Annotated in this window: 54 protein-coding genes (2 of these 54 cut by a window edge); 20 read left to right on the top strand and 34 right to left on the bottom strand. The window is 58.2% G+C overall.

Features of this window, described 5'->3' with window-relative positions:
* Both NIT7645_RS14640 and NIT7645_RS14635 read left to right on the top strand, forming a co-directional pair.
* A protein-coding gene (locus NIT7645_RS14640; protein WP_050687446.1) for an ABC transporter permease subunit crosses the window boundary here: on the top strand, nt 1-492 show its 3' portion. It extends 390 nt beyond the left edge of the window; 492 of the gene's 882 nt are visible here — the last part of the coding sequence; its start codon lies beyond the left edge, outside the window; its stop codon occupies nt 490-492.
* Nucleotides 489-1,304 (top strand): ABC transporter permease, encoded by an 816-nt coding sequence (locus NIT7645_RS14635; RefSeq protein WP_008561086.1) that lies wholly within the window; start codon nt 489-491, stop codon nt 1,302-1,304. The genes NIT7645_RS14640 and NIT7645_RS14635 overlap by 4 nt, the downstream gene beginning before the upstream one ends.
* 45 nt (nt 1,305-1,349) lie before the next feature.
* Here the strand turns inward: NIT7645_RS14635 and NIT7645_RS14630 are convergent, their stop codons facing one another.
* The 5 genes from NIT7645_RS14630 to cysQ all read right to left on the bottom strand — a co-directional run bounded on the left by NIT7645_RS14630 (nt 1,350) and on the right by cysQ (nt 6,161).
* Entirely contained in the window at nt 1,350-2,408 is a 1,059-nt protein-coding gene (locus NIT7645_RS14630; RefSeq protein ID WP_050687384.1) for a glycosyltransferase family 2 protein, read from the bottom strand.
* Between the two features lies 1 nt (nt 2,409).
* Nucleotides 2,410-3,393 carry a UDP-glucose 4-epimerase GalE gene (galE, locus tag NIT7645_RS14625; protein WP_050687382.1) on the bottom strand — a complete coding sequence of 328 codons (984 nt, stop codon included), beginning with the start codon at nt 3,391-3,393 and terminating at the stop codon, nt 2,410-2,412.
* A gap of 91 nt (nt 3,394-3,484) precedes the next feature.
* Complete coding sequence (galU, locus tag NIT7645_RS14620; protein ID WP_046211492.1) at nt 3,485-4,378, bottom strand: UTP--glucose-1-phosphate uridylyltransferase GalU; 894 nt, start codon at nt 4,376-4,378, stop codon at nt 3,485-3,487.
* A gap of 185 nt (nt 4,379-4,563) precedes the next feature.
* A complete protein-coding gene (locus NIT7645_RS14615; protein ID WP_008561601.1) occupies nt 4,564-5,364 on the bottom strand; it encodes a 3-deoxy-manno-octulosonate cytidylyltransferase family protein in 801 nt (266 codons plus the stop codon).
* Nucleotides 5,364-6,161, bottom strand: a complete 798-nt coding sequence (gene cysQ, locus NIT7645_RS14610; protein WP_008558714.1) for a 3'(2'),5'-bisphosphate nucleotidase CysQ — start codon at nt 6,159-6,161, stop codon at nt 5,364-5,366. The genes NIT7645_RS14615 and cysQ overlap by 1 nt, the downstream gene beginning before the upstream one ends.
* Before the next feature lie 145 nt (nt 6,162-6,306).
* On the opposite strand from cysQ, the gene NIT7645_RS14605 reads away from it, so the two are divergent.
* Entirely contained in the window at nt 6,307-7,128 is an 822-nt protein-coding gene (locus NIT7645_RS14605) for an ABC transporter permease (protein ID WP_008560083.1), read from the top strand.
* Nucleotides 7,129-7,138: 10 nt separating this feature from the next.
* On the opposite strand, the gene NIT7645_RS14600 is transcribed toward NIT7645_RS14605, so the two are convergent.
* A complete protein-coding gene (locus NIT7645_RS14600) occupies nt 7,139-7,741 on the bottom strand; it encodes an alpha-ketoglutarate-dependent dioxygenase AlkB family protein (protein ID WP_008561028.1) in 603 nt (200 codons plus the stop codon).
* 211 nt (nt 7,742-7,952) lie between these two features.
* Here NIT7645_RS14600 and dnaK point away from each other — a divergent pair, with 211 nt between their 5' ends.
* From dnaK to radC, 3 genes are all read left to right on the top strand, one after another.
* Nucleotides 7,953-9,872: a molecular chaperone DnaK gene (gene dnaK, locus NIT7645_RS14595; protein ID WP_008563286.1), complete on the top strand. Its 1,920-nt coding sequence runs from the start codon at nt 7,953-7,955 to the stop codon at nt 9,870-9,872.
* A 75-nt stretch (nt 9,873-9,947) separates the two neighbouring features.
* A complete protein-coding gene (gene dnaJ, locus NIT7645_RS14590) occupies nt 9,948-11,105 on the top strand; it encodes a molecular chaperone DnaJ (RefSeq protein ID WP_008561697.1) in 1,158 nt (385 codons plus the stop codon).
* A 130-nt stretch (nt 11,106-11,235) separates the two neighbouring features.
* A complete protein-coding gene (radC, locus tag NIT7645_RS14585) occupies nt 11,236-11,991 on the top strand; it encodes a RadC family protein (RefSeq protein ID WP_050687380.1) in 756 nt (251 codons plus the stop codon).
* 1 nt (nt 11,992) lies between these two features.
* On the opposite strand, the gene NIT7645_RS14580 is transcribed toward radC, so the two are convergent.
* The 3 genes from NIT7645_RS14580 to secA all read right to left on the bottom strand — a co-directional run bounded on the left by NIT7645_RS14580 (nt 11,993) and on the right by secA (nt 17,299).
* Nucleotides 11,993-13,549 carry a substrate-binding domain-containing protein gene (locus NIT7645_RS14580; RefSeq protein WP_050687377.1) on the bottom strand — a complete coding sequence of 519 codons (1,557 nt, stop codon included), beginning with the start codon at nt 13,547-13,549 and terminating at the stop codon, nt 11,993-11,995.
* Nucleotides 13,550-13,573: 24 nt separating this feature from the next.
* On the bottom strand, nt 13,574-14,461 hold the full coding sequence (locus NIT7645_RS14575; protein WP_050687375.1) for a hypothetical protein: 888 nt from the start codon (nt 14,459-14,461) through the stop codon (nt 13,574-13,576).
* Between the two features lie 138 nt (nt 14,462-14,599).
* Nucleotides 14,600-17,299, bottom strand: coding sequence for a preprotein translocase subunit SecA (gene secA / locus NIT7645_RS14570; protein WP_046211485.1), 2,700 nt, complete (start codon nt 17,297-17,299; stop codon nt 14,600-14,602).
* Nucleotides 17,300-17,475: 176 nt separating this feature from the next.
* Between secA and NIT7645_RS14565 the strand changes: the two genes are divergently transcribed.
* From NIT7645_RS14565 to mutT, 3 genes are read left to right on the top strand one after another with little or no spacing between them, the layout of a single operon-like run.
* Nucleotides 17,476-18,327, top strand: a complete 852-nt coding sequence (locus NIT7645_RS14565; RefSeq protein WP_008561890.1) for a foldase protein PrsA — start codon at nt 17,476-17,478, stop codon at nt 18,325-18,327.
* 3 nt (nt 18,328-18,330) lie between these two features.
* On the top strand, nt 18,331-19,563 hold the full coding sequence (argJ, locus tag NIT7645_RS14560; protein ID WP_050687372.1) for a bifunctional glutamate N-acetyltransferase/amino-acid acetyltransferase ArgJ: 1,233 nt from the start codon (nt 18,331-18,333) through the stop codon (nt 19,561-19,563).
* Nucleotides 19,560-19,958 (top strand): 8-oxo-dGTP diphosphatase MutT, encoded by a 399-nt coding sequence (gene mutT / locus NIT7645_RS14555; protein ID WP_008559295.1) that lies wholly within the window; start codon nt 19,560-19,562, stop codon nt 19,956-19,958. The genes argJ and mutT overlap by 4 nt, the downstream gene beginning before the upstream one ends.
* A gap of 412 nt (nt 19,959-20,370) precedes the next feature.
* On the opposite strand, the gene infB is transcribed toward mutT, so the two are convergent.
* The 6 genes from infB to pip all read right to left on the bottom strand — a co-directional run bounded on the left by infB (nt 20,371) and on the right by pip (nt 27,724).
* Nucleotides 20,371-22,851, bottom strand: a complete 2,481-nt coding sequence (infB, locus tag NIT7645_RS14550) for a translation initiation factor IF-2 (RefSeq protein WP_008562159.1) — start codon at nt 22,849-22,851, stop codon at nt 20,371-20,373.
* An 8-nt stretch (nt 22,852-22,859) separates the two neighbouring features.
* Entirely contained in the window at nt 22,860-23,480 is a 621-nt protein-coding gene (locus NIT7645_RS14545) for an RNA-binding protein (protein ID WP_008560928.1), read from the bottom strand.
* Nucleotides 23,481-23,506: 26 nt separating this feature from the next.
* Nucleotides 23,507-25,132: a transcription termination factor NusA gene (gene nusA / locus NIT7645_RS14540; protein WP_008559924.1), complete on the bottom strand. Its 1,626-nt coding sequence runs from the start codon at nt 25,130-25,132 to the stop codon at nt 23,507-23,509.
* On the bottom strand, nt 25,132-25,722 hold the full coding sequence (gene rimP, locus NIT7645_RS14535) for a ribosome maturation factor RimP (RefSeq protein ID WP_008560455.1): 591 nt from the start codon (nt 25,720-25,722) through the stop codon (nt 25,132-25,134). Before rimP ends, nusA begins: the two co-directional genes overlap by 1 nt.
* Nucleotides 25,723-25,901: 179 nt before the next feature.
* Nucleotides 25,902-26,747: an ABC transporter substrate-binding protein gene (locus NIT7645_RS14530; protein ID WP_050687370.1), complete on the bottom strand. Its 846-nt coding sequence runs from the start codon at nt 26,745-26,747 to the stop codon at nt 25,902-25,904.
* Nucleotides 26,744-27,724, bottom strand: a complete 981-nt coding sequence (gene pip / locus NIT7645_RS14525; protein ID WP_008560198.1) for a prolyl aminopeptidase — start codon at nt 27,722-27,724, stop codon at nt 26,744-26,746. The genes NIT7645_RS14530 and pip overlap by 4 nt, the downstream gene beginning before the upstream one ends.
* A gap of 49 nt (nt 27,725-27,773) precedes the next feature.
* On the opposite strand from pip, the gene ubiG reads away from it, so the two are divergent.
* Nucleotides 27,774-28,520, top strand: a complete 747-nt coding sequence (gene ubiG, locus NIT7645_RS14520; protein WP_050687368.1) for a bifunctional 2-polyprenyl-6-hydroxyphenol methylase/3-demethylubiquinol 3-O-methyltransferase UbiG — start codon at nt 27,774-27,776, stop codon at nt 28,518-28,520.
* Between the two features lie 271 nt (nt 28,521-28,791).
* Here ubiG and NIT7645_RS14515 read toward each other — a convergent pair whose 3' ends face one another.
* From NIT7645_RS14515 to NIT7645_RS14500, 4 genes are all read right to left on the bottom strand, one after another.
* Complete coding sequence (locus NIT7645_RS14515) at nt 28,792-29,235, bottom strand: MarR family winged helix-turn-helix transcriptional regulator (protein WP_008559576.1); 444 nt, start codon at nt 29,233-29,235, stop codon at nt 28,792-28,794.
* Nucleotides 29,235-30,065, bottom strand: coding sequence for a carbon-nitrogen hydrolase family protein (locus tag NIT7645_RS14510; RefSeq protein WP_008562025.1), 831 nt, complete (start codon nt 30,063-30,065; stop codon nt 29,235-29,237). Before NIT7645_RS14510 ends, NIT7645_RS14515 begins: the two co-directional genes overlap by 1 nt.
* A gap of 67 nt (nt 30,066-30,132) precedes the next feature.
* Nucleotides 30,133-30,390, bottom strand: coding sequence for a glutaredoxin 3 (gene grxC, locus NIT7645_RS14505; protein ID WP_008562263.1), 258 nt, complete (start codon nt 30,388-30,390; stop codon nt 30,133-30,135).
* Between the two features lie 85 nt (nt 30,391-30,475).
* The gene (locus NIT7645_RS14500) at nt 30,476-31,204 is read right to left on the bottom strand and encodes a double zinc ribbon domain-containing protein (RefSeq protein WP_050687366.1); all 729 of its coding nucleotides are present in this window, start codon (nt 31,202-31,204) and stop codon (nt 30,476-30,478) included.
* A 14-nt stretch (nt 31,205-31,218) separates the two neighbouring features.
* On the opposite strand from NIT7645_RS14500, the gene NIT7645_RS14495 reads away from it, so the two are divergent.
* The 3 genes from NIT7645_RS14495 (at nt 31,219) to NIT7645_RS14485 (ending at nt 36,322) form a co-directional block, all read left to right on the top strand.
* Nucleotides 31,219-32,049, top strand: a complete 831-nt coding sequence (locus NIT7645_RS14495) for a methyltransferase domain-containing protein (protein ID WP_050687364.1) — start codon at nt 31,219-31,221, stop codon at nt 32,047-32,049.
* A 128-nt stretch (nt 32,050-32,177) separates the two neighbouring features.
* Nucleotides 32,178-33,239 carry a ferrochelatase gene (hemH, locus tag NIT7645_RS14490; protein ID WP_008561480.1) on the top strand — a complete coding sequence of 354 codons (1,062 nt, stop codon included), beginning with the start codon at nt 32,178-32,180 and terminating at the stop codon, nt 33,237-33,239.
* Between the two features lie 68 nt (nt 33,240-33,307).
* Nucleotides 33,308-36,322 carry an aminotransferase class III-fold pyridoxal phosphate-dependent enzyme gene (locus tag NIT7645_RS14485; protein WP_050687362.1) on the top strand — a complete coding sequence of 1,005 codons (3,015 nt, stop codon included), beginning with the start codon at nt 33,308-33,310 and terminating at the stop codon, nt 36,320-36,322.
* A gap of 129 nt (nt 36,323-36,451) precedes the next feature.
* Here the strand turns inward: NIT7645_RS14485 and NIT7645_RS14480 are convergent, their stop codons facing one another.
* The gene (locus NIT7645_RS14480; RefSeq protein WP_008562038.1) at nt 36,452-36,634 is read right to left on the bottom strand and encodes a hypothetical protein; all 183 of its coding nucleotides are present in this window, start codon (nt 36,632-36,634) and stop codon (nt 36,452-36,454) included.
* 140 nt (nt 36,635-36,774) lie between these two features.
* Entirely contained in the window at nt 36,775-37,404 is a 630-nt protein-coding gene (locus NIT7645_RS14475; protein WP_008561186.1) for a L,D-transpeptidase, read from the bottom strand.
* A 167-nt stretch (nt 37,405-37,571) separates the two neighbouring features.
* Here NIT7645_RS14475 and dalA point away from each other — a divergent pair, with 167 nt between their 5' ends.
* Nucleotides 37,572-38,066, top strand: coding sequence for a divisome-associated lipoprotein DalA (dalA, locus tag NIT7645_RS14470; RefSeq protein WP_008563206.1), 495 nt, complete (start codon nt 37,572-37,574; stop codon nt 38,064-38,066).
* A 93-nt stretch (nt 38,067-38,159) separates the two neighbouring features.
* On the opposite strand, the gene NIT7645_RS14465 is transcribed toward dalA, so the two are convergent.
* The 8 genes from NIT7645_RS14465 to hslO all read right to left on the bottom strand — a co-directional run bounded on the left by NIT7645_RS14465 (nt 38,160) and on the right by hslO (nt 47,543).
* Nucleotides 38,160-38,687, bottom strand: coding sequence for a L,D-transpeptidase family protein (locus tag NIT7645_RS14465; RefSeq protein ID WP_008561128.1), 528 nt, complete (start codon nt 38,685-38,687; stop codon nt 38,160-38,162).
* A gap of 65 nt (nt 38,688-38,752) precedes the next feature.
* Entirely contained in the window at nt 38,753-39,577 is an 825-nt protein-coding gene (locus NIT7645_RS14460; protein ID WP_173644439.1) for an ion transporter, read from the bottom strand.
* Nucleotides 39,567-40,814, bottom strand: coding sequence for a class I SAM-dependent RNA methyltransferase (locus tag NIT7645_RS14455; protein WP_050687361.1), 1,248 nt, complete (start codon nt 40,812-40,814; stop codon nt 39,567-39,569). Before NIT7645_RS14455 ends, NIT7645_RS14460 begins: the two co-directional genes overlap by 11 nt.
* Before the next feature lie 78 nt (nt 40,815-40,892).
* Nucleotides 40,893-42,749 (bottom strand): ABC transporter ATP-binding protein, encoded by a 1,857-nt coding sequence (locus tag NIT7645_RS14450; RefSeq protein ID WP_050687358.1) that lies wholly within the window; start codon nt 42,747-42,749, stop codon nt 40,893-40,895.
* Entirely contained in the window at nt 42,746-44,584 is a 1,839-nt protein-coding gene (locus NIT7645_RS14445; RefSeq protein WP_050687356.1) for an ABC transporter ATP-binding protein, read from the bottom strand. Before NIT7645_RS14445 ends, NIT7645_RS14450 begins: the two co-directional genes overlap by 4 nt.
* Nucleotides 44,585-44,804: 220 nt before the next feature.
* The gene (locus tag NIT7645_RS14440; protein ID WP_050687354.1) at nt 44,805-45,956 is read right to left on the bottom strand and encodes a CCA tRNA nucleotidyltransferase; all 1,152 of its coding nucleotides are present in this window, start codon (nt 45,954-45,956) and stop codon (nt 44,805-44,807) included.
* Nucleotides 45,953-46,549: a CoA pyrophosphatase gene (locus NIT7645_RS14435; protein ID WP_008559260.1), complete on the bottom strand. Its 597-nt coding sequence runs from the start codon at nt 46,547-46,549 to the stop codon at nt 45,953-45,955. The genes NIT7645_RS14440 and NIT7645_RS14435 overlap by 4 nt, the downstream gene beginning before the upstream one ends.
* A complete protein-coding gene (hslO, locus tag NIT7645_RS14430) occupies nt 46,542-47,543 on the bottom strand; it encodes an Hsp33 family molecular chaperone HslO (protein ID WP_008562919.1) in 1,002 nt (333 codons plus the stop codon). Before hslO ends, NIT7645_RS14435 begins: the two co-directional genes overlap by 8 nt.
* 78 nt (nt 47,544-47,621) lie before the next feature.
* Between hslO and NIT7645_RS14425 the strand changes: the two genes are divergently transcribed.
* Entirely contained in the window at nt 47,622-48,068 is a 447-nt protein-coding gene (locus NIT7645_RS14425; RefSeq protein WP_008561807.1) for an NUDIX hydrolase, read from the top strand.
* Between the two features lie 87 nt (nt 48,069-48,155).
* Here NIT7645_RS14425 and NIT7645_RS14420 read toward each other — a convergent pair whose 3' ends face one another.
* Nucleotides 48,156-49,427 (bottom strand): PP2C family protein-serine/threonine phosphatase, encoded by a 1,272-nt coding sequence (locus NIT7645_RS14420; RefSeq protein WP_008561399.1) that lies wholly within the window; start codon nt 49,425-49,427, stop codon nt 48,156-48,158.
* 176 nt (nt 49,428-49,603) lie between these two features.
* Here NIT7645_RS14420 and NIT7645_RS14415 point away from each other — a divergent pair, with 176 nt between their 5' ends.
* The gene (locus tag NIT7645_RS14415; RefSeq protein ID WP_008562900.1) at nt 49,604-49,927 is read left to right on the top strand and encodes an Hpt domain-containing protein; all 324 of its coding nucleotides are present in this window, start codon (nt 49,604-49,606) and stop codon (nt 49,925-49,927) included.
* A 21-nt stretch (nt 49,928-49,948) separates the two neighbouring features.
* On the opposite strand, the gene ilvA is transcribed toward NIT7645_RS14415, so the two are convergent.
* Both ilvA and NIT7645_RS14405 read right to left on the bottom strand, forming a co-directional pair.
* Nucleotides 49,949-51,175 carry a threonine ammonia-lyase IlvA gene (gene ilvA, locus NIT7645_RS14410; RefSeq protein ID WP_046211467.1) on the bottom strand — a complete coding sequence of 409 codons (1,227 nt, stop codon included), beginning with the start codon at nt 51,173-51,175 and terminating at the stop codon, nt 49,949-49,951.
* A gap of 72 nt (nt 51,176-51,247) precedes the next feature.
* Nucleotides 51,248-52,003 (bottom strand): hypothetical protein, encoded by a 756-nt coding sequence (locus tag NIT7645_RS14405; protein ID WP_242656110.1) that lies wholly within the window; start codon nt 52,001-52,003, stop codon nt 51,248-51,250.
* A 131-nt stretch (nt 52,004-52,134) separates the two neighbouring features.
* Here NIT7645_RS14405 and NIT7645_RS14400 point away from each other — a divergent pair, with 131 nt between their 5' ends.
* From NIT7645_RS14400 to NIT7645_RS14390, 3 genes are all read left to right on the top strand, one after another.
* On the top strand, nt 52,135-53,361 hold the full coding sequence (locus NIT7645_RS14400) for an argininosuccinate synthase (RefSeq protein ID WP_008559277.1): 1,227 nt from the start codon (nt 52,135-52,137) through the stop codon (nt 53,359-53,361).
* Nucleotides 53,358-53,816, top strand: a complete 459-nt coding sequence (locus tag NIT7645_RS14395) for a DUF1810 domain-containing protein (RefSeq protein ID WP_050687352.1) — start codon at nt 53,358-53,360, stop codon at nt 53,814-53,816. The genes NIT7645_RS14400 and NIT7645_RS14395 overlap by 4 nt, the downstream gene beginning before the upstream one ends.
* Nucleotides 53,817-53,969: 153 nt before the next feature.
* Nucleotides 53,970-54,254, top strand: coding sequence for an SCP2 sterol-binding domain-containing protein (locus tag NIT7645_RS14390; RefSeq protein ID WP_008560213.1), 285 nt, complete (start codon nt 53,970-53,972; stop codon nt 54,252-54,254).
* A gap of 73 nt (nt 54,255-54,327) precedes the next feature.
* On the opposite strand, the gene NIT7645_RS14385 is transcribed toward NIT7645_RS14390, so the two are convergent.
* Complete coding sequence (locus NIT7645_RS14385; RefSeq protein ID WP_050687350.1) at nt 54,328-55,041, bottom strand: sulfotransferase-like domain-containing protein; 714 nt, start codon at nt 55,039-55,041, stop codon at nt 54,328-54,330.
* A complete protein-coding gene (locus NIT7645_RS14380; RefSeq protein ID WP_050687347.1) occupies nt 55,041-55,949 on the bottom strand; it encodes a D-amino acid aminotransferase in 909 nt (302 codons plus the stop codon). The genes NIT7645_RS14385 and NIT7645_RS14380 overlap by 1 nt, the downstream gene beginning before the upstream one ends.
* Before the next feature lie 152 nt (nt 55,950-56,101).
* Here NIT7645_RS14380 and msrA point away from each other — a divergent pair, with 152 nt between their 5' ends.
* Nucleotides 56,102-56,189 carry the 5' end (the start) of a peptide-methionine (S)-S-oxide reductase MsrA gene (gene msrA, locus NIT7645_RS14375; RefSeq protein WP_037303022.1) on the top strand. 578 nt of this gene lie beyond the right edge of the window, so 88 of the gene's 666 nt are visible here — the first part of the coding sequence; its start codon is at nt 56,102-56,104; its stop codon lies beyond the right edge, outside the window.

The raw sequence follows: 56,189 nt of genomic DNA, 5'->3' as shown, positions 1-56,189 counted from the left end.
ATGGGTATCCTGTCGAACGAGGGGCTGCTGAACCAGTTCCTGATCTGGACCGGCCTGATCGACAGCCCACTGACCATTCTGAATACGAATACGGCAGTCTATATCGGCATCGTCTACACCTATTTTCCATTTATGATCCTGCCGATCTATTCCGCGCTGGAACGGTTGGATGGCTCGCTGATCGAAGCGGCAGAAGATCTGGGATGTTCGCGGCTACAAGCCTTTTGGCTGGTAACCATCCCGCTGTCGCGCGCCGGGATCATCGCAGGGTGTTTCCTCGTCTTCATTCCGACATTGGGTGAATTTGTCATTCCTTCACTGCTTGGCGGCTCTGACACACTGATGATCGGCAAAGTGCTGTGGGAAGAGTTCTTCTCCAACCGTGACTGGCCGGTGGCCTCTGCGGTGGCGGTGGTCCTGCTGCTGCTGTTGATCGTCCCCATCGTTCTGTTCCAGCGGAACCAGCAAAAGCAGCAGGAGGCGGAACAATGAACAGATTGAGCTGGTTCAACACCGTATCACTGACGCTGGGCTTTGCGTTCCTCTATATCCCGATGGTGATCCTGATCATCTTCAGCTTCAACGAAAGCAAGTTGGTCACGGTATGGGGTGGCTTCTCTGCCAAATGGTATGGCGAGCTGCTTCAGAACGAGTCCTTTTTGCAGGCTGCATGGGTCACACTGAAGGTTGCGGTGCTGTCCTCGACCCTCGCCACCGTCCTTGGCACCATGGCGGCCTATGTTCTGGTACGCGGCGGTCGTTTCCTGGGCCGCACCCTGTTTTCCGGCATGATCTACGCACCGCTGGTGATGCCCGAGGTGATCACCGGCCTGTCGCTGCTCTTGTTGTTCATCGGCATCGGGCTGGATCGGGGCGTGATGACCATTGTGCTAGCGCATACCACATTTGCGATGTGTTATGTCTCCGTGGTTGTTTCCTCCCGGCTGATTACATTTGACCGCTCCCTGGAGGAGGCCGCGCTTGATCTTGGCTGTTCGCAGGCAGAAGCGTTTCGCCTTGTGACCCTCCCAATCATTGCCCCGGCAGTAATATCGGGCTGGCTTTTGGCCTTTACCCTGTCCTTGGACGATCTCGTGATTGCATCGTTTACCGCCGGCCCATCGGCGACCACTCTCCCAATCAAGATCTTTTCGGCAGTACGTCTGGGCGTCAGCCCCGAGATCAACGCACTTTCGACAATTATGATCGGGATCGTGACTGTTGGGGTCGTGACAGCCTCCTTGGTGACAAAGCGCCAAATGGTGCGTCAACGCCGGGATGAACAGAACGCTGAACGTTCGTAGCACAGTGAATTCGAGCCAAAGGAGCGCCTGATCAGGCGCTCCTTTTCATATCCACTCAGGTGATCGTATCAGGCCCAAACGCTCCAGCTGCTCCGGCCCGTCATAGCGAACCGCCCCTTCGTGCCAGAGAACCGGAGAGGTGACGATCTTGTCATAGTATTCGTCAAACAGCTCAGGCTGGTGAAAATGCTCGCGGCGCTGTTTTTCAATCCGGGATTTATGCACCACTTCGGGCAGGAATTTTGTGTGCAGAAGAGCCCCGGATGCCATTGTCCCACCCGGCCCGTCATACAGACTGTTCAGGCGTCGTGGCAGCGCCGCATGGGTAGAGTTGGTGTAGGCAAACCGCCGGTTCCACTTGATCAATGGCACCTTGTTCAGCGTGGGCGACCGGCGAGGATCTTGGGCAAAAAACACCCGCTCACGTATCCCACCCTGAACCCAGAGATTCCCGCGTGGCCTCTGCCGCTTTGCTCGATAGGGGCCGGGATCGAACCATGGCAACGTCTGGCGCGGGTCATCAGCCGGGTCATGGGCCACATCCGCGAGCGCCCCTTTGGGAAATAGATCCAGCATCAATGCGCCAAACCCCTGCTTGCCCTGCTGATCAAGAAGGCGGGTCAATCCACGCAGCCCATGCTTTGTGTCGCCGCGAAACACCAACAGTTCGTCAGCATCAACACTGAGACACCAGCGGCCATGACCAAAGCGGATCTGTAGCCAGCCCGCCCAATCCAGCCCGAACCGTGCCGCGCGATAGCTCGCCCCGGTCTGCCAGAGAGAGACATCAGACTGCGCAGCCAAGAACTCGGCGCTGCCATCATCGCTGTTGTTGTCGACCATCAGGAAATGATCGATGCCCAACGCGCGGTAGAACGACAAGAAATGGGGCAGCCGGGTGATTTCGTTGCGCAACACGGTGATTGCAAGGATCGCCTCGGGCTGCAGGTCGTGGGTTCTGTCAACGACCTGCAGCAAGTCGCGCCGCGCACGAAATGACCGCCACAGCAACCGCCGCCGCTGCCAGCGCAGCCGGTAGGCCGCCACCAAGGAAATCGGCGGCAGACCAGAGACATGGGACCGTACAGGCGACGGCCCGACCATCCTAGCGCTCGTAGTTGCCGGCCTTATGCCAGCGCCATGCGTCCGCAATCATGGTCTCCAGATCGGAACGCGAAGGTGTCCAGCCAAGGATTGTCGCCGCACGAACAGAACCGGAAACCAGTTTGGTGCAATCCCCACCACGGCGTGGGCCAACGGTATGAGGAACAGGCTTGCCGGTCACTTCTGCGGCCTTGTCCATCACTTCGCGCACGGAAAACCCTGTGCCCGTCCCCAGATTGAAAACTTGACTGTCTTTGCCGTCCTGCAACCACTTGAGCCCCAGAACATGCGCATCAACCAGATCACAGACATGTACATAGTCCCGCACACATGTACCGTCCGGCGTATCATAGTCCGTGCCAAAGATCGTCAGCGCATCGCGTTTTCCGTCGATTGCATCCAGCACCAACGGAACAAGGTGGGTTTCAGGGCGGTGGAACTCGCCAACCTCTGCTTCAGGATCGGCACCCGCAACGTTGAAATAGCGGAAGATCACCGAACGCAGCCCGTGAGAGGCCCCAAAATCGCGCAGGATATCCTCAACCGCGCGCTTGGACGCGCCATATGCGTTCAGCGGATGTTGCGGTGTGCTTTCATCCAGCACAACGTTGTCATGTTCACCGTAGGTCGCGCAGGTCGAAGAGAACACGAAATCAAGGCAGCCCGCCGCGACTGCGGCTTCGATCAGTGTCAGGGATCCACCGACGTTGTTCGACCAGTAACGACCCGGCTCGCTCATTGCTTCGCCCACCTGACTGAGCGCAGCGAAATGCATGACGGCAACTGGTTCGTAGGTCGCAAAAACTTCGTCCAGACGCGCACGATCATTCAAATCGCCCTTCTCGAAGGGGCCGAATTTGACTGCATCCTCCCAACCGGTGACGAGGTTGTCGTATGTGACCGGGACAAAGCCAGCCGCGCGCAGAGCCTTGCAAGCATGGGAGCCGATATAACCCGCACCGCCAGTTACCAGAATATGTGTCAAAACTATCTCTTCCTGCTCAAAAGGCCGGACACATCTGCCCGGCCTGTTCATCACGTTTCTACATCAGCAGCGCCGCAGCGCGAAGACCTGATTACTGCGCGGCTTTGCTGACCTGCGCGATCTCCGTGATGTAGTTCATCAGATCGTCCCGCAGCTCGTCCCGAGCAAGGGCAAAGGCAACCGTCGCCTGAAGGAAGCCAGCCTTGGAGCCACAGTCAAAACGCTGACCGCGGAAACGATAACCGTAAACCGGCACATCCGCAGCGATGTCCTCGGCAATAGCATCCGTCAGCTGGATCTCTCCACCCGCGCCCTGCTTTTTCTTGTTCAGATTGCGCAGCACCGATGGCGCCAGAATGTAGCGACCGATAACAGCCAGATTGGAGGGCGCCTCGTCCGCATTGGGCTTTTCGACCATACCGTTCACGGAAACCACAGAACCCATGTCCTCTTTGACATCAAGCACACCATAAGAGGACGTCTTCTCGGGCGGGACTTCCATCGCGGCGACCATGTTGCCACCCGTTTCCTCGTAGGCTTCGACCATCTGTTTCAGGCAGGGCGTTTCAGCCGCAATGACGTCATCCGGCAGGATCACGGCGAAGGGCTCGTTTGCGATCAGGCGTCGCGCACACCAGACAGCGTGACCCAGACCAAGCGCCTGATGCTGACGGATATAGGCAATCGCGCCCGAATCCATGTTCGTGCCTTTCAGGATCTCAAGCAGATCATCCTTGCCTTTGCGACGCAGCTCCTGCTCCAGGATCGGCGAGTGGTCAAAGTAATCCTCCAGCGCACCCTTGCCGCGGGACGTGACAAAGATGAACTCCTTGATACCGGCCTCACGGGCCTCGTCGATCGCGTATTGCACCAGCGGACGGTCAACCAGCGTCATGATTTCCTTGGGGACCGATTTCGTCGCGGGGAGAAACCGCGTGCCAAGGCCCGCTACAGGAAAAATCGCCTTCGTTACTTTTCTACGCATAGTGCACCACTCTCTTTATCTGTTTTTAGGCTGCGCGATCGAAACCGCCGCCCTTTAGAACCAACTACCGTGACAAATCTGTGTTGAGATCAGTCAACCGAATATACCCGCGTGTCGTCAACGCCTCGGACATGGTTCGTTTGGTTCTAACGCTGCTCTTTTGTATATTAATTGCGGCTTTTGGCTTATTTGTGGCCCATCTTCCGCATCATCGCCTCAATCACCGGGACATCTTCGGGGTTGTTCAGCTCCCAGAATTCCCGCCCTTTCGCTTCGACTTCTACGCAGAGAATCTTGCGGCCGTTTTCCAGGAAACGAAGCTGCTCCAGACCTTCCAGCGTTTCCAATGGGCCAACCGGCCAGCCGGGATAAGCTGCCAGCGCGTCAGGGCGATAGGCATAGACGCCCACATGGTGAAACACAGGTGTCGGCTCGTCATCGCCATACGTCGCTGAGGTGAATGGAACCACCTCCTTGGAGAAATACAGCGCATTGTTGTCGCGACCAAAGACTGCTGTCGTTCCCCCAACCCGGCCTGCTTTGCGGTCAGCAAGAAGGCTGTTCAGCATTGCGCCCTCACAGCGCAGAACCGGCGTGGCCAGCCCCTTGTCCGGGGCACCTCGCAGACCATTGACCAGATCTTCGACAAACCAATGCGGCGTCAACGGAGCATCCCCCTGCAGGTTGACCACGATATCATAGCCGCCCCCCAGGTTCGCCAGGGCCTCTGCACAGCGTTCTGTACCGTTCGCGCAGCTTTCAGAGGTCATGACCACCTCAGCGCCGAACCCTTCCGCTGCGGTGCGGATCCGGTCGTCATCCGTCGCAACGACAACACGGTCGACACCAGTGACAGCCATCGCCGCACGCCAGGATCGTTCGATCAGCGTCAGACTGTCACCATCAGCGCCGGTCAGCGAAACAAGCGGTTTGCCGGGATACCGGGTCGAAGCGTAGCGGGCGGGAATAACGATCAGGACAGACATCAGGCTTTTTTCAACTCCACACCGGGGGCATAGGCGATGAAGAACGGGTTGGCATAGCCGTCTTTGCCATAGGTGAGCGGGCTGTGGTCGTCAAAACGCACAACTTTGCCGCCTGCACCGCCAAGAACGGCATGACCGGCAGCTGTGTCCCACTCCATCGTGCGGCCAACCCGCGGGTAGAGATCTGCCTCACCGGTGGCGACCAGACAGAACTTGAGCGACGATCCCGCGCTTTTGCTGTCTTTCACGGCATATTTGTTGATGTAATCATCCGTTGCCTGATCCCGATGGGACTTTGACGCAACCACCATCAGGGCGCTGTTGTCGCTGTCTGCCACGCGGATCGCCTTGGTCTCGCCAATTGTATCCGGATCAAACGCGCCGGTTTCCTCAACCGCCGAGCCATCCGCGAGGGTAAAGAACATCCGCTCGCGCGCGGGTGCATAGACCACACCACGGGTCGGCACACCTTTTTCCACCAGCGCGATATTGACGGTAAAATCGCCCCGACGGTGGATGAATTCCTTGGTGCCGTCCAGCGGGTCAACAATCAGGAAAGTGTCCCCAGACGTGCTGTGAGAGTCGGCCTGCTCTTCGGTCACCAGCATGACATCGGGAAATGCCGCGCGCAGACCGGCAGAGATCAAGGCGTCTGCGGCCTCATCGGCTTCGGTGACGGGGCTTTCGTCGGATTTGACCTTAACCTCGAACTCGTCCGAGTTGTAGATCTCCATGATCTTGGCACCGGCTTCGATCGCCAGGCGACGCATCACCGGAATAAGGTCATCATAGGTCACGAAAGATCTCCCCCCATATGGGTTTAGTTGATTACAGCTGTTGCCCCCCTTATGATCGGGCGACAACGGAACAGCAAGATTTCCGTGATAACGATAAGATCAGTAAGCAGAGTTTCACCGAAGCAGGCCCGGCAAAGCAGCAAACATGTTCCAACAGCGCCTTCACAGATCCCGGTTCGGCGGCTTTCTCGCGATGAGCGAGGTCGTCTACCATTCGGTTGGGCGCAGCGTGCGATCAAAACACAACAACGCCTTTATCGCCTTGGGCCTGAACCTGATGCAGGCTGTGATGTTCGTGCTGGTTTTCTATGCGATGTTTGCGATTCTCGGCATGCGCGGCTCGGCCATCCGGGGTGATTTTCTGCTCTACGTGATGTCTGGCATTTTCCTGTTCCTCACCCACGCCAAGGCGGTGGGCGCCGTCGCCGGAGCCGAGGGGCCAAGCAGTCCGATGATGCAACATGCGCCGATGAATACCATCGTGGCGATTCTCTCTGCGGCGCTTGGATCGCTTTACATTCAGATCATGTCGCTCGTGATTATCCTGTTTGTTTACCATGTGGCCTTTACCCCGATCGAGATAGAACAACCTATCGCGGCCTTTGGCATGGTGCTGTTGTCCTGGATCACGGGCGCTGCCGTGGGCCTCGTGCTGCTGGTGATGAAACCCTGGGCACCCGGCATTGTCGGCATCATCTCGACGATCTACCAGCGTGCCAACATGATCGCATCGGGCAAGATGTTTCTGGCCAATACATTGCCCAGCTTCATGCTGGCCATGTTTGACTGGAATCCCCTGTTTCACTGCATCGATCAGGCACGGGGGTTCGTGTTCATCAACTACAACCCCCACTACAGCAACTGGGAATATGCCGCATGGGTTGCCCTAGTGCTTATCATGCTTGGCCTGATGGGGGAATTCTACACCCGTCGCCGTGCCTCGATCAGCTGGAACGCAAAACGCTGATAGCCTGCCTTTACGTGACCACCCGCAAGGTCAGATTGATGCGCCCCCCCTTCGGCAACAGCCGGGAAGATTTGAACCGGATCCGATCGACCCCATGATAAGTGAGCCGCGCCTCACCGCCCATCAGCACCACGTCACCTGAGTTGAGCCAAACCGTATCGGTCTTGCCACCCCGGCTTTGATTACCGATCCGCAATAGCCCGTCATCACCCAGAGAGATCGACACCACCGGAAAGGAAAAATCGGCTTCATCTTTGTCCTGATGCAGCCCCATCCGTGCGCCCTCTCCGTAATAGTTGATGAGACAGCAATCCGGTTCACGCTCCAATCCGGTCACGTCAGACCAGATTTTCAGGATCTCCTGCGGAATCTCGGGCCAGGTCCGTCCTGAAGGGTGACGGTCTTCGTAGCGATAACCGTCTTGGTCACTGATCCAGCCAAACGCCCCTGCGGAGGTCATCCGGACCGACATCTTTCCACCCCCCGGCACTTCAGGCGAGAACAATGGCGCAGCGCGCAGAACCGGACGCAGGCATTCAATCAGCTGTTGCTGTGCAGCTCCGTCCAGATAGGGCTTTTGCAGTTCAAACCCGCGCAACCGCAGCTTGGTCATGGCTTTAGTCCGTTCTTAACCAATCCCCTGCCAAAAAGCGCAGCAATTCGCGAAACAGGACGCGATCAGGCGGTTGCAGGGGCCTTTTCTGCTCCCTATATACGCCGGGAAGCGGTGAAGTGCAGACCGAACCGCAAATGAATCGGGGCCCGAATGCCAAAATGGGTTCAGGCCTCGGGTAATCGCCTTGATAGAAAATAAGGGATCGAAAATGAGCAAAGTTATCGGCATCGACCTCGGCACCACAAACTCCTGTGTTGCCATCATGGACGGCTCGCAGCCCCGCGTTATCGAAAACGCCGAGGGCGCACGTACCACCCCCTCCATCGTGGCCTTCACCGACGAAGAGCGTCTGGTAGGTCAGCCGGCAAAACGCCAGGCTGTCACCAACCCCGACAACACCGTCTTCGGTGTAAAGCGCCTGATCGGCCGCCGGTTCGACGACGCGGACCTGGCCAAAGACAAGAAAAACCTGCCCTTCGCCGTGGTAAATGGCGGCAACGGTGACGCATGGGTCGAAGCGAAGGGTGAGAAATACTCCCCGTCGCAGATCTCCGCGTTCATCCTGGGCAAAATGAAAGAGACCGCCGAATCCTATCTCGGCGAAGAAGTAACCCAGGCGGTTATCACCGTGCCTGCCTACTTCAACGACGCTCAGCGTCAGGCGACCAAAGACGCCGGTAAAATCGCCGGTCTGGAAGTGCTGCGCATCATCAACGAACCGACCGCGGCTGCTCTGGCCTACGGTCTGGACAAGGAAAACACCCAAACCATCGCGGTCTATGACCTTGGCGGCGGTACCTTCGACGTGACCATCCTGGAAATCGACGATGGCCTGTTTGAGGTGAAATCCACCAACGGTGACACCTTCCTGGGTGGTGAAGACTTTGACATGCGCATCGTCTCCTACCTGGCGGACGAGTTCAAAAAAGAGCACGGCGTCGATCTGACCAAAGACAAGATGGCCCTGCAGCGTCTGAAAGAAGCTGCCGAGAAAGCCAAGATCGAGCTGTCCTCCTCCAGCCAGACCGAGATCAACCAGCCGTTCATCTCGATGGATCCGTCCTCTGGCCAGCCGCTGCACATGGTCATGAAACTGACCCGTGCCAAGCTGGAAAGCCTGGTGGGTGATCTGATCAAGAACTCGCTGAAGCCTTGCGCTGCCGCTCTGAAAGACGCTGGCCTCTCCGCATCCGACGTGGACGAAGTCGTTCTGGTTGGCGGTATGACCCGCATGCCGAAAGTCATCGAAGAGGTCACCAAGTTCTTCGGTAAAGAGCCGCACAAGGGTGTGAACCCGGATGAGGTTGTTGCCATGGGCGCGGCCATTCAGGCCGGCGTTCTGCAGGGCGACGTGAAGGACGTTGTTCTTCTGGACGTTACCCCGCTGTCTCTCGGCATCGAAACTCTGGGCGGTGTCTTCACCCGTCTGATCGACCGCAACACCACCATCCCGACCAAGAAGTCGCAGGTGTTCTCGACCGCGGAAGACAACCAGAATGCCGTGACCATTCGTGTGTTCCAGGGTGAGCGTGAGATGGCCGCAGACAACAAGATGCTCGGCCAGTTCAACCTTGAAGACATCCCGCCCGCACCGCGCGGCATGCCGCAGATCGAAGTGACCTTCGACATTGACGCAAACGGCATCGTGTCCGTTGGCGCCAAGGACAAGGCGACTGGCAAAGAACAGAACATCACCATCCAGGCATCTGGCGGTCTGTCCGACGAGGACATCGAAAAGATGGTCAAGGACGCCGAGGACAACGCCGAGGCGGACAAGGAACGTCGCGAGCTGATCGAAGCCAAGAACCAGGCCGAAAGCCTGATCCACTCCACCGAGAAATCGATGGAAGAGCATGGCGACAAGGTTGACCCGACCACCATCGAGGCAATTGAACTGGCGATCGCAGCGCTGAAAGACGATCTAGAAAACGAGAAGTCCAACGCCGAGAAGATCAAAGCCGGTGTTCAGAACGTGACCGAAGCAGCCATGAAGCTGGGTGAGGCGATCTACAAGGCAAGCCAGGAAGAAGCCGCAGATGAACCTGCTGCTGCTGACGACTCGGCGGGCCCCGGTGACGATGACATTGTCGATGCCGAATTCGAAGACCTGGACGACAACAAGCGTTAAGGTCTGATTTGGCCAAAGCGGGCCGGTCCGTACTCCGGGCCGGCCCGCTTTCGTTGCGGCAAGAGGGGTATTCCGATGTCCAAACGTGATTATTACGACATTCTCGGGGTGGCCAAAGGGGCGTCCGCCGACGAAATCAAAAAGGGCTTTCGCAAGAAGGCCAAAGAACTGCACCCCGACCGGAACTCCGACAATCCGGACGCAGAGGCGCAGTTTAAAGAGGCCAATGAGGCCTACGACGTCCTGAAAGACCCAGAGAAAAAAGCAGCCTACGACCGCTACGGTCATGCCGCCTTTGAAAACGGCATGGGCGGGGGGCAACGTCCGGGTGGCGGTCAGGGCTTTGGCGGTGGAGATTTCTCCTCGGCCTTCTCCGATGTATTCGACGACCTGTTCGGCGACTTCATGGGCGGTCGCGGCGGGGCCGGTGGCCGTCAACGCGCCGCGCGTGGATCTGATCTGCGATACAATCTGCGGATCAACCTGGAAGAGGCATTCTCGGGCCTCCACAAAACCATCAACGTGCCCACCGCAGTGGCCTGTGGCTCCTGTGAGGGCACCGGTGCAGAGGGTGGCGTAGAGCCGACGACATGCCCAACCTGCTCTGGCATGGGCAAGGTGCGCGCGCAGCAGGGCTTCTTTACCGTCGAACGCACCTGTCCGACGTGTTCTGGTCTCGGCCAGATCATCAAGAACCCATGTAAATCCTGCCAGGGACACGGCCGCGTTGAGAAAGAGCGGTCTCTTTCTGTGAACATCCCGGCAGGTGTGGAAACCGGCACCCGCATTCGTCTCGCAGGCGAAGGCGAAGCAGGCATGCGCGGCGGTCCTCCGGGTGATCTCTACATCTTTGTGGAAGTGGCAGCGCACGACCTGTTTGAGCGTGACGGCAACAACCTCTACTGCCGTGTGCCTGTGTCGATGGCCAAAGCTGCACTGGGCGGAGCCATCGAGGTGCCGACAATCGACGGTGGGCGCGGTCGCGTTCAAATCCCCGAGGGCAGCCAGTCAGGCCGCCAGATGCGTCTGCGTGGCAAGGGCATGCCAGCCCTGCGCGGCGGTGCAACCGGCGACATGTTCATCGAGCTGGCCGTAGAGACGCCCGTCAACCTTACATCGCGCCAGAAAGAGATCTTGCGCGAATTCGAGGAGCTGTCAGAGGACAACACCAACCCGGAAAGCCGAAGCTTCTTTTCTTCGGTCAAAAGCTTCTGGGACGGGATGAAAGGCTGATCCTGCTCAGATCGACAGAAACGAGAAAGCGCCCCAGATCGGGGCGCTTTTTTCGTAGGTTTTACGCGCTGAACAAGTAGAGCCGCGCGTCGATTAAGTTTCTGTCAACCATGATGGCGGAGCATGGATCATGGCAAAAAATCCCGCATTTGAGGAGGTTTCGCTGCCGCTGTTCCCCCAAGGCTCAGCGAAGGCAGCTGAGCGGGGAAAACAACCCTCTTACATCCGCGATCATCGCGCCCGTCTCCGGCAACGCTTCATGGATGGTGGGGCAACCGCAGTTCCGGACTATGAACTCTTGGAACTGATCCTGTTCCGCTCCATCCCGCGCCGGGACGTCAAACCCATTGCCCGGATGTTGTTGGATCGGTTCGGTGACTTCAACAGGGTCATCACCGCCCCACCAGAGCGGCTGGCGCAAGTTCCTGGTATCGGAGAGGCGGTCATTACCGATCTCAAGGTGCTGGAGGCCGCCGCCCATCGGATGGCCCGTGCCAAGGTGATGCAACGCCATGTTCTGTCATCTTGGGACGCCTTGCTGGACTATTGCCATACGGTGATGGCCCATCGCGAGACCGAACAGTTTCGTGTGTTGTTTCTGGACCGCAAAAACTGCCTCATCGCGGACGAAGAACAGGCAAAGGGGACGGTCGACCACGTGCCTGTCTACCCCCGCGAGATCGCGAAACGAGCGCTGGAACTCAACGCGTCCGCGCTCATTCTGGTGCACAATCATCCATCAGGAGATCCAAGCCCCTCGGCAAGCGACATTGCGATGACCGACCGTATCCTGCAGGCGCTGGATGCCTTGGGGATCACGCTGCATGATCATCTCATCATCGGGAAATCCAGCGAGCTGAGCTTTCGCTCTTCCGGGTACCTCTGAGCTAGCGGACCCAGACCTCGACCCGGCGATTAACCTGTCGGCCCCAGCGCTGGTCATCACAGGCCATCGGCAGAGCTTCACCAAAAGCTTCAACTGCGATCTCTGTCCGGTCGATATTGGCCGTCTCCGCTGCCGCAATTACAGCATCGCGCACGGCTTCGGCCCGCTTCATGGCGATGCTTTGATTGGCTGCGGCACCACCATCCCCATCGGAAAACCCCACGAACAAAAGCTCTCTCGCATCGTAGGCACCAGCCTCCAACGCACGCGCCAGCTGCTGGATATTGCTGCGAGACTGTGCGTCGGGACGGGTGGATCCCGGTTCAAACCGGAAAGAGGTGGTCAGGCGTTGCAGCCCTGCCAATCGGTTGACCAAGCGCTGCAGCTCTTCCAGCGGAACCTCGGTTCCCGCTGCTGCAATCGCATTGGCCAGACGGTCACCTTGTGCATTCATCGAAATCCGCTCTGGCGCCTGATCGACAAAACCCGCCCTGCGAATCACGATCTGCGCCCCGGGCCCGCGTACATAAGACAGGAAATCCCGCGCCACTTTTGGCAGACGGCGCGACGGAAGATAGAGAAACATCGGCGCAGTCAGCGGATAGTCTTCCGTCTTGATCGAGCGGCGATTGGCGCGCAGGGAAAACCCGCAAGTCCCCTGAAGCGTCAGGACACGCGCTGTCGATGTCTCTGCAAAGCTGGCCAGTCCAATGGCAAAGGGATCGGTGGCGACAACACGCACCAACGTGCTGCCACGGTCGTGGCGACGAAGACGGCTGCCCAGACGTTCGACATCGGGTTCAGCCAGCCCATCGTCAATCGCCTGCGCCAACCCTGACCCGGCCACAGGCAAATGCAACGAGATCGGCGCATCCGGCCCACCAAGACTGGTCCAATTGTCCAATTCTCCGGTCAGGACCTGCGCCAAATCCTGAACCGAAATCGATTGAACAGGGTTGGAGGGCGCAACGACAGGCACAAGGGCATCCAGCGCCAGAACACGGCTTCGCTGTGGGCCTGTCATATCCCCCATGCCCGCGTCCCGCGCACGAGCGCGTTCTTCGGGGCGTATTTCTCGCAGGGCCATGACGATATCTGCCTCATTTGCGAGAAGATCGGCAAAACCCTCATCCGTATTGCTCACGAAAAAGCTGAAACGTGCGGCGGTCCGGCCGTTCTCGCGCAGCAGAACGTAATCAAAGTTCTCGTCCGGCAGAGAATCACGACGGGTCTGGAACCCATTGCGCAAGGCAAAGCCTTCGATCAGGGCCGGCAACAGAACCTCGGCCATTGTTGAAGAGCCGGACAAAGCCACCTCAGCCACGTAGTCGGACAGACTCGGGCACCCCGGCCCCTCACAAGTCACGCCAGACCCGTCGACAGTCAGCTCTCCGAACTTGGTATCGACACGGTAGTACTCCCCGTCAAACCCCAGGATATTTCCGGTGATTTCGACAGTGCCATCGGGAGAGGAGAGTGTCACATCCTGCGCCCGGAGCGCCAAGGTTCCGGTGACAAGAAGAAGTGCGGCGCAGATCGCCACACGAAACAAAGCCATGATTAGTCCTGAAAAAGCCGCAGATTAATTTCCCGCGATTTTCAGGGTTTCCAGCAGATTATTCAACACAAGAAAATCGCCAGTCGCCGCACAATCCGGCATCGCCAGCGTCAGGTCACGGGTTCGCAACGTCCCATCACGCAGCTCAAGCGTCTGCGCCGAGATATCACGCCCACAATTGATCGCCGTCACTTCGGTCTCAACCGTCAGATCAATTGCACCCGTCTTGGAACCACCGAGACGCGGCACGCTGTAGACCTCGGCAAGTCGCGGGGCGAGTTGATCTTCATCGCCCAGCTGCACAACTGACCCACGCCCCGACGTGAGATCAGACCCGCGCCAAACGTGGCCTGCCGACCCGTAAGCGGCACCAAATTCGCGTGCGTGCAGCTCAAATCCGCTGTTGCCGCCCCACTGCAATACGACGCGGTTCACCAGATCCAAGTCAGGCACCGACGCTGTGGCAACCGCCCCTCGTCCATTTTGCGGCTCGACGACAAAGACCGCTGTTTCAGACAACGCAGGAACCTGCACTGTCAGCGCGCCCGTCGCATCAAGCCGGGTGGAGAACATCATTCCGTTGTGGTGAATCGTCAGCCGCTCTTCGGGGCGGCACAGGGACAGGACCGTCAACCGCACTTCCGCCATTGGCGTGGCGATCGCTTCGACGGACATATCGCAGGGCGCAGCCGGATCCTGGCGCGCGGGCTCGGGAACGGTTGTATCCGGCGTTGCGGCCGTCAGGCTGATCGCTTCGATCTCTAGGGGGGCATCATCAGCTGCCACAGAAACAGCGGCTGACGCAGATGCGCCGCGCTGGGGGTGCTCTGCGGTCTTTTGCATGAAAAGACCAATCGCAAGCGCGCTGCACAGGGTAGCTGCGCCCATCATTGCCGTGCGTTTGTTGATCATCTCAGGCTCCTCACCCAGAAAAGGTTAATGAAACCTGACGCAAAAAGGCGGCCAATTGATGGCCGCCCCTTGCTGAGAATCTGGCAAAACCGTGCATTTTTCACCGGTTTGGTCAGGCTCATCTATGAAATCCGCAGCTTATGCGTGGCTTCCGTGGCAATGCTTGAACTTTTTGCCAGAACCGCAGGGGCATTTGTCGTTGCGCGACGGGTTCCCCCAGGTCGATGGATCGTCTTCCACGAAGCCGGGAGCAGGTTCCTCGACAGGTGCGGCAGCAGCAGTTGCACCAGCAGCAGCTTTCTGCATCTCCGCCTGCTGCGCAGCCATCTGCATCAGCATTTGGCGCTGCTCTTCCTCGCTGATCGGACGCACCAGAGCGAGCTGCTGAGTCACTGTCTCGCGCAGCGAGTCGAGCATGTTTTCAAACAGCTGGAAGCTCTCGTTTTTGTATTCGTTCAACGGGTCACGCTGCGCGTACCCACGGAACCCCACGACCGAACGCAGATGTTCCAATGTCAGAAGATGTTCGCGCCATTTGCTGTCGATGGTTTGCAGCAGCACCTGCTTTTCGATGTTGCGCATGGTTTCGGGGCCAAAGGCCTCGGCCTTTTCTGCCATCATCGCATCAGAGGCATCGACCAGCCGCTCGCGGATCTGTTCGTCGTCGACGCCTTCCTCGGCGGTCCATTCGACAACAGGCAGGTCCATTCCCAGTTTCTCGCGAACCTGCTGCTGCAAACCTTCGCTGTCCCACTGATCTGCATAGGTCTTTGCAGGCATATGGACGTCAAGCAGATCGTCGATCACCTCGTGACGCATGTCAGCGACGATTTCGGACAGATCTTCAGCCGCCATGATTTCGCGGCGCTGATTAAAGATCACCTTGCGCTGGTCATTCATCACATCGTCGAACTTCAGCACGTTCTTACGCATGTCAAAGTTTCGGCCTTCGACCTTCGCCTGTGCACGTTCCAGCGACTTGTTCACCCAGGGGTGGATGATCGCCTCGCCTTCCTTCATGCCAAGGGTCGACAGCAGTTTGTCGAGCCGCTCAGAGCCGAAGATCCGCATCAGATCATCCTCAAGGCTGAGGTAGAAAACGGTGCGGCCCGGATCCCCCTGACGACCGGAACGACCGCGCAGCTGGTTGTCGATGCGACGGCTTTCGTGACGCTCAGACGCCATGACGAACAGACCACCTGCCTGTTTCACGGCTTCTTCATCAGCGGCATGCGCCTCTTCGATGCGGGCCCGGATGGCTGCGTGGTCGCCATCAGGTTCCTGAGCGATCGCTTCAAGCACTTTGAACTCAACGTTGCCGCCCAGTTTGATGTCGGTACCACGGCCCGCCATGTTGGTTGCGATGGTGACTGCGCCAAGACGCCCGGCATCTGCAACGATCTGTGCTTCCTGCTCGTGATGGCGGGCGTTCAGCACGTTGTGCTTGATGCCTTCCTTCTCAAGAAGCTGGCTCAGGAGTTCGGATTTCTCGATCGAGGTGGTGCCAAGGAGAACCGGCTGACCCTTTTCATGAGCCTTCTTGGTCTCGTTGATCATCGCCTGGTATTTTTCCATCGCGGTACGATAGACCTGATCGTCCTCGTCTTTCCGGGCGATGGGGCGGTTTGTCGGAACTTCGACAACGCCAAGACCGTAGATTTCAGCAAATTCCTCTGCTTCGGTCATCGCGGTGCCGGTCATGCCCGACAGTTTGTCATAAAGGCGGAAGTAGTTCTGGAAGGTCACCGAAGCCAGCGTGGTGTTTTCCGGCTGGATCTTTACCTCTTCCTTGGCCTCGATCGCCTGATGCAGGCCTTCGGACAAACGACGGCCCGCCATCATACGGCCGGTAAATTCGTCGATCAGCACAACGTCGCCATCGCGGACGATATAATCCTTGTCGCGCTGGAACAGCTTGTGCGCCCGCAGCGCCTGGTTCACGTGGTGAACGACTGTGGTGCTTTCCGGATCGTAAAGGGATGCGCCCTCTTCCAGCAGATCATGAGCAATCAGTTGCTGTTCAAGGAATTCGTTGCCCTCTTCGGTGAAGGTCACACCGCGGGTCTTTTCATCAATCTCGTAGTGTTCTTCGCTCAGCGACGGGATCAGTTTGTCGATGGTCACATAGAGATCGGACCGGTCTTCGGCAGGGCCAGAAATGATCAGCGGCGTACGCGCCTCGTCGATCAGGATAGAGTCGACCTCATCCACGATCGCAAAGTTGTGCTGCTTCTGGAACACCTGGTCCAACGACGGCTTCATGTTGTCGCGCAGATAGTCAAAGCCCAGTTCGTTGTTCGTCGCATAGGTGACGTCGCTCTGATAAGCGGCCATCTTTTCTGCATCCGGCTGACCGGACCAGATGACACCGGTGGTCATCCCCAGCTGCGCAAACACCTTGCCCATCCACTCGCTGTCGCGCTTGGCCAGGTATTCGTTCACCGTCACCACGTGCACACCTTTGCCCGTCAGCGCGTTGAGATACGCCGGGAAGGTCGCAACAAGGGTCTTGCCCTCACCGGTCTTCATCTCTGAGATATTGCCCTGATGCAGGAACACGCCGCCCATCAACTGGGTGTCGAACGCCCGCAGACCCAGCGCCCTTTTGGCGGCTTCGCGCACGTTGGCAAAGGCTTCTGGCAGGAGGTCGTCAAGACTGGTGCCGTCCAGGGCGCGCTTGCGCAGCTCCTCGGTCTTTTCAATCAGCCCTTCATCGCTGAGCTTCTCGAACTCGGGCTCCAGCGCGTTGATCTGTGCGATCAGCGGCCGTGTCGCCTTGATCTTGCGGTCATTCGGCGTGCCGAAAACCTTTTTGGCGAGTGTTCCGATACCCAGCATGTCTTCTCCAACCGTCCTATCACTGGCCCCTGGCGTCGGCAGGCTTGCCCGCCCCGCCCGCAACCCATAAACAATGATGGAACAGCGGTCCTGCCAAAGGCCTCATGGGATGTAAGGGCCCGCAAATACAGTGTCAACGCCGCGCCCTCCTGCGGCCAGCTAATAGGAAGAATTCAATGCGCAAAGGTCTCACTTTTTTGTCGGGGCTGGCTCTTGCCACTGCTTTGACACTGCCTCTGCAGGCAACTGCAGCCCCTCATGCCGACACGATCGTTGCAACCGTAAATGGTGAAGAAATCACCATCGGCCACATGATCATCGCCCGCGCCACCCTGCCCCAGCAGTATCAGCAGTTGCCCGACGACGTGCTGTTTGACGCCATTCTGGACCAGCTGATCCAGCAGACAGCGTTGAAACAACAGCTGAACGGAGAGGTCCCCAAATACGTTGAGCTTTCGCTGGAGAACGAAAGCCGCTCTCTTCTGGCGGCTGATGTGATCGAAAAAGTCATGGAAAACGCAGCAACAGAGGAAGAGGTCCGTGCCGCCTATGAGGAACAATATTCCGACGGCAATGGCGGGGATGAGTTCAACGCATCTCACATTCTCGTGGAGAGCGAAGAAGACGCCGAAGAAATCCGCGCTGAGCTGGAAGAAGGCGCCGATTTCGCGACAACCGCACGTGAACGCTCCACTGGCCCGTCCGGCCCGAACGGTGGCGAACTCGGCTGGTTCACCAAGGGTCGCATGGTGCCCGAGTTCGAGGAAGCCGTCATCGCGCTGAGCGCAGGCGAAATCTCGGCGCCTGTGCAGACCCAATTTGGATGGCACGTGATCAAGCTCAATGAACGCCGCAAGTCTGCCGCACCGGAGTTTGCAGAAATCCGTGACCAGCTGGCCGCCCAAATCCGCGAGGAAGCGGTCGAAGAAAGCGTGCGCACCCTCACCACCGAAGCAGAAATTGAACGCCCCGAAATCGAAGATCTGGACCCTGCGATCCTGAAAGATCTCGATCTGGTAAGGAACTAACTCATGGCGCTTCCTCGTTCCCCTCTCGCCCCAGCCGAATTCCCGCAACTGCCGCAGATTGACGGTCTGCGCTTTGCTTCGGCTGCTGCCGGCGTGAAGTACAAAGCCCGGACCGATGTGATGCTGGCGGTGATGGATCCCGGCACCACCGTTGCCGGTGTGTTTACCCGCTCTGCCACCCGTTCGGCCCCTGTGCGGGATTGCCAGGACAAGCTCGCCGCGGCGACAGATGCAGCATCGGACGCTGGTGCGGCAATCCTCGTGAACTCGGGCAATTCCAATGCCTTTACAGGGCATCACGGCCAAACCTCTGTTGCTGAAATCACCAGCGCCGTAGCAGCGGCGACAGGGATCACCGCAGATCGGGTGTTTACCGCCTCTACCGGTGTGATTGGTGAACCCCTGCCCCACGACCGCATCATCGCAAAGATCGACGCTCTGAACAGCGGGCTGAGCGGGGACGCAATCGCCGGCGCGGCAGAAGCGATCACGACCACCGACACCTTCCCCAAGGGGGCCAAGGCAGAGGTGGAGATCGACGGCAAAACAGTCTCTATTGCGGGCATTGCAAAGGGGTCTGGAATGGTTGCGCCTGATATGGCGACCATGCTGGTCTACATTTTCACCGATGCAAAAGTGGCACTATCGAACCTGCAGAAAATGCTGTCCGAGATCTGCGACCGGACGTTCAACTGCATCACGGTGGATAGCGACACCTCGACCTCTGACAGTCTGATGCTCTGTGCAACGGGAGCATCAGGTGTGGACGCAACCGGGAACACGGCCTTTGCCGCGGCGCTGGAGGAGGTCATGCTGGATCTGTCTCACCAAGTTGTCCGGGACGGTGAAGGCGCGACCAAATTTGTCGAAATCCAAATATCCGGCGCAGCAAGCGACGCCGACGCCAAGGTGCACGGCCTAGCCATCGCAAACTCTCCGCTGGTCAAGACTGCCATCGCGGGCGAAGATCCGAATTGGGGCCGCGTCGTGATGGCCATCGGAAAATCTGGTGCCGCTGCTGATCGCGATCTCCTGTCGATCTCCTTTGGCGATGTATTGGTGGCCGAAAAGGGCTGGGTTGCCCCTTCCTACAAGGAAGAGCTCGGCGCAGCGGAGATGAAGAAGCAAGAGATCACCATCAAGGTCGATCTTGGCCTTGGCGACGGCACGGCAACTGTCTGGACCTGCGATCTGACCCATCAGTACATCACCATCAACGCGGACTACCGGTCATGAAGATGGTGCTTGTTTCAGCTGTCGCCCTGATCGATGTCGAAGGACGCGTGCTGTTGGCGCAGCGTCCGGAAGGCAAGTCGATGGCCGGTTTGTGGGAGTTTCCGGGCGGCAAGGTTGAACCTGGTGAAACGCCAGAGGCGGCCCTGATCCGCGAGCTGGAAGAAGAGCTCGGCATCAACACCTGGGAATCCTGCCTGGCGCCGCTGACATTTGCGAGCCACAGCTATGAAGATTTTCACCTGCTGATGCCGATGTTTGCATGCCGCAAATGGGAGGGCATTCCGCAAGCCCGCGAAGGTCAAACATTGAAATGGGTCCGGGCGCAGGATCTGCGGGATTACCCAATGCCCGCAGCTGATATTCCCCTGATTCCGATCCTGCGCGACTGGCTGTAATCTCGTCAGCTCTCCTTTCCACTCCGCCCGCTGTGACGGTACGGCGGGGTGGCTTGTCTGGTGCCAAAGATGCACCATATACACTTCATTAACCAATTCCCTGAATTCTGAACCACAATCGGCGTCAACACCACCGGCTGTGAAGTAATGAGAGATGGTAACGATGAAGCTATGCACGATCAGACAAGGCGCGTTCATCCTGATCCAAGGAACATATGTTCGCACTCTTCCAGATGGCCGGATCGCCGTTCGCGTGGGTCAGAAAATTCACTTGGGCACACCGGTCAGCACAGACGCCCAACAGGCGGCCTGACCTGACACAGGAAAAGACGGCCCCATAAATGGGCCCAGTCCAAAGAAAAAACCCCGGCCGCGCGGACCGGGGTTTTTCTGTATCATGGGATCCCAGGGATCAGTCGAGGGTGCGGGTGACTTCCTCACGCTCAAAGATCTCGATCACGTCGCCCTTGCGGACATCATCGTAGTTCTCGAACGCCATACCGCATTCCTGACCGGACTGAACCTCCGCCACTTCGTCCTTGAAGCGCTTGAGGGTCTTCAGCGTACCTTCGTGGATCACGACGTTGTCGCGCAGCAGGCGAACACCGGCAGAGCGGCGTGCCACACCTTCGGTAACGAGACAGCCCGCAACCTTGCCAACGTTGGACACTTTGAAGACGTCCTTGATTTCAGCGTAGCCGATAAAGTTCTCGCGGATCTCGGCGGACAGCAGACCGGAGGCCGCTGCTTTCACGTCGTCAACCAGGTCATAGATGACCGAGTAGTAGCGGATCTCCACACCCTTCTGGTTGGCAGAGTTACGCGCAGATGTGTTGGCACGGACGTTGAAGCCCATGACCGGCGCACCAGACGCTTCGGCCAGACCAATATCGGTCTCGGTGATCGCACCAACGCCAGAGTGCAGAACGCGAACGCGCACTTCGTTGTTGCCGATCTTTTCCATCGCCTGAACGATCGCCTCGGCAGAACCCTGCACGTCAGCTTTGACCAGGATCGGCAGCTCGGAGACGTTTTCGTCTTCCTTGGCCTTCTGCATCAGCTGTTCCAGCGTGGTGGCAGCACCAGCGGCGGCGCGCTTGTCCTTGGCGGCTTGCTCACGGTATTCCGCAATCTCGCGCGCCTGCGCTTCGGTCTCGGTCACGTTCAAAACGTCGCCCGCTTCGGGTGTGCCGTTGAGGCCCAGAACCTCGACAGGAACGGACGGACCGGCTTCCTTGACGCGCTCGCCCTTGTCGTTGATCAGCGCACGGACCTTACCGTACTGCTCACCCACAACAAAGATATCGCCCTGACGCAGAGTACCGTTCTGAACCAGAACCGTCGCAACCGGGCCACGACCCACATCCAGCTGAGCCTCGATCACAGCACCTTGTGCAGCGCGATCAGGGTTGGCTTTCAGTTCCAGGATCTCGGCCTGCAGCGCGATGGCTTCCAGCAGTTCTTCCAGACCCTGACCGGTGTGTGCAGAAACTTCGACGTCCTGAACTTCACCAGACATGGCTTCCACGATGACTTCGTGCTGCAGCAGGTCTGTGCGCACTTTCATCGGATCGGCAGCCGGTTTGTCCATCTTGTTGATCGCAACGATCATCGGAACGTTGGCAGCCTTGGCGTGGTTGATCGCTTCAACGGTCTGCGGCATCACCGCATCATCTGCCGCGACAACCAGAACAACGATGTCCGTGACCTGTGCACCACGCGAACGCATGGAGGTAAAGGCCGCGTGACCCGGAGTATCCAGGAAGCTCAAGACAGTGCCGCTTTCGGTTTTCACCTGATACGCACCGATGTGCTGGGTGATGCCACCGGCTTCACCTGCCACAACGCGGGCGTTGCGGATCGCATCCAGAATAGAGGTCTTACCGTGGTCGACGTGACCCATGATGGTAATGACCGGCGGACGCGGCTGCAGATCTTCGTCTTTGTCTTCGACTTCCTTGATCACGTCTTCGACGTCAGAGTCGGAAACACGAGTGACCTTGTGGCCGAATTCTTCGATGATCAGCTCAGCAGTGTCAGCGTCAATGGTCTGGTTCTGCGTGACCATCATGCCCATCTGCATCAGCGATTTCACAACGTCGGAAACGCGCTCTGCCATACGGTTGGCAAGTTCAGAAACCAGAATGGCTTCGGGCAGCTGAACGTCACGAATGACCTTTTCACGCTCGACAGAACCACCCATCGCTTTCTGACGGGCACGTTCCTGCTTGCGCTTCATGGACGCCATGGACCGCTGACGACCACCTTCACCACCAGTTGCCTGGCCGAGAGTCAGCTTGCCGGAGCGGCGGCCGCCACCGTCGTTGCGGCCCTTGCCGCCACGGTTCTGGCGATCATCGCGGTCGCGGTCGCCCTTACGTGCCTGCGAAGTCGGTGCAGCCGACGGACGGGACGCGGCTTCGGTCTTTTTCTTTTCGGCATCTGCTGCAGCACGTTTGGCTGCGGCTTCTGCTTCAACGCGCTTGCGCTCTTCGTCTTCAGCCTTCTGACGGGCGCGTTCTTCAGCTTCGCGCTGTTCGCGTTCCTTGGCTTCCTGTTCCGCGCGGCGGCGCTCACGCTCTTCGGCGCGGGCCTTTTCCTCGGCTTCGCGCTGTGCGGCCTCTTCGGCCTCGCGTGCCTTGGCGGCCTGCAGCGCCTTCAGGCGGCGCGCCATTTCCGCATCACTGATACCAGCCGGCCGACGCGATGCGTCCCCGGACGGCGTCGCACCGGAGCCCCCCTTGGCCGCAGTCGGCTTGGGGACCACAACGCGCTTGCGCTTGGTTTCCACCACGACATTCTTGGTCCGACCGTGGCTGAAGCTCTGTTTCACATTCCCGGGCCGGGACCCACCACGAAGACCCAACGTCTTTTTGCCGTCACTATCGCTCATAAAGCTCTTTATCCTTCCGTGCGGCCCTTGCCGCCCACCATTTCGCGCAAACCTTGTAGTCGTTGCGCTTCCTCTACAACACGTTTGCCGAGTCCACCAGAGGCCAGCGCCGCATGTATCACAGTTTGGCGTCCAAATGCCATGCCCAGCTCATCCGCAGTGAGGCATCCGATGAATTTCCCACGGTGCGGTGTGCTCAGTTTTGATTTACCGCGCCCCGATCCATCTATCGCCTGGATCAGCACACGGGCGTGTTCTTTGGCCAGCCAGTCCTTGACCTTTTCATAACCGGCCACTGCATCGCCTGACTTGCGCGCCAGGCTGATCAGTTCGACCAGGCGCCGCAGCACCTGACCTTCGATTTCGTCTTCCATGCCTTCCGGCACGGACACCTGCGCCTTGAAACCGCGAGCGAAGAGCTTTTTCTTCACCGCCGTTGCAATCGCAGAGCGGGACGCGGTCACATATACGCCGCGTCCGGGAAGTTTCCCCAAGACGTCAGGGACAACCTGACCATCGGGTCCAACGACAAAACGGATCAGCCCCTGTTTGGGCTGAACCTCGCCTGTTGCCAGACATTTTCTCTCCGGCCCGTCAGACCGGTCTTTGTCGATGCCACCGCGTGCCATTGTCGTCCTCTCCGCGAGGCCTGAAATCAGGCCTCGGCCTCCGCTTCGCCGTTATCTTCGATGTCGGCGTCGTCTTCGGCCTCTGCTTCCAGCTCAGCGGGATCGACCCAGCCCAGCAGGACGCGTGCGGTCATAACGAGGTTCTGCGCATCTTCCAAAGACACGTCGAAGGGCTCCAGGATACCGTCGTCCTTGACGCGCTCGCCTTTGTTGGACGTCCAGCCACCGGCCAGTTCCCAGTCAGCGCAGGTTGCGAAATCTTCCAGCGTCTTGATGCCATCCTTGGCCAACGCCTCAATCATTTGGGGTGTCAGGCCGTCAAAGTCAATCAGGCTGTCCTCAACTCCCAGTGCGCGAGCCGCGTCAATCGCCGCTTTGGCCTGCGCTTCGAGGTAGTCAGCAGCGCGCGCCTGCAGCTCTTGTGCGGTGCCTTCGTCAACCCCGTCGATGACCAGAAGCTCGTCCAGCTCGACATAGGCAACCTCTTCGAGGTTGGTGAAGCCTTCGGAAACCAGCAGCTGCGCAAAGAACTCGTCCAGATCCAGTGTTTCCATGAACAGCTGGGTGCGGGCCTCGAATTCCTTCTGGCGGCGTGCGGATTCTTCTTCCTCGGTCATGATATCGATGTCGAGGTTGGTGAGCTGCGATGCCAGGCGGACGTTCTGACCACGACGGCCGATCGCCAGCGACAGCTGCTCTTCGGGAACCACAACTTCGATCTTGCCCGCTTCTTCGTCCAGAACAACCTTGGACACTTCGGCAGGCTGAAGAGCGTTCACAAGGAAGGTCGGCTGATCTTCGTTCCACGGGATGATGTCGATCTTTTCACCCTGCAGTTCGTTGACGACGGCCTGCACGCGCGAACCACGCATACCAACACAGGCGCCAACCGGATCGATGGAACCATCATAGCTGATAACAGCGATTTTGGCGCGCGAGCCGGGATCACGGGCGACGGCTTTGATTTCAATCACGCCGTCATAGATTTCGGGCACTTCCATTTTGAAGAGCTCGGCCATGAACTCAGGCGCTGTGCGCGACAGGAAGATCTGCGGGCCACGCGGTTCACGACGTACGTCCTTGATAAAGCAGCGGATACGATCATTCGGGCGATAGCTTTCGCGGCCGATTTTCTCGTTGCGGCGCAGGATCGCTTCGCCAGCGCCCACATCAACGATCACGTTGCCATATTCTTCGCGCTTGACCAGACCATTGATGATGGTGCCGGCACGGTCCTTGAACTCTTCGTACTGGCGGTCACGCTCAGCTTCGCGCACCTTCTGCAGGATCACCTGCTTGGCGGACTGGGCAGCGATACGGCCCATCTCGACCGGCGGGACTTCCTCTACGAAAACATCACCAACAGAGGGATCGGCCATATATTGCTTGGCCTGCTCTACGGTCATTTCCGCCTGGTAGTTTTCCAGTGCGTCATCTTCGACCACGGTGCGCACGCGGGTAAAGGTCGCACGGCCGGTCTTGCGGTCGATGGACACGCGGATGTCCATCTCGCTGCCGTAGCGGCTCTTGGCGGCACGGGCCAGGCTTTCTTCCATCGCATCGACGACCAACGACGGGTCGATCATCTTTTCGCGCGCCACGGCTTCTGCGGTCTGCAGCAGCTCCAGCTGGTTTGCTGATGTGATAGCCATTACTTTTTCTCCTCTTCGGACCCTTCGGCCTCGATTTCGTCGAATTCGTCTTCGTTAAGAGTGCCAGCAGCTTTTCGCTGACGGAGCATTTCCTTGATGAGATCATCGGTCAGAACGAGCTTTGCATCGCTCAGCCAATCGAACTTGAGCCCGATGGTGACGGTCTCTCCGTGTTCTTCGATGTTGATCAGAACCTCATCTTCTTCGACGCCTGCCAGCTCGCCCTTAAAGCGGCGGCGGCCGTCGATCAGTTCGGTCGTCTCGATCTTGGCCTCATAGCCTTCGAACATGTCGAAATCTTTCAGCCGGGTCAGAGGTCGGTCAATACCGGGGCTGGACACCTCCAGCGCGTAGGCATCGAGAATCGGGTCCTCAACATCCAGTGTCGCGCTCACGGCATTGGAGATTTCGGCGCAATCATCAACCTCAATCCCGCCGTCCGGCTTGTCAGCCATGATCTGCAGGGTGGTTGTCTTGCCAGACATCAGCCGAATGCGCACCAGCTCAAAGCCGAGATCTTCAATCACCGGGGTGATGATCTCGGCGAGCCTGCGATCGATGGCTGCCTTGGCTATCAGGTCATTGGTCATACGAATTCCACATCTGTGATTCGAACACAAAAAAACGGGCGCGCGGCCCGTTGAACTTTCCGGTGGAGCTTGGGGCCAGGCCCGACGCGCCGCTGTTGGCCAAGGCTATACGCCGGATCGGCCCAAACTGCAAGCGTTGTTGGCAGGCGTGCGGCCTGACGGCGCATCAACCCTGAAATTCAGGTCCGCCACCAACGTTCCGCAATGCGCCCATCATCCAAGGGAGAGCGGCTGCCAATCGTACGCGGCATGCCCACATCCAGACGGGCCGCAAGCGCCATGTCCGTCGCTGACGGGTGATAGTGGAAACTGCCCCGCGCAGTCAGGCCATCCGGTGCAGGCAATGCAGCAACATCCACATATCCGTCGCGCAGCGCCTCGGCTCGAACTGCGGCATCCGGGATCACGATCAGCTCCACCACATCGACCCATCCCGCCTGGCCGTTTTTGTAGTGATCCATGACCCGCGTTGCCCGAAAATCCCGCCCGGTGCGCGCGCGTTCCACCCGATAGCAACCGGTGCCGATGGCTGTCGTCAGATCTTTGGAAACATCACCACCCAGCGCGATGTCAAAAGCCGGATCAGCCAGCAAATAAGGGAGGTGTGGATTGGATGCGCGCAACTCGATCTGAACCTGAGTGTCCGATGTCGCCTCTATCAGGGCTGGTCCGCCTTGCGGCATCACCATCGCCTCAAGAGCTGTGACCACATCGCCAACGCCCAGCGCCTGACCGTTGTGAAACTGCACGTCATCGCGCAGATCAAACAGCCAACGGCGCGCGTCCTGACTGCTGCTCCATTGACGGGCGAGTTCCCCACGAAGCAAACCATCCGGGCCAATTTCTGTCAGCGTATCAAACACTGCGCCGCGGGCAACCTGATCCATCAGATCTCCGTCGCGCGGAACCGCAAGGCGCAGGATGCCACCCTGCCGCGGCGTGTCTGCAATCGCTGCACCGGTCGCCGCCAGCAAAGCTGCGGCAGCACCCGATGTAAACAGCGCGCGTCTGTCGATCCGCGTCATGTGGCATGCTCCTCAACGATCAGGTCCATTGCACGGACAAGTTCCGCACTGATTCCCGGCTCTGACAGAGCATGACCTGCATTGCGCACCATCTTCAACTCCGCATTCGGCCAAAGCTCCTTTAGCCGCCAAGCAGAGGTCGGTGGGCAAATCATATCGTAGCGGCCCTGCACGATGACCCCCGGGATATGAGAGATGCGTCCCATATTGGCAAAGATCTGGCCATCGTAGTCAAGAAAGCCATTGTTGATGAAATAGTGGTTTTCGAGCCGCGCAAAGGCGCGTGCATAGTCCCCCGGGCTTTCACCGGACATCCCATTGGAATGAATGGAGGCCAGCGCATTTTCCCACGCAGACCAGGCCCGTCCAAACCGGATTTCTTCGGCCATATCGCCAGAAAACAGGCGTTTGTTGTAGGCGGCGATCAGATCACCTCGCTCACCATCCGGGATCAGCGACACGAACCGGGCCCATGTCTCTGGCCAGAACCGCCCGGCACCCCCGCCGTAGAACCAGTCAAGTTCGGCCTTGGTCATCAGGAACACGCCACGCAGGATCAGGTGCTGCACCCGATCCGGATGGGCCTGTGCATACAAAAGAGATAGGGTTGCCCCCCAACTGCCGCCAAAAACCATCCAGCTGGAAATACCAAGAAGCCTGCGGATCATCTCCATATCCGCGATCAGGTGCCAGGTTGTGTTGTCCTCACAGGAGGCGTGGGGCCGTGACCGGCCACAACCGCGTTGATCAAACAGGATGATCCGGTAGAACTGTGGATCAAAGTATCGCCGCATCGCCGGGCTGGACCCACCGCCCGGCCCGCCGTGACAAACCACCACGGGAATGCCATCGGGATTGCCGCTTTGCTCCATATAGATATGGTGCCCCTGCCCGACATCGATCATACGCTGATCGAATGGTTCGATGGGCGGGTACAAATACTGCACTGCGCGCTTTTGATACGGGTATTTGTCCATTACTGACCTAACTTAGTCCTGACTGATAAAAGAACACACGGAGACAGGAATGCAAGCGCCTCAATCCACGGTAGATCCGTCCGAGATCGCAAAATTCGAAGCCATGGCCGCGGAATGGTGGGATCCGACCGGAAAGTTCAAGCCGCTGCATATGCTGAACCCCTGTCGCCTTGACTACATCACGCAGCAAATTGCGGGGGAGTTCGACCGCGACCTGTCGTCAGACGCCCCATTTGCGGGTCTGCGTTTGCTGGACATCGGATGTGGCGGCGGCCTGCTGAGCGAGCCTATGGCCCGGCTCGGCGCGGATGTCGTTGGCGCGGATGCGGCGGCGGGCAACATCCCGGTCGCACAGATCCACGCGGAACAATCCGGCCTGAGCATCGATTATCGCCACACAACCGCCGAGGCTCTTGCCGAAGCAGGAGAGCAATTTGACGTCGTTCTGAACATGGAAGTGGTTGAGCATGTCGCTGATCCGCTCAGCTATCTGACCGCGACACAGCAGTTGCTGAAACCAGGCGGGTTGCAGATCTGCTCGACCATCAACCGGAATCCCAAAAGCTACGCAATGGCGATCTTTGGCGCTGAGGTTGTGATGCGCTGGCTGCCGCGCGGCACCCATGAATGGTCCAAGTTCATCACTCCGGACGAGTTGTTCGACCTTTTGTCTAAGGCGGGCCTGACCCCCGTCGACCGCAAGGGATTTGTGTTCAACCCGATTTTCTGGAGCTGGTCTCTCTCTGATCGTGATCTCAGCGTAAATTACGTTACTGCAAGCACAAAACCGGCTTGATACCACCGATAAACCTGTTCGAATCTCTCTGCCCTATACGAAAGGATAGGAGTTCATCCTTCTGCACCGTTGGGATGGTTCGGGTGGCGTGTTAGGTCTGTATCAAGGTCAAACTATTTGATCTGTCACCGAGTGAATGCACAAGGCCCTTGTTCCGGGTCTGCCTGTCGGTAAGAGTACCACTCACGGACCAGCCTGACGGGGGGCTAAAGAACGTCTGCTTGCAGACGTCCTTTCCATTTTCAGAGAGTATTTTTGCGAGCGACCCTGATCAGGTGTCGTTGCTGCCCAGTTTGATGCGGAACTCCCGCAGGATGGGGAGCGCGGATTTGACCCGATCGGCGCCCAATTCGTTCACCACCTCGGAAATCATCGGCACAATGCTCGCCAATGCCGCATCCCGCGCCTGTCGCCCAGCAGGGCTGATCGCTACCATCTTGCGGCGCGCATCGTCCCAGTCGGGGCGAATATGCACATACCCTGCCGTCTCCAGCTTGCTCAGCGTGTTTGTCATCGCACCACGTGTCACGTGAAACGCCTTGGCCAGCTGGGCTGGCGTGCGTTCAGTCCCGGTGCGCGCCAGATGATTGAGAACCGAAAAATGAGACAGTTCCATCCCCTTTGGCAACGCCTGACCAAGCCGGGTCCGTGCCAGCTGGTCTGCCATCAGGATCTCGCTGAACAGCGAAACCGCAAGAGAGTTGTTTTCATCCATCAGGGGCCGTCGAATTCTCGGTCGTGGGACAGGGAGGGAACCTGCCTGCGCGCTTGTGACACTTTCTCAAGGTCAAGATCAACGTAGCTTACCCCGACATCGGTACCAGCATCCGACAGGATTTCGCCCCAGGGCGCGACAACCAGACTATGGCCGTAGGTCTGCCGCGATTTGCCAACGGATGCCGGATGAACCCCGGTCTGGGCCGGCGCAAGAACATAGCAGCCCGTTTCGATCGCGCGGGCCTGCAACAGAGCGTGCCAATGCGCGGCGCCGGTCACATGCGAAAACGCTGCCGGCGCGACCAGAACCTGCGCGCCTGCCTTGGCAAGCCTGCGATGCAGATAGGGAAAGCGCACGTCATAACATATGGTCATACCGATTTTGGCGAATGGCGTGTCCGCCACCACCGCGCGGGTGCCCGGCCGATAACCATCAGATTCTCGATATGTTTCTTCTGGCGTGACATCCACATCGAACATATGGATCTTGTCGTAGCGCGCGACGATCTCTCCCTGCGGATCAATCAGGATCTGGCGATTGGCAAACCGCTCGTCCTCGTCATGGGTTTTGACACCAAGTGATCCGATCAGAAGCCAGATACCATGGCGCGCCGCCTCTTTGCGCAGGGCGGCAAGTGTCGGGTCTTCGTCCTCGTGATGCAGGACGGCATGTTGATGTTTGCGACTGGAAGAAAGGCAGTTCGTCACTTCTGGGGTCAGGACAAAGCCTGCGCCGCCCGCGACCGCCTCTTCAATCATCCTGGTCACTATGCGCAGGTTTTCCGGCGGCTGATCAGTGGAGGTGATTTGGAGCAAAGCCGCGCGCATGAGAATGGTCCTTTGGGTGCTGGATCGGGGCACAACGCCCCGACCAGTCGGGTTTTGGCGAACCCTATCAGGCCGCCAGAAGCGGATCCAGCTTGCCCGAACGATCCAATGCGTAAAGATCGTCGCAACCACCGACATGGGTGTCCCCGATAAAGATCTGCGGAACGGTGCGCCCGCCATTCGCCCGCTCGATCATCTCTGCCTTGCGGCCAGGATTGGCCAGAACGTCCACCTCAGAAAACTCAACCCCCTTCTGTTTCAGAAGGCGTTTGGCAGCGTGGCAAAAGCCGCAGAGCGGCGATGTGTAGATTTCTACGGGTTTCATTCGGGGTCTCCATAAGGTCTGAAATGCGTGTCAGCCCTGAACTTGGGTAGTCTTGCGACAAATTGCCAGCCCGGTTTCATCGCAATCACGTCCGCGTGACACGGGCCAGCACCGCAACCCGAACCACATCTGCCCCCGCCCCAAGGCAAGCCATGGTACAGGCAGCCAGTGTCGCACCGCTGGTCATCACGTCATCGACGATCACCACAGACCGATTTTGGATCAGCGGTCCATGTTTCGGATTGACCCGAATGCTGCCGTCGAGGATGGCCTGGCGTTGGGCTCTGCTCTTGCCTTCCAACGACGGCGTCCTGCGCGACCGCAGCAGAAGATCAGGGCAACAACGCCGCCCCAGTCGTGCCGCCAACGCCTGCGCCAGCAAGGCGGACTGATTGTAGCGCCGCCGCAAATAGCGGCTCCAATGCAACGGGACTGGCGCAATGATTGGGTCATCAACAGCCAATACCGCTGTCGCCTTGGCAAGCCAGTCGGCAGCAGGCGCAACGATATCCGTCCGGTCGCCATGTTTCAGGCCCAGGATCAGCCTTCGCGCCGTGCCTTCATAAAGGAGGGCAGCCCGCCCCTGCACCCAAGGGCGTGGATGGGCCAGGCAGTCATCACAGGCCATCGCGAACCCATCGTCCTCTCCCATCATCGGAAGTCCGCAACCATCACAGCATAACCCGCCGACAAAAGGCGTATCCCGCCAACAGGGACCACAGAGACCAAAATCGCTTTCGACCCAATCGCCACATGCCAGGCATCTGGGCGGGTAGATCAGCGAAACTGCTGTTTGTATCCCCCCCGCCAACATCCTAAATAGCCCTCATGACCCAAGCCCAGACGCCCCGCCCGCAGCTGTTTGACCGTCGCGCCCTTGCGGCCCAACGTGCCCGACTGACGCCCGATTCCCTGTTCCTGCATGAAATTGCCCGGGACGAAATCGAGGATCGGCTTTCCTTGGTTAACAGATTCTTTACCCGGCCCGCTGTTGTTGCGCCTTTTGCGGAGGTCTGGGACAACTGTCTGCCAAACGCAAAGCACGTCCCAGATACAGATGTTCTGGATCTGGAGGTGGGCGCCCATGATCTGGTCGTCCATGCCATGTGTCTGCATTGGGCCAATGACCCGGTTGGCCAGCTGATTCAGTGCCACCGCGCCCTGAGCGAAGACGGGTTGCTTCTGGTATTGATGTTCGGAGGTCAGACACTGCACGAACTGCGCAGCGCCCTCGCCACGGCGGAAACCCGGATCAGCGGCGGCCTGTCGCCCCGTATCGCCCCCATGGGAGAGGTGCGCGACCTGGGCGCATTGTTGCAGCGGGCGGGGTTTGCCCTGCCGGTGGCCGATGTCGTGCCGCTGACCGCCAAGTACCGCGATCTGCCGCACCTGATGCGCGAACTGCGGGGGATGGGTGAAACCAACGCCATGTCCCAGAGACGCAGAACCCTTGCACCGCGTCGTCTGTTTCAGGAAGCCGAGACGATTTATCGCGACACTTTTGTCGATCCGGATGGTCGCCTTCCTGCAACCTTCGAGCTGATCTGCCTAACCGGGTGGTCGCCCTCCGACTCCCAGCAAAAACCTCTGCGCCCCGGATCTGCCAAGGCCCGTCTGGCAGATGCGCTAAAAGTCCCGGAAACCAAGCTGCCCAAGTAGACGCACCACGCCATAGGACTATCCTATGGGTCTGGTGAAATGATCCGATTGGCCAAGCCCGTCGTAAAGGCTTATTGCTAGTGCGGATCTGATGACCCGCTGACCGATTATCGTACAGGACCTGATAGATGCTGGATGCCACTGCCCCCGCCACTTGCCCCGCCCATGCCCCGGCCGATCACCCCAAGATCGCTCCGGCCAAGGTCGGCGTGCTGCTGGCCAATCTCGGCACGCCCGATGACTACAGCTATTGGCCCATGCGCCGCTATCTGAACGAGTTTCTGTCAGACAAGCGTGTGATCGACTACGCATCCTGGAAATGGCAGCCACTGCTGCAGCTGATCATTCTCACCAAGCGGCCCTTTACATCCGGTGCGGCCTACAAATCGATCTGGAACCACGACAAGGGCGAAAGCCCCCTGATGACGATCACGAAAGACCAAACAGCGGCCATGGCAGAGAAACTGCAAGCCCGCTATGGCGGCGAGGTGATGGTTGATTTCTGCATGCGCTACGGCAACCCGTCCACCAAATCCAAGGTTCGGGCGATGATTGACGCAGGCTGCCAGAAGATCCTGTTTCTGCCGCTTTATCCGCAATATGCCGGCGCGACCTCGGCCACTGCCAACGATCAGTTCTTTCGGGCACTGATGGACGAGCCATGGCAACCCGCATCCCGCACCGTCGCCCCCTATTTTGACGATCCCGCCTATATCGACGCACTCGCCCGATCCGTGGAGAAAGCCTATGCAGCGGCGGAAAAGAAACCGGACATCCTGGTTGTCTCCTATCACGGAATGCCGAAACGCTACCTGATGCAGGGCGATCCGTATCACTGCCAGTGTCAGAAAACGACGCGCCTTCTGAAGGAACGTCTGGGTTGGGCGGATACCGAAATCACCACCACCTTCCAGTCCGTTTTCGGCCCCGAAGAATGGCTGAAGCCCTATACAGTTGATCACGTTGCAACCCTTGCCCACGAAGGCAAAAAGAACATTGCGGTCATCGCACCTGCGTTTTCCGCGGATTGCATCGAAACGCTGGAAGAGATCAACGAAGAGATCCGCGAGAGCTTTGAAGAGGCAGGCGGTGAGGAATTCCTCTACATCCCCTGCCTCAACGACGATCCCGAACATATCGACGCACTTGCCGGTGTCATCGAGCGCAATTTGAAAGGGTGGCTGGACTAAAATTCCTCCCCGGTCCAAATAGGATCCAATATTGGAAGCCGGACTAAGCCGGAACCGGGGAGAATTTGATGAGCACTGCGCATTGGGCCAAGGCCCTTTTGGACACATGGGGCATCAAGGCGGCGCTGACCCGTCTGGATGGCGAATACGATCTGAATTTCCTGGCACAGGCAGAAGATGGGCAGATCTATGTCCTCAAGGCCATGCGCCCTGGTTGCGACTATGATCTGGTTGATGTGCAGATTGGCGCCCTTGCCCAGATCGCACGATCGGCCCCTGATCTGCCACTGCCCCGTGTCATACCGGCCCAAAACGGCGCATCCTGCCTGAGCCTTGCTGACGAAGCAGGCAATGAGCGACTGGTATGGCTCCAGACTGGGCTTCCTGGGCGGTGTTATGCCAAGAGTCACCCCAAGACCGCCGCCCTTGTTACCGAGGTGGGCGCCGTGCTGGCCGGCGTGACCCGAGCCTTGAAAGATTTCGACCACCCTGCACTGCACCGTGATTTCAAATGGGACCTGATGGCTGCAGATTGGGTTGCGGCCGAAAGCGGTTGCATCAGCGACCCTGCCCGCCGGCAGCTGGTTGATGACATCTGCGCCGATTTTGCCAGGCTCAAGCCAAAGCTGGAGGCCCTGCCCCGCCAAGCGATTCATAACGATGCCAACGACTATAATATCCTCGTGGCAGGAGAGCTGAGCGCGCCGCAACATATCAGCGGGCTGATCGACTTTGGCGACATGTGCGCCGCGCCGCGGATCTGCGATCTGGCAATTGCGGCGGCCTATATGGTTCTGGATCACCCAAAACCACAACAGGCCCTAACGTCGTTGGTGGCCGGCTACCATGCCGTCAATCCGCTCACCGCGGCAGAGCTGGACCTGCTATGGCCGCTCTTGCGGATGCGTCTTGCGGTCAGCGTTGTGAACTCAACCCTGATGGCTGCAGATCATCCTGACGATCCTTACGTAACGATCTCGCAAGCACCAGCTTGGCGTTTTCTTGACCAGCCGGCAGAGCATCCTGCCCTGATTGCGGGCCGACTGCGGGCAACCTGCGGTCTGCCTGTGGTCGATGGCGCTGACCGTGTTTTGGCCTATTTAGAGAAGCATTCCGGCAGTTTTGCCCCCATCATGAACCGCGACCTGAGCGACGTGCCGATGGGTTCCTTGTCAGTGGAAAACTCCACTTGGCCACAGAACCCGTTCGACATGCCGCTGGAAGAAGCCGCACAGGTCGGCGCAGAGTTTGCGGGGAAAGACGGATCTGAGTGGTGGCTCGGCTACTATAACGAGCCCCGCCTGATCTATACCGCGCCCGCCTTTCGCAAAGGCGCATACAAGGCCAGTGACCGGCGGACCGTGCACCTCGCGGTGGATGTGTTCGCACCCGCCGGTCAGGCGCTCCATGCGCCGCTGGATGGCGAGGTGCTGATTGTCGAAGACCGCGCCAATCATCTTGATTACGGGGGTGTTATCATCCTCAAACACCTCACAGATGACGGCGATCCATTCTACACCCTGTACGGCCACCTTGATCCGGAATGTGTCACGCGGCTCACGGCAGGGGACAAGATCGCGCGTGGACAGGCATTTTGCCAGCTAGGAAATGCCTATCAGAACGGTGGCTGGGCTCCGCATGTCCATTTCCAGATCGCCCTGTCCACCGATGGGATCGAAGCGGACTGGCCAGGGGTCGCAGATCCTGATGATCTGGTTCTTTGGAATGCCCTATGCCCAAATCCGGCGCCGCTGCTGAACCTGCCAGCAGAGAAAACCGGCTACCAACCGACAGACAAAACGACAGTTCTGGCCGCGCGCAAGGCACATTTCGGGGGCAACCTCAGCCTCACCTACCAAGACCCGGTTATGCTCTTGCGGGGGTGGAAACATCACCTGTTCGACGAATGGGGGCGGCCCTATCTGGATGCCTACAATAACGTCCCTCACGTAGGGCACGCCCATCCGCGCATTCAGGCCGTTGCTGCGGATCAGCTGAAGCGCATGAACTCCAACACCCGTTACCTGCATCCGGCGCAAACTGCCTTTGCCGAAAAAGTTCTTTCAAAGATGCCCGAGCATTTGGAAGTCTGCTTTTTCGTGAACTCAGGAACCGAAGCGAACGAGCTGGCGCTGAGACTGGCGCGGGCCCATACCGGCGCCAAGGGGATGGTAACGCCAGACCACGGCTATCATGGCAACACCACGGGCGTGATCGATGTCTCTGCCTATAAGTTCAACGCCAAGGGGGGTGTGGGGCCGTCAGATTGGGTTGAGCTGGTCGAGGTCGCAGATGACTATCGCGGCAGCTTCGGCCGCGATGATCCTGAACGGGCCCAAAACTACGCAAATCTTGTAGACGACGCGATCGCAAAGCTCCGTCAGGCAGGCCACGGGATTGCTGGTTTCATCGCCGAGACATTCCCCTCCGTGGGTGGGCAGATCATTCCGCCAAAGGGGTATCTGGCTGCCGTTTATGAAAAAATCCGCAAGGCCGGTGGGGTCTGCATAGCGGATGAGGTCCAGACAGGTCTCGGACGTCTTGGGGACTACTACTTTGGATTTGAACACCAAGAGGCCTCCCCGGACATTGTTGTGATGGGCAAACCCATCGGCAACGGCCACCCCCTGGGTGTGCTGGTCACAACGCGCGACATCGCTGAGAGTTTTGCCCAGGGACCAGAGTTCTTTTCGACTTTTGGCGGATCAAACCTGTCCTGCCGGATCGGCACAGAAGTTCTGAACATTGTCGACGACGAAGGCCTGCAGGAAAACGCGCGCCTGCGCGGCAGCGAACTGTTGAGCGGCCTGAAGGATCTGCAAGGCCGCTATCCCTCGATTGGTGACGTCAGAGGAATGGGGTTGTTTATCGGCGTGGAACTGATCAACCCGGATGGCTCCGAGGCAACAGCGATCTGTTCTTATCTCAAGAACCGGATGCGCGACCACCGAATCCTGATCGGCAGCGAGGGGCCAAAGGACAACATCCTCAAAATTCGCCCGCCCCTGACGATTGATGCAGAGGATATTCAGATGATCCTCGAGACGATGGACAGCATTCTGGCCGAGGTTCACTGCGACTAGGCAGATGACAGCCCCGGATGGAAACGTCCGGGGTATTTTCAATCCTCAAAGCGCGTCCTGGCGGATGCCCTGAACACGAAAAAAGGCGGTGGAAATCCACCGCCTTTCTTTGCTTTCTGATGCGAGCAATTAGTTGCTTGCAACAGCCGCGCCGACAACAACCAGCAGCAGCAGCGGCAGCAGGATGCCGCTGGAGGAGCTTTCTGCCTGCTCAACAACAACAACCGGCTCAACAACCGGCTCAGACAGGTTGCCCGCGGTTGCGGTGGAAGCAGCAGCAGTCAGAGCAGCAGCGATAACGAGTTTTTTCATGTTAACCTCCAAAAAAGTTGCGCGGATCAGTCCACCTGAACCACGCGCCCAAGACTTACCTCGTGGTATTGTCTAAGCAGCAAAAAACCGAGATTGCAATTACTTGTGGATGTTCTGCCTCCGGCTGCGCCGTCATGTCGTCAAATTAGCAACACCTGAGTGCCCACTTTTGTTAACGCAAACAACTCGGCAATATGCTCGTTGTAAAGACCGATACATCCGTTGGAAGACTTGCGGCCAATCTTGCGTGTATCGTGGGTTCCATGAATGCGATAGTACTTCCAGCTTAGGTACAAAGCGTGTGTTCCCAAGGGGTTATCCGGTCCGGGCGGAATGTAGGCGGGCCATTCCGGGTTGCGCTTGAGCATGTTGGGCGTTGGTGCCCAGCCGGGCCCGTCGACCTTGCGGATGATCTGTGTTCGACCACGCCGGGTCAGATCGTCGGACAGCGGAACGGAAGAGGGGAAAAGTCGGTAATCATTCCCATCTTCGGACCAGTAGTGAAGCGCGCGGCTGTCGATGTCGACAAGAATCGCGCCCTTGCGCAAATTGTCGAAATAAGGCTGCCATTTCTTGGAACGAAATGCCGAGATATTGCGTTTAACCGGTGGTTCTGGCTCAGGCGGCGGACGCAGGGGGTCGTATGCCTCGTCGGCTACCTCGTCAACTTCCTGGGCCCAGGCCGCAGAGGTAACACCTGCCCCCGCGAGGGAGGCAGAACCGGCAAGAAACTGCCGTCTTGTAAAGGAACTAAAAGGACTGCGGGTCATGACTTTTCCAAACTGCGGAGATATTCATTCGTAGACCCGTATCTTATGGCGCGAATGCCTCAGTCGCAAATCAAACCCGTCCTGAACCGCTGATTCCACCTCGACGGGTTTGCGCCAATGTCACAGGCGCGCTAAGGGAGCCAGCAGTCAATGAAGCAAGGTGTAATATGACGCGTGTATTTCTGATCCTCGTTGCCGGGCTTATGTCCTTTGTCGCGGCTTGTGCGCCTGCTCCAGATGGCAACACCAGCGCCGGTCAGGTTTACCGGATCCGCAATGCGGACAAGGTACAGCTGCGTATGCTCGATTCCGTCAATGCGCTGCGTCAGGCTGCCGGCACCCAGCAGGTGCAGCTGAACGCCCAACTTACCGCCGCTGCAGCGACCCATTCGCGCGATATGTCTGTCCAGAACCGCCCCTGGCATTTCGGCTCTGACGGCTCCTCTCCGCTCGACCGTGTTGCTCGTGCCGGTTTTGTGGGTGACGTGATCGGCGAGACCATCTCGGAGACCTATGAATCCGAATTGCAGACGCTGACCGCCTGGATGGAAGACCCATCCACCCGCGCAGTCATTCTGGACCCGAAAGCCGCCAACATGGGCTTTTCCTGGTTTCAGGAACCCAATGGCAAAATCTGGTGGACGCTCATCATGGGCAGCTAAACCCAGCTGATATTCAAAAAACAAAGGCCCGATCACAGCATGTGACCGGGCCTTTGTTTTGCACATTTGCGGAATGCAATCCTGCATCCGAAATTACGGATAAAGGAAAATCGGCGTCCCATCCGCAACCATGGCATAGATCTCTTCGATCTCGTGGTTCTTGACTGCGATACAGCCGGCCGTCCAGTCATCGACGCGCGCTGCACGCTTGCGGGCCTTGGCGCTGTTCGGTTCACCGTGGATGAAGATCTCTCCACCAGGTTTCTTGCCCATCGCGGCGGCCTTTGCCCGGTCCTCGGCATTCGGATACGAGATGCCGATAGACAGGTGATAGGCGCTATTGGGGTTGCGCCGGTCGATGAAATACGTGCCTTCCGGGGTTTTACCGTCGCCTTCCACAGCCTTGTGGCCAGCGGGAGCAAAGCCCAGATCCATCTTGTATTCGCGCAGGATGTCCTGATCGTGCATCAGATAAACCTTGCGCGCCCCTTTGTTGACCACGATCGATGTGACCTCGGGACCATTGTACGCGAGAAACTTGTTTACTGGCCCGGTGCTGGAGCTACAGCCCGCAACCCCCAGGGTCGCGGCGATGCCCAGGCCGAATGCTCTTCTGTCCATTTTTGTTCGGTCTCTGCCTGTTTTGCCTCATATCCCGATTACAACGGTTGGCCCGTTAATCAAAATCACTTCTTCTCGTGTGGGGGCTCAAGGCGGGAGATCTGCTGCTCAATAGCCTCAAGACGGGCCAGAACCTGATCCCGATAGGCATCTGTACGCTCGCCCTCTTCCTCGCTGTGGGCGTCCTGCATCGAGTTCACGATAAGACCCACCAACAGGTTCACCACCGCAAAGGTGGTCACCATGATGAACGGCACAAAAAAGGCCCAGGCGTAGGGATACACCTCCATCACCGGGCGCACGATGCCCATCGACCAGCTTTCCAGCGTCATGATCTGGAACAGGGAATACGCGCTGAGCGCCAGATTTCCGAACCACTCAGGGAAGCTCGCGGCGAACAGCTTCGTCGCGATGACCGAGCCGATGTAGAAGATGATCGCCATCAGCAGGAACACAGACCCCATCCCCGGCAGGGCCGTGATAAAGCCCTCGACCACTCGGCGCAGGCGTGGCGCAACCGAGATCACGCGTAAAACCCGCAGAATGCGCAGCGCACGCAGCACTGACACGCCCTGTGCGCCTGGCAGGAAAGCGATACTGACGATCACAAAGTCAAAGACGTTCCAGCCGCGCAGAAAGAAGCGATGCCGCTGAACCAAAAGCTTTGCCAAAAGCTCTACGACGAAAATAGCCAGACACAGCTGATCGATGAGCAGCACAACGGATCCGGCACGCGACATGACGGCCTCGGATGTTTCCATCCCAAGCGTCACCGCATTAATCAGGATCACTGTGGTGATGAAATTTCCAAATCGGTCGCTGGCCAGAATTTGGCCCAGCCGTTCAATCAGGCTGAGTTTTGTTACGCTCGTCACGGGTTCACCCCACATAAGTAAAGCTGGCCGCAAGCTCGGTGTGCGATGACCAGCGGAATTGATCGACAACCTGAACCCAATTCAGTTGATATCCGCCATCCACCAAAATCTTGGCATCGCGGGCAAAGGTCACAGGATTGCAGGACACATAGGCAATGCTTGGTGTTTTTGCAGCCACCAGCTGAACAGATTGTGCTTCTGCCCCTGCCCGTGGCGGGTCGATGACAGCCGCGTCATACTCTTCCCCAAAGGGATTCAAATCGACCGGCAGCAGGGGATTGCGAAACAGATCCCGTGTTTCGGTCGTGACCTTTTTCAGCCCTTTCGCCTGCCGCCATCCAAGATCCAGCGCCGCCAGCATCGGGCGCTCTCCCTCGACGGCGTGGACTTCTGCATTGCGGGCCAGAGGCAGGCTGAAGGTGCCGCAGCCAGCAAACAAATCGACAACGCGCTTTGCCCGTCCCACGGCTTCTTCGACCGCAGCCAACAGGGCTGCCTCACCGTCGCGGGTGGCCTGAAGAAACGCCCCTGGCGGTGGGCAGACATGGGCAGGACCGGAGGGTTGGGTTGGTGGCTGCTCCATTCCGATCAGCTCATCTTCCCAGCTGAGCCGCGCCAGACCGTGGGCATCAACGATCCGGGCCAGATCGATCCGCAACTGACCATCAAGCGGTTTGCCATTTGCCACCAGAACATCCAGGCCGACCTCAGACAGGGTTACGGTCACGGACAATGGCGCCTTGCGGCTTGCACCGACCATTGCCAGTTCCTCTGCCACTGGAATAGCGGCGATCAGCTCTGGAGACAGGAGCTGGCAGTCAGGGATCTGGGTGATGACATCAGAGGCGCGACCATGAAATCCTGCCATCGCGCCCTTTTTCGTCCGCCGCACCGACAGGGTAGCCCGGCGCCGGGACTGAGGGGGCGAGGTGTGGATTGGCCGGAAATCAGCCGTCAACCCCTGCGCGGACAAGGCGGACTGAACGATACCAACCTTCCAATCGGCCACAAAATCATCTGCCGCATGTTGCAACTGACAGCCGCCACAGGATTTGTAGTGTCTGCACGGCGCCTGAACCCGCGCCTCTGACGGGGTTTCGATCCGAATATCTGTCAGCTGGTTGCCGTCACGGATACCGCTGACGGTCTCTCCCGGCAGGGTCCGCGGGGCAAAGAGGGGCCCATCGGCGATCCCGTCGCCCTGGTGCCCGAGACGCTGAATTGTGGCTGTAAGTCTGGCTTCATGTGTCATGGGCGCTGAATACCCCGCCACCGTGTCAGGCAAAAGGAAAATGCGCAGGCTTGCGATCACATCACCGCAGGGCTGCGCCTATTCTGCGGCATCCTGTGCGGCTCGGCTCTCTCCATCGGTGCGGATAAATCCACCTGACTGGCGCGACCAGAACTGCGCATAAAGCCCACCTTGCGCCAGCAGCACCTCGTGGCTGCCCATCTCAACGATCCTGCCCTGCTCCATCACGATGATCCGGTCCATTTCGCTCAGCGTTGACAGGCGGTGCGCAATCGCAAGGACGGTTTTACCCTCCATCACCCGTTCAAGAGCCGTCTGAATCGAGGCCTCAACCTCGGAATCCAATGCCGAAGTCGCCTCGTCCAGAACAAGGATCGGCGCGTCTTTTAGGATAGCCCGTGCCAAAGCGATCCTTTGACGCTGCCCACCAGACAGTTTGACACCGCGCTCTCCCAGGTAGGCGTCATAACCTGTGCGCTCCTGCCCATCCTGCAGATCCTGAATGAAATCATGCGCCTCGGCTTTTTGCGCAGCTGCGATCATGTCCGCTTCGCTCGCATCCGGGCGACCGTACAGGATGTTGTCGCGGGCAGAACGATTGAACATCGCCGTTTCCTGCGTGACCATGCCGATTTGGCTGCGCAGGGAATTCTGTGTCACGCCAGAAATGTCCTGCCCATCAATCAGAATTTGCCCATTTTCCCCGTCATAGAGCCGCAGCAAGAGCGAAACGAGGGTCGATTTACCGGCGCCAGACGCCCCGACAATACCCAGTTTTTCGCCAGCTTTGATCGACAGGGTGACATCCTGAACGCCCCCCACATCGCGCCCGTAGGCAAAGCCCACGTTGCGAAACTCAATCGCGCCGTCGGTGACATTCAGCTCGGTTGCTTCGGTTTCATCCTCAACCCGATCGGGTCGGGTCAGGGTTTTCATGCCGTTTTCGATCTCTCCGACATTTGAGTAGATCGCCATCAGGGTAAAGCTCACCCAGCCAGTCATCTGCGCAATCCGGATGGACACGGCACCAGCTGCAACGATATCGCCCTCGCTTGCGAGCCCGTCGCGCCACAAAAACAGTGTCGCACCGATGAGCAGCACAGGCAGCAGGCCAGCAAGGGTCATCAGGCAGAACCGGAAGCTGGCAGACAGATAGCCAAAGTGCAGCGCCTTCTCGCGGAAGTCAGCCATCGCATCCTGGGCTGTGCTTTCCTCGAACTCGGCATGAGCAAAGAGCTTCACAGTCTTGATATTGGTGATGGTATCGACAACCTGCCCTGACACCATGGCCCGTGCCCCGGCTCGCTTGGCCGAGCGTTCACGCACCCGCGGCAGAAACCAACGGATCGTCGCGAAATACCCGACGAGCCAGCCCGCGAACAATGCTGTGATGCGCCAGTCAATTGCACCCAAAAGGGCAAGCGCCCCCGCCAAGGAAGCAAGAGCAAACGCAACGACATTGATGACTTCGACAGAAACAGAGGTCACGGCATTGGCGGTTTGCATCTGCTTTTGGGCAATGCGACCTGCAAAATCGTCATCAAAAAAGCGCACCGACTGCCCCATGGTCCAGCGATTGAGCCGCGACAAAACAAGGGGGTTCACATTGGGCTGGACGATGATTGCGTTGGACGCAGCCGACAGGCCGAAAAGGATTGGCCGCAGGACCAGAAAAAAGCCCAGTGCGCCGACAATCGCCAGCAGGTTGGCCGTCGAAAAGAAGCTGTCAGGTCCGCTGGCAATCGCCGTGTCGATCACCATACCCAGAATATAAGCTGTGCCTGCCTCCATCGCGCCCGCTAGCGCGGAAAACAGCGCAGCAAGGGCAAGCATTGGCCAAGCCCCGGACAGACACCACCGCAAAAAGCCCCCCAGCCGATCCGGCGGGGGGCCCTTGGCCGGTTGGAACGCATCAATCAGATTGCCAAATTTCATTCTGCTGCCTCGACATTCAGGAACCCACCGGATTGGCGCGCCCAGAATTGGGCATATAGGCCCTCTGACCGCAAAAGCACGTCATGAGTACCCTCTTCGACAATCCGTCCCTGATCCAACACCAGAATACGGTCCATTTGGGCAATCGTGGACAGCCGGTGCGCAATCGCGATCACCGTCTTGCCCTGCATCATGCTATATAGAGTCTCTTGAATTTCGGCCTCCACCTCGGAATCCAGGGCAGAGGTCGCTTCGTCCAGAATAAGGATGGGGGCGTCCTTCAGGATCACCCGCGCGAGGGTAACACGCTGACGCTGCCCCCCCGACAATTTCACCCCACGCTCACCGACGTGCGCGTCATAGCCAGTTCGCCCCTGCGGATCCTGCAGATCGAGAATAAAGTCATGCGCACGGGCCTTCTGCGCGGCCTCGACCATCTCTGCCTCGCTGGCATCGGGGCGCCCATACAGAAGGTTGTCCCGCACGGAGCGATGCAACAAAGAGCTCTCTTGCTGCACCATCCCGATGTGCCGCCGCAGACTGTCCTGCGTGACATGGGCGATATCCTGACCATCGACCAGGATCTGGCCGCGCTCAGGATCGTAGAACCGCAGCAGCAGCTTGACCAAGGTCGACTTTCCTGCGCCAGAGCGGCCGATCAGACCGATCTTCTCACCCGGCTGGATGGTCAGGTTGATCTGGTCCAAACCACCACTGCCGCGCCCATAGTGATGCGACAGCTCCCGCAGCTCCAGGCTCCCCTTGCTAAGCTGCAGATCGGTGGCATCGGGGTCATCGACGAGATTGATCGGCTGCGCGATGGTCTCCATCCCTTCGACAACAACGCCCAACTGCCGAAAGAAGGTGGTCAGCGCCCACATGATCCAACCGCTCATCCCGTTCAGCCGCAACGTCAAAGCAGACGCAGCCGCAATCACCCCAACAGAGGCAAGGCCCTGCATCCAAAGAAAAATACCCCACCCCACGGTGCTAACGATCAGCAGCCCGTTCAGGCTCACCAAGGTGGCATCCATGATGGTGTAGATCCGCATCTCTGTCTGAAAGGTGCGGCGGGTTTTCTCGATGGCCTCTCGGGCGTAGGTCAATTCGGTATCATGATGGGCAAACATCTTGACCGAATGAATATTCGAATAACTGTCGACCACGCGCCCTGTCACGGTCGACCGTGCATCCGACGCGGCCTGACTGGCAGGGCCGACGCGGCGAACCGTCCAACGGATCAAAAGCGCGTAAAGCGCGAACCAGATCACCAGCGGCAGCATCAGCAGCGGGTCAGCGTACCACAGCAGGATTGCGGCTCCGATGATGTAGGCCAATGCAAAGGTGATCGCGTCGAACACCTGAAATACCACTTCCCCTGCGGCCGGCGGGGTCTGCATGATGCGATTTGCAATGCGTCCGGCAAAATCGTTTTCAAACCACCCGACCGATTGGCGCAACACATGTTTGTGCGACCGCCAGCGGATCAACGTGCCGAAATTCGGCAAAATCGTATTGTTCAGCAACAATACATCCAACAGCTGAATAAGCGGGCGCAGGGTCAGGATGAAAACAGCGAGCAATATCAGCTCTGTCCCGTGATCCTGCCAGACTTGCGCCGGTTCCCCCGACAAAAGATCAACCACACGCCCCATGTAGTGGATCAGGCCAATCTCAATCGCGGCAACAATCAAGGACAGGATTGCCGTCACGACAAAGACCTTTTTGAAGGGCTGCGCGTAGTCCTTCAGGAACGGCCAAAGACGCCGTGGGGGAACGTTGGTCTCCGGGTAGTCACAATAGGGGTCAACGAGGTTTTCGAAAAAGCGAAACATACGGGTGCTCCAATAAAACTGAGCCTTTGGAATAGTCATGCAAAACTAGGCCATCGAAATGGCCTACCGACTGCGTCGGACAGGGGTGGACGTCAGCCGTGCCAGATCCCGTGATACATGAGTATTCCTCCCGTGTTGGTCCCATAGAGGTAGGAAAGATTGCTCCGCATGTCACGGATTAAATTACCCCAAGGTTGAACACCACACGCCCGGCAGAGGATTAAAGGCGTTTGAGGAGCGTGTCTTTGTCCAGAGAAAAGCCCGACGCGATCCAATCGGATTTCAGCCGTTTCAGCGCCACCCCCAACGCGGGGCCCTGCACATCGGGCATCAGATCCTGTGCTGTCAGCGGAAAAACCGCCTGCGCGCCCGCGTTCAGTTCAGTCTCTAACATGGGGGGAAGCGGCATCTCTAACAAAGCCGACCGCAGCAGCATGACATCACGGGCAACTGACTGATCATACATATAGGCAAGCGCTGCCGGTGCGGTCGGTCCTGTCGCCTCTGTCCGCAGCAACTGGACCATATTGGCCTGCGCCTTGCTTAGCCTCAGCGCCTCGCGCGGATCTTCGCCACCTAGTGCCGCCAACCTGCGCATCGGCTCCGGCGGCATCCCCGCCTCAAGGTGGATGAGCGGTGCAAGCGCCCGGTCATCACTTCCCGGCAGAATCACAGACAGCAACCCAATCTGCCGCATCACGGCAATCGCAGGCGCTGGATCCGGCGCGGCAAGGAGTTTGACCAATTCCTGGCCTACCCGCTCTCGAGAAAGGGACGGAATACCGTCAAGGTTGCCCGCAATCGCCGACAGGGCATCAGGGTCAAACCCCAGATCAGCATTGCCGTACCAAGCATGAAACCGGAAATACCGAAGCGAACGCAAGTAATCCTCACGGATCCGGTTTTCCGCAGTACCAATAAATCTGACCCGGCGCGCCATGAGGTCCGGCAACCCGTCGAGAGGGTCAACCACCTCGCCATCTGGGCGCGCATAGAGCGCATTCATGGTGAAATCCCGGCGCGCGGCGTCTTCCTTGATACAATCGGAAAAGGCAACGACCGCCCGGCGACCATCCGTTGCGACATCCCGCCGAAAGGTCGTGATTTCATAGGGCACTGATTTATGCACGAGCGTCACAGTGCCATGATCAATGCCTGTCGGAATGGCCCGGATACCTGCGGTCTCTGCCAGATCAATCACCCGCTCTGGCCGCATGTTGGTACACAAGTCGAGGTCGGAGGCCCCCGCCCCCAACAGCGCGTTTCGCACACAGCCGCCAACGAAATACACATCCGCGCCGCCGTCTTTCAGCACCTTGCAGACGTGCTGCGTGTCCGGATCCTCCAACCAGTCTGTCCGCAGTATCGTCATCTTTGCATCCGTTCAGCCAACCCACGCAGCATCCGCGCCGTTGCACCCCAAATGTAATAGGGACCATACGGCACTGCGAAGTAATGCCGCCGAACACCCCGCCAGCGGCGAGACTGAACCTGGTAATTCCCGGGATCCAGCAGATGCGACAGGGGAACACTGAAAACTTCAGCAACTTCCCCCGCCTCTGGGCGGATCTCAAAAGGGCGGTCGATCAGGGCCACCACAGGCGTAACCTGAAACCCCGTAACGGTTTCATGCTGCGGAAGACTGCCCAGTATGCGGGGCAATTCCCGTGGCAGGCCGATTTCCTCCCACGCCTCTCGCAGCGCGGCATCCGCGACGGTTGCATCCGCCGCATCCTGTTTGCCACCGGCAAAGGCGATCTGTCCGGGATGATGCTTCAGCGCTGAAGAACGCTTTGTCAGAATGACCTGTGGGGCCTCCTGATAGGTGCTGACCGCAACAAGAACGCCCGCCGGTCGCAATTTGCGATCGGCAGGCAGGGTAACATCGGGGTTGAGATCAAAGTCAGACGACCCATCCCCCACCGCGCCCAGCGCTGCGGTCAGCTGTTGCTCCAGATCAGGCACTGTCGCCCTGATCTGCGTCACTTGTCTTGCCCTCAAACCCCAACTCTGCAGGATCAAGGTCATAGTGGGCGCTACAGAACTGGCAGTCCGCGGTCACGCGTCCCTCATCATTCACCATGGTGCCGATCTCTTTGGCTGAATAGATCGACAGGCTTTGGCGCACGCGTTCTTCGGAACAGGTACAGCCAAATTTGACCGGCTGGGTGTCATAGACGCGCGGTTGTTCCTCGTGAAACAATCGCAGCAGCAGATCGGTGGGAGACACCGAAGGGCCAATCAGCTCCAGATCTTCAACCGTCGCCAAAAGGTGCATGACCCGGTTCCAGTTCTCGCCCTCTTCACCACTGATGAGATCCTCGGCTGTCAGGGCGTCACCATTGCCCTCACCGTCAGCCACAAATGGCGAGGCTTTCGGCATCTGCTGCAGCATGATGCCGCCCGCGCGCCAGTGTTCCGGTGTGCCGGGTTCAGACGACCGCCCAAAGCTGAGAGAAAAGCGGGTCGGCAGCTGTTCAGACTGAGCAAAATAGGCTTCGGCACAGGCCGCGAGCGACCCTCCCGCCAACGGGGTGATCCCCTGGTAGGGTTTCATGCCCTCACCCTGGTCAATCAGGATCGCAAAATAACCGCTACCAACCTGATCGAAAGGCGCGCCATCGGTCAGTCGGCTTTCGTCATAGCTGGCATAGGCACGGATCCGCGCGGGCTCACCTTCTTTTTCGGGGGCGTAATAGTCGGTGGCAATCATCCGCACTGGTCCGTTCGACTGCACCTGCAGTGACAGTTTCCATTGCAGCTTGACCGTCTGGCCGATCAAAGCGGTCAACAGCGCCATTTCGGCGACAAGCGCCTCAACGACCTGAGGATAGTTATGTTGTTTCAGGATACCGTCGAGCACGCCATCCAGCCGCGCAACACGGCCGCGCATGTCCGAAATATCAAGCTGGAAGGGCAGGACGGTGTCGTCCCACGCGATTTTCGATACGAGTGTCATGGGGTTTCCTTACGCGCCGGGGATTGGCATATCGGCCCTATATAAGGTTTACATCATTAGAGTGAAGGGGTCAGTGTTTTGATCAGACGATTTGGAGAAATCCCGGACACATCGCGCAAGTACATCCGACGTCCCGGCGTTTATGCGTTGCTACCGCGTGACGGGCAGTTGCTGGTCACCTGTCAGACCGATCCCTATCCGGACATTCAGTTGCCTGGCGGCGGTATCGACCCCGGAGAATCCCCCATACCCGCCCTGCATCGCGAAGTGATGGAAGAGACCGGCTGGACCATTGGCACCCCGCGCAGGCTCGGAGCGTTCCGCCGATTTGCCTATATGCCTGAATATGATCTCTGGGCAGAAAAGCTCTGTCATATCTACATCGCCCGTCCGGCCCGGCAGATGGGGCCACCAACAGAAGCGCTGCACGAGGCGATGTGGATCACGCCTGACCTGGCGATGGACATCCTGGGAAATGCCGGTGACCGTCATTTTGCCAGCCTGCTGGCGAATGCCCTCACCTGAGGATCAAAGCCTTACGTTCAAATACAAAAACGGGCCTCCTGAACGTCAGGGGACCCACAGCACGGATCAGAATTTAAGAAATCCCGGTTACGGGCCTTCGTATTCGAACAGAGTCGCGGAAACGTCATCTTCCAGACCGAACTCGGGCGACATGACTTGCGTCAGGTTCCAGTACAGATCGTCCAAGAACTCCTGTCCGGTCTGGTTGGAGTTGCATTTGCCAATCAGATCTACCAGCCCCTCAGACTCCAGCATCTCGCCGTTTTCCAGCCGTGCCTCAGTAAAGCCATCGGAGTAAAGCAGCAGCCTATCGCCCTTCTCCATCACCACCTCTTCTTGCGAGTAGGTGATATCAGGAACCAAACCGACGGGAACGCCACCCTTGCCGATAAACTCAGTGGTGCCATCCTTGCGGATCAGCAAAGGATGAGGGTGGCCTGCCTGCACCATCTTGAGGATCCCGCTGCGCAGATCGACGATGCAATACGCCATGGTGAAATATTCTTCGATGCCTGTATCAGCGATCAGCCGGGCATTCAGCAGGCTTGCGACCTCCTCAGGCTGACGCAGCGCATAAAAGCGATTGAACCGCTTTTCCATCCCCACGTTCTGATCGAAATAGGTCGAAGACAGATACCCACCCAGTCGGGCGGTCATCATGGCCGAGGTAATGCCGTGACCGGACACGTCGACAGAATAGAAACCAACCCGGTTCACACCGGGTGAGAACATGCCAACCAGATCACCGCCGATATGCCCGCAGGGTTTCAACAGCAAGCTGACGGTGGAAGACCCAAAATCACGCGACAACTCAGGAACAAGCGATTCCTGGATTTTGCGTGCCTGCATCAGATCCTTGTCGATAGCATCATAGACGCGCTGCAGCTCGTCCAGCGTATCCGACACGATCCGGTTTTTCTCTGACAGTTCGCGCTGCATCCGAAGGATACGTTCGCCGGCAGAAATGCGGGCGCGCAGCTCATCAGAGCTGACCGGCTTGGTCAGGAAATCATCTGCCCCCGCATCGAGCCCCTCTGCGACTTCGTTCTTTTCTGATTTCGACGTCAGCAGGATAAAATAGCTATAATTGTCTTTAGATTGTTCCCGGAAGGCGCGGCAAAATTCCAGCCCGTTCATCCCCGGCATCATCCAGTCACTGAGAATCAGGTCAGGTGGATCCGCCAGGCAGATCTCCATCGCGGCCTCACCACTCTCGGCCTCCACGACTTCAAAACCCCATTTTTTGAGGGAAGCAACGAGGATACGTCGCTGCAAGCGGCTGTCATCGACCACCAGAACACGGCGGATCGATGAATCTTGCCCATCTTGGCTTATCTCGATCGAACTATCTGGCAACACCGAGTGAACCCCACAAAAAACGGCGCGAAATACCTTATACACCTGCGACTATCGCGCATTCCACTTAACAGGAGGTGAAGTTTAGCTAAGATGCCCCTATCCTCCCGTTCACCTGTAATTTACTGATTTATAGGTAAAGCAATCGTAAAACGCGATGTCAAAACAAGGTTTATACAATGATTGATTGGTCACGTGTCAAAGAGCTCCAGGATGAAGTCGGGGCAGAAGACTTCGGCGAAGTTGTAGAGATCTTTCTGGAAGAAGTCGAAGGTGTAATCGAAAAACTTGAAACCACTGACCGGTCCGGGTTGGAGCAGGATCTGCACTTCCTGAAAGGCAGCGCACTCAACCTCGGCTTTGAGCACTTCTCCTCCCTATGCCAGGAAGGCGAGCGCATGTCGGCGCAGGGTCAGGCGGCTGCCGTCAATGTCCCTGAAATCATCGCAAGCTATCAGGGCTCCAAAACAGAGTTTCTGCGCGATCAGGCCAGCCACCTCTGATTTCACGACGGCACGGGTTCGTCAGATCACGAACTGTGCCAGCGTCTCATCCTTGGTGATATCCGTATAGGCAAAGCCCGCCGCGTCCAGGCGGGCATAGAGATCCGCGAAATTCTCTGGCTGCTTGGTTTCAATCCCGATCAGCACAGAGCCGAAATTACGGGCGGATTTTTTCATGTATTCAAAACGGGCGATGTCGTCATCCGGGCCCAGAATCCCCAAGAACTCCTTCAAGGCGCCGGGACGCTGCGGCAGACGCAGCAGAAAGTACTTCTTCAGGCCCATGTAGCGCTGCGCACGTTCCTTGACCTCTGGCAGACGCTCGAAATCGAAATTCCCCCCCGAGGTCAGGCAAACCACCGTCTTGCCGCGAATCCAGGACCGCACATCCTTGAGCGCTTCGATCGCCAGCGCCCCCGCAGGTTCCAGAACAACGCCTTCAACGTTGAGCATTTCCAGCATGGTGGTGCAGATGCGATCCTCATCAATCGACAAAACGTCCGGCAAAGGGACATCCTTGAGGATCTCAAAGGGTTGCGCGCCAATCCGACCCACCGCAGCCCCATCCACAAAGGTATCGACATGATCAAGCGCAACTGGCGCACCCGAAGCCAGGGCTGCCCGCAGGCAGGCCCCTCCGGAGGGTTCCGCAAACAGGCAGTGGACCCGATCACCAAACCAGCGCTTCACACCAGACGACATGCCGCCGCCACCAACAGGCAGGATCACGTGATCCGGCGCATGACCCAACTGGGCTTCGATTTCCACCGCGATAGAGGATTGCCCCTCGATCACGTCCGCATCGTCAAAGGGAGACAGGAAATGACCGCCCTCTTCTGCGCACCATTGCTGCGCCGCGGCCAGCGTGTCGTCAAAATAGTCTCCGACCAAATGAATCTCGACGCTATCACCGCCAAACATGCGGGTCTTCTGAATCTTCTGCTGGGGGGTTGTCACCGGCATGAAAATCACACCCCGCTTGCCCAGCTCCCGGCACATATAGGCCATGCCCTGCGCATGATTCCCGGCCGACGCACAGACGAAGAGATCCTGATCCGGCTGTTTGCGCATCGCGTTGAACGCGCCTCGGATCTTGTAGGAGCGCACAGGGCTCAGATCCTCGCGTTTCAGATAAATCTCCGCACCGAACCGGTCTGACAGCAACGCATTTCGTTGCAGCGGTGTTGTGGGAAACACATCGCGCATGGCCTGTTCTGCAGCGCGGGCCTGGGTCGAAAAATCACTCATATCACTTGAGTGACCCAACCCCGCCCCCAAGACAAGGGGGCAAGGTCAAAGCATACTGAAGAATACCGCCGATCAGATCGGCCGTTTCTCGACGTAGTAGCCGTAAAGCGTGGTGAGAGCGCTGATATTCAAGACCGCAAGCACAACAGAGAAGGCTATGTCAAGAACCATCGCGATAAGCACAGCATCAGCCACAAGGAACAGGATCAGTTCGGCCACGAGCTGCAGACCAAAAAGACAAACACCGAGCACGAACAACGTACCAAATGCACCGGTCGTCAGTGCCGATGACTCGCTCACACCAATAGGTTTTCCAAGCGCCGCCGCCGGCAGGACCAAGGCAAACCTGAACATGAATATCGCAATCAGCCCGCCAGCGGCCAACAACAGGTACAGGCCAACCATCCCGAAACTCTGGACGAATGCAGGCCCGATAAATGCCAAGACAGAGTAGAACAGAATTCCGATTAAAAACAGCTTGATCAGACCCAAGATATAGTTGCCCATCTCCGCCTTGTGCAAAGCTGGAATCCACCCCTGCGGATGTTCTTCCAGTAGGACGTAGCGATGCCAGGCCACCACGGTCCACGCGCCAATCAGTCCAATCACCAGCCACAGTCCAACGATGCGCCAGAGAACTGAAAAGAACATGTCGCCGTCAAACCCTCGCGCCTGAAGTCCGACATCGCCAAGCAGGCCACCAATGGCCAAATAGGCGATCGCCAACGCTATCAGCGCGGGCACAAGAAAGATCCGCAGCAACTGTGGAATGTTGTGAAGAACCATGTTCACAGAGTGGATAAATAGCTTCCAGCCGATCACTGTCATCTTGCTCCAAATACTACGTCAGTCAATCATCGCGACCATAATGTCAAAGTCCCGGTTCCGATATGGGGAAAACCTTGCCCTTCCGGTAAAAACCGGATAGGCCGCTGGCGTTCTGATCAAGAGGAAATCCCATGTCCGCGCCCAAGAAAGTTGTGCTGGCCTACTCCGGCGGCCTTGATACATCGATCATCCTGAAATGGCTGCAGACCGAATACGGCTGCGAGGTTGTCACCTTTACGGCCGATCTCGGCCAGGGCGAGGAACTGGACCCGGCCCGCAAAAAGGCAGAGATGCTCGGGATCAAACCCGAAAACATCTACATCGAAGACGTCCGCGAAGAATTTGTGCGCGATTTCGTATTCCCGATGTTCCGTGGCAACGCTCTTTACGAGGGCGAGTATCTGCTCGGCACCTCCATTGCGCGCCCGCTGATCTCCAAACGTCTGGTGGAAATCGCTGCTGAAACCGGTGCTGACGCTGTTGCACACGGTGCCACCGGCAAGGGCAACGACCAGGTGCGTTTCGAACTGGCCGCCTATGCGCTGAACCCCGACATCAAGGTCATCGCCCCCTGGCGCGAATGGGATCTCTCCAGCCGGACCAAGCTGATCGAGTTTGCTGAACAACATCAGATTCCGATCGCCAAGGACAAGCGCGGCGAAGCGCCCTTCTCGGTTGATGCAAACCTCCTGCACACCTCGTCCGAGGGCAAGGTCCTGGAAGACCCCGCAGAACAGGCACCGGATTACGTCTACCAGCGCACCGTCAACCCCGAGGACGCACCGGACACCCCCGAAATCATCACCGTTGGCTTTGAAAAAGGCGACGCCGTATCGATCAACGGCGAGGCAATGAGCCCCGCAACCATTCTGACGGCTCTGAATGAATACGGTCGCAAGCATGGCATCGGCCGTCTTGATTTCGTGGAAAATCGCTTTGTCGGCATGAAGTCCCGCGGCATCTACGAAACGCCCGGTGGCACCATCCTTCTGCAGGCGCACCGTGGCATTGAACAGATCACTCTGGACAGTGGCGCAGGTCACCTGAAGGATTCGATCATGCCGCGCTATGCAGAGCTGATCTACAACGGTTTCTGGTACAGCCCGGAACGTGAGATGCTGCAGGCGCTGATCGACAAGAGCCAAGAGCATGTAACCGGCACCGTCACCCTGAAGCTCTACAAGGGCTCTGTCTTTGTGGTGGCGCGCGATTCCGAACATTCGCTCTACTCCGAGGCACATGTGACCTTCGAAGAAGATGCAGGCGCCTATAACCAGGAAGACGCCGCTGGCTTCATCCAGCTGAACGCGCTGCGCCTGAAGCTTCTGGCTGCTCGTGACCGTCGCCTGAAAAAATGAGCGACTACGACGATATCGACAGCGACTTCGAAGACGATTTCGCAGAAGAGCTCGAGATGTTCGTCGAGGCTCAGGACACCGTCTGGGCGGATGTTCTGAGTGAACTGAAAAACGGTAAAAAGACGAGCCACTGGATGTGGTTCGTCTTTCCCCAACTGGCCGAACTCGGCCAATCGCATATGGCGCAGCTCTACGGTATCGAAGACCTGGCCGAAGCCAAAGCCTACCTTGAACACGAACTATTGCGCACCCGTCTGGTTGAGGTCAGCGACCTGATGCTGTCTCACGCAGACAAAGGGGCCGATGCCATCCTTGGCAACACGGATGCAAAAAAGCTGCGCTCTTCCATGACGTTGTTCGCAGCCGTCCCTGACGCCCCAAGGCAATTCTCGACAATTCTTGCAACCTTCTATGATGGCAAGCCCTGTCCACTGACACTCAAAGCCCTGGCCTGATCAGCTGCGCCCCCCTCTGCGCAGTCCCTCCGATCCGCTCTGGTGCCAGTAACGGCGCGTTTTTGGCAGCCTCCCCTTGGGTCACCCTTGCCCGACAGTCTCCGCCTGCCTAACCCTCGGCGTCATGCAGATGGCACATCCGGGGGAGGACACATGCCACTTCAATCATTGGCCAATGGCATTCAGGACGGGCTCCAAGGCAAGAGCTTTGACGGCAGCCTGAAATTCGACTGTGGCAACGACGGCGTGATTGTCCTTGCCGATGGCACGGCCAGCACAACGGATCGCGACACCGATTGCACCATTCGCATCAGCACCGATAACCTGAAAAAACTGCTGACCGGAAAACTCAACCCTATGACAGGTGTCATGATGGGCAAGTTGAAAATCTCTGGCGACATGGGTGTCGCCATGAAACTAGGCAAGCTGATCGGCTGACCTGCCCGTCATCTTTCTCCAAATACTCCGGGGGTGAACGCCGCAGGCGTGAGGGGGCAGCGCCCCCTGCCTCTCAGATCTTGACGGCTTTCAGGCGCTCGTAAAACGGCAGGGCGTCTTCCAGCACCGACTGAAGATGCTCCGGCACCTCCGGCAGCGGCCCCTCAGGTCCAGCGAACCCCGTTGATTGCCAGACCGCGCCATACCAATGCGCGGCCCAAACACCGTCATCCTTGTGCCCTCCCTGCGGCCAGCTGAGCATTTTTGGCGAAAAGGGCACGCCAATCGCATCGCACAACTGTTCCAGTTTCCCAGCCGGATCCTCGCGAATGTCATGACTGTCGATCACAACGGGCTTCTGCCCCCAGCTTGCCACCAGATCAAACAGCTCTGCCTGCTGACGAAATCCGATATCCTCTAACGTCGGATTCTCCCGTTTCGCGCCGTAGGATGCGATAACACGGGCGGGATGGCGGATCAGAAAGACATTCGTCACCTCCCGCATCCAGTCCCGCGGCACACCATCAATCATGTGCTGCGTCATGTGCTTTTGATAGTAAAACGGCTTTGCTGCGGGAACCGGGCCCAATAGGGCTGCGGCGACTTTTTCCGGGTCCTGGGGCTGGCTGTCCAGCACCTCGGCCCGCATGGGATGATTCAGTCCCGTCATCGCCAGATAAGCCGCATAATACGGCTCATCCACAACCGCGCAGTCGCCCCGGTTGCCAAAGGCGTACATCATCGCCGTCGAGAGGTTGCGCGGCCCTGACCACATGGCAATTCGCATCAGGCACACTCCTGCGCGATCAGGTCCTTGTACAACCCTCGGATCCGCTCTGTCATCGGACCCATCTGACCATCACCGATCTGCCGGCCGTCAATTTCTCCCACGGGCGTCTGCGCCCCAAACGTGCCCGTCAGAAACGCCTCGTCAGCGCCATATGTATCGACAAGGGAATAATTCCGTTCAAACACCGGGATATCGTTGGCACGACACAGATCGATCACCTTTTGCCGGGTGATCCCGTTCATGCAGTAATCACCGGTCGAGGTCCAAACTTCCCCCTTGCGGACGATGAAGAAGTTACAGGCGTTGGTCGTATTCACAAACCCATTCACATCCAGCATCAGACCTTCATCAGCACCGGCTTTCTCAGCGGCGATACAGGCAAGAATGCAGTTCAGTTTGGAGTGTGAGTTCAGCTTGGGATCCTGGGTCATCGGCAGGCCCCGCAGATGCGGCACCGTCGCAAGACGGATCGGCCGCGGCAGGTTCGGGCGGGAATGTTCCATGATAATGGTGAAAGTCGGCCCCTGCTGCGACAGCAAAGGATGTTGGAAGGGCCGCGTTTTCACACCCCGCGTCACCATCAGCCGGGCATGGGCATCTGTGGTCATGTTGTTCGCGGCCTGCGTGTCCAGGATCGCCTGCATTACCTCGTCCCGGCTCTTGCCGATATCCAGATCAATCGCCTTGGCCGCTTCAAACAGCCGGTCCAGATGCTCCCCCACAAACGCCCAGGTTCCATTGTAGAGCCTCAGGCCCTCCCAGACTCCATCACCAAGCATGAAACCGCTGTCATAGACACTGACTTTCGCTTCTGCCTTGGGGACGATTTCGCCGTTCAGATAGATCAGGATGTCTTCGTTCCGCTGATCTTCCTGCGCCTGATGCGTGCTCATTTTTTCGCTCATGGGGTCCTCCTGTGGCGGCACGCTAGAAGGATTGGATCCAATTTCCAAGCGGTAACTTCCCCTCACCCATCCTCACCTATCCGTGACAAACGATGACACCGCATTGAGACTCGCGTCCCTTAGGGTCAGGGTAGCGTTGAATGGAGGACAAGATGCGTTCCAAAGATACCGTGAAACCGATTTTCCTGACCCTTTTCATGCTGCTCGCAGCCGCACTCAAGGGGCATGAGGCCCACGCAC

It is taken from the genome of Phaeobacter italicus, assembly GCF_001258055.1.
Classification (GTDB): Bacteria; Pseudomonadota; Alphaproteobacteria; order Rhodobacterales; family Rhodobacteraceae; genus Phaeobacter; species Phaeobacter italicus.
The sequence above is the reverse complement of the archived record's forward strand: the minus strand, read 5'-3'. Positions and strand labels throughout refer to the sequence as shown.

Excerpts from the sequence above, each read along its gene's own strand:
- NIT7645_RS14635 (WP_008561086.1), top strand. The coding sequence starts at position 489 with ATGAACAGATTGAGCTGGTTCAACACCGTATCACTGACGCTGGGCTTT.
- NIT7645_RS14630 (WP_050687384.1), bottom strand. The coding sequence starts at position 2,408 with ATGGTCGGGCCGTCGCCTGTACGGTCCCATGTCTCTGGTCTGCCGCCG.
- galU (WP_046211492.1), bottom strand. The coding sequence starts at position 4,378 with ATGCGTAGAAAAGTAACGAAGGCGATTTTTCCTGTAGCGGGCCTTGGC.
- NIT7645_RS14615 (WP_008561601.1), bottom strand. The coding sequence starts at position 5,364 with ATGTCTGTCCTGATCGTTATTCCCGCCCGCTACGCTTCGACCCGGTAT.
- NIT7645_RS14605 (WP_008560083.1), top strand. The coding sequence starts at position 6,307 with ATGTTCCAACAGCGCCTTCACAGATCCCGGTTCGGCGGCTTTCTCGCG.
- NIT7645_RS14600 (WP_008561028.1), bottom strand. The coding sequence starts at position 7,741 with ATGACCAAGCTGCGGTTGCGCGGGTTTGAACTGCAAAAGCCCTATCTG.
- dnaK (WP_008563286.1), top strand. The coding sequence starts at position 7,953 with ATGAGCAAAGTTATCGGCATCGACCTCGGCACCACAAACTCCTGTGTT.
- dnaJ (WP_008561697.1), top strand. The coding sequence starts at position 9,948 with ATGTCCAAACGTGATTATTACGACATTCTCGGGGTGGCCAAAGGGGCG.
- radC (WP_050687380.1), top strand. The coding sequence starts at position 11,236 with ATGGCAAAAAATCCCGCATTTGAGGAGGTTTCGCTGCCGCTGTTCCCC.
- NIT7645_RS14580 (WP_050687377.1), bottom strand. The coding sequence starts at position 13,549 with ATGGCTTTGTTTCGTGTGGCGATCTGCGCCGCACTTCTTCTTGTCACC.
- NIT7645_RS14575 (WP_050687375.1), bottom strand. The coding sequence starts at position 14,461 with ATGATCAACAAACGCACGGCAATGATGGGCGCAGCTACCCTGTGCAGC.
- secA (WP_046211485.1), bottom strand. The coding sequence starts at position 17,299 with ATGCTGGGTATCGGAACACTCGCCAAAAAGGTTTTCGGCACGCCGAAT.
- NIT7645_RS14565 (WP_008561890.1), top strand. The coding sequence starts at position 17,476 with ATGCGCAAAGGTCTCACTTTTTTGTCGGGGCTGGCTCTTGCCACTGCT.
- argJ (WP_050687372.1), top strand. The coding sequence starts at position 18,331 with ATGGCGCTTCCTCGTTCCCCTCTCGCCCCAGCCGAATTCCCGCAACTG.
- mutT (WP_008559295.1), top strand. The coding sequence starts at position 19,560 with ATGAAGATGGTGCTTGTTTCAGCTGTCGCCCTGATCGATGTCGAAGGA.
- infB (WP_008562159.1), bottom strand. The coding sequence starts at position 22,851 with ATGAGCGATAGTGACGGCAAAAAGACGTTGGGTCTTCGTGGTGGGTCC.
- NIT7645_RS14545 (WP_008560928.1), bottom strand. The coding sequence starts at position 23,480 with ATGGCACGCGGTGGCATCGACAAAGACCGGTCTGACGGGCCGGAGAGA.
- nusA (WP_008559924.1), bottom strand. The coding sequence starts at position 25,132 with ATGGCTATCACATCAGCAAACCAGCTGGAGCTGCTGCAGACCGCAGAA.
- rimP (WP_008560455.1), bottom strand. The coding sequence starts at position 25,722 with ATGACCAATGACCTGATAGCCAAGGCAGCCATCGATCGCAGGCTCGCC.
- NIT7645_RS14530 (WP_050687370.1), bottom strand. The coding sequence starts at position 26,747 with ATGACGCGGATCGACAGACGCGCGCTGTTTACATCGGGTGCTGCCGCA.
- pip (WP_008560198.1), bottom strand. The coding sequence starts at position 27,724 with ATGGACAAATACCCGTATCAAAAGCGCGCAGTGCAGTATTTGTACCCG.
- ubiG (WP_050687368.1), top strand. The coding sequence starts at position 27,774 with ATGCAAGCGCCTCAATCCACGGTAGATCCGTCCGAGATCGCAAAATTC.
- NIT7645_RS14515 (WP_008559576.1), bottom strand. The coding sequence starts at position 29,235 with ATGGATGAAAACAACTCTCTTGCGGTTTCGCTGTTCAGCGAGATCCTG.
- NIT7645_RS14510 (WP_008562025.1), bottom strand. The coding sequence starts at position 30,065 with ATGCGCGCGGCTTTGCTCCAAATCACCTCCACTGATCAGCCGCCGGAA.
- grxC (WP_008562263.1), bottom strand. The coding sequence starts at position 30,390 with ATGAAACCCGTAGAAATCTACACATCGCCGCTCTGCGGCTTTTGCCAC.
- NIT7645_RS14500 (WP_050687366.1), bottom strand. The coding sequence starts at position 31,204 with ATGTTGGCGGGGGGGATACAAACAGCAGTTTCGCTGATCTACCCGCCC.
- NIT7645_RS14495 (WP_050687364.1), top strand. The coding sequence starts at position 31,219 with ATGACCCAAGCCCAGACGCCCCGCCCGCAGCTGTTTGACCGTCGCGCC.
- hemH (WP_008561480.1), top strand. The coding sequence starts at position 32,178 with ATGCTGGATGCCACTGCCCCCGCCACTTGCCCCGCCCATGCCCCGGCC.
- NIT7645_RS14485 (WP_050687362.1), top strand. The coding sequence starts at position 33,308 with ATGAGCACTGCGCATTGGGCCAAGGCCCTTTTGGACACATGGGGCATC.
- NIT7645_RS14480 (WP_008562038.1), bottom strand. The coding sequence starts at position 36,634 with ATGAAAAAACTCGTTATCGCTGCTGCTCTGACTGCTGCTGCTTCCACC.
- NIT7645_RS14475 (WP_008561186.1), bottom strand. The coding sequence starts at position 37,404 with ATGACCCGCAGTCCTTTTAGTTCCTTTACAAGACGGCAGTTTCTTGCC.
- dalA (WP_008563206.1), top strand. The coding sequence starts at position 37,572 with ATGACGCGTGTATTTCTGATCCTCGTTGCCGGGCTTATGTCCTTTGTC.
- NIT7645_RS14465 (WP_008561128.1), bottom strand. The coding sequence starts at position 38,687 with ATGGACAGAAGAGCATTCGGCCTGGGCATCGCCGCGACCCTGGGGGTT.
- NIT7645_RS14460 (WP_173644439.1), bottom strand. The coding sequence starts at position 39,577 with ATGTGGGGTGAACCCGTGACGAGCGTAACAAAACTCAGCCTGATTGAA.
- NIT7645_RS14455 (WP_050687361.1), bottom strand. The coding sequence starts at position 40,814 with ATGACACATGAAGCCAGACTTACAGCCACAATTCAGCGTCTCGGGCAC.
- NIT7645_RS14450 (WP_050687358.1), bottom strand. The coding sequence starts at position 42,749 with ATGAAATTTGGCAATCTGATTGATGCGTTCCAACCGGCCAAGGGCCCC.
- NIT7645_RS14445 (WP_050687356.1), bottom strand. The coding sequence starts at position 44,584 with ATGTTTCGCTTTTTCGAAAACCTCGTTGACCCCTATTGTGACTACCCG.
- NIT7645_RS14440 (WP_050687354.1), bottom strand. The coding sequence starts at position 45,956 with ATGACGATACTGCGGACAGACTGGTTGGAGGATCCGGACACGCAGCAC.
- hslO (WP_008562919.1), bottom strand. The coding sequence starts at position 47,543 with ATGACACTCGTATCGAAAATCGCGTGGGACGACACCGTCCTGCCCTTC.
- NIT7645_RS14415 (WP_008562900.1), top strand. The coding sequence starts at position 49,604 with ATGATTGATTGGTCACGTGTCAAAGAGCTCCAGGATGAAGTCGGGGCA.
- ilvA (WP_046211467.1), bottom strand. The coding sequence starts at position 51,175 with ATGAGTGATTTTTCGACCCAGGCCCGCGCTGCAGAACAGGCCATGCGC.
- NIT7645_RS14405 (WP_242656110.1), bottom strand. The coding sequence starts at position 52,003 with ATGACAGTGATCGGCTGGAAGCTATTTATCCACTCTGTGAACATGGTT.
- NIT7645_RS14400 (WP_008559277.1), top strand. The coding sequence starts at position 52,135 with ATGTCCGCGCCCAAGAAAGTTGTGCTGGCCTACTCCGGCGGCCTTGAT.
- NIT7645_RS14395 (WP_050687352.1), top strand. The coding sequence starts at position 53,358 with ATGAGCGACTACGACGATATCGACAGCGACTTCGAAGACGATTTCGCA.
- NIT7645_RS14390 (WP_008560213.1), top strand. The coding sequence starts at position 53,970 with ATGCCACTTCAATCATTGGCCAATGGCATTCAGGACGGGCTCCAAGGC.
- NIT7645_RS14385 (WP_050687350.1), bottom strand. The coding sequence starts at position 55,041 with ATGCGAATTGCCATGTGGTCAGGGCCGCGCAACCTCTCGACGGCGATG.
- NIT7645_RS14380 (WP_050687347.1), bottom strand. The coding sequence starts at position 55,949 with ATGAGCGAAAAAATGAGCACGCATCAGGCGCAGGAAGATCAGCGGAAC.